50 protein-coding genes (2 of these 50 cut by a window edge) are annotated in these 56,627 nt (G+C 69.6%); 27 read left to right on the top strand and 23 right to left on the bottom strand.

The window, feature by feature from the left end:
* Both AB0K21_RS33755 and AB0K21_RS33750 read left to right on the top strand, forming a co-directional pair.
* Positions 1–1,663: the 3' portion of a beta-galactosidase gene (locus AB0K21_RS33755; RefSeq protein ID WP_343961962.1), read on the top strand. 350 nt of this gene lie to the left of the window's left edge; only the last 1,663 of its 2,013 coding nucleotides appear in the window; the start codon falls outside the window, past its left edge; it ends in the stop codon at positions 1,661–1,663.
* A 93-nt stretch (positions 1,664–1,756) separates the two neighbouring features.
* Positions 1,757–3,295 (top strand): arabinogalactan endo-1,4-beta-galactosidase, encoded by a 1,539-nt coding sequence (locus AB0K21_RS33750; protein WP_364155726.1) that lies wholly within the window; start codon positions 1,757–1,759, stop codon positions 3,293–3,295.
* 43 nt (positions 3,296–3,338) lie between these two features.
* Here AB0K21_RS33750 and AB0K21_RS33745 read toward each other — a convergent pair whose 3' ends face one another.
* From AB0K21_RS33745 to AB0K21_RS33730, 4 genes are read right to left on the bottom strand one after another with little or no spacing between them, the layout of a single operon-like run.
* Positions 3,339–5,081, bottom strand: a complete 1,743-nt coding sequence (locus AB0K21_RS33745) for a CocE/NonD family hydrolase (protein ID WP_364155724.1) — start codon at positions 5,079–5,081, stop codon at positions 3,339–3,341.
* Entirely contained in the window at positions 5,081–6,106 is a 1,026-nt protein-coding gene (locus tag AB0K21_RS33740) for an ABC transporter permease (RefSeq protein WP_343961969.1), read from the bottom strand. Before AB0K21_RS33740 ends, AB0K21_RS33745 begins: the two co-directional genes overlap by 1 nt.
* Positions 6,099–7,613 (bottom strand): sugar ABC transporter ATP-binding protein, encoded by a 1,515-nt coding sequence (locus tag AB0K21_RS33735; RefSeq protein WP_364155722.1) that lies wholly within the window; start codon positions 7,611–7,613, stop codon positions 6,099–6,101. The genes AB0K21_RS33740 and AB0K21_RS33735 overlap by 8 nt, the downstream gene beginning before the upstream one ends.
* Before the next feature lie 14 nt (positions 7,614–7,627).
* Positions 7,628–8,716, bottom strand: coding sequence for a substrate-binding domain-containing protein (locus AB0K21_RS33730; RefSeq protein ID WP_364155720.1), 1,089 nt, complete (start codon positions 8,714–8,716; stop codon positions 7,628–7,630).
* Between the two features lie 170 nt (positions 8,717–8,886).
* Between AB0K21_RS33730 and AB0K21_RS33725 the strand changes: the two genes are divergently transcribed.
* Positions 8,887–9,990 carry a LacI family DNA-binding transcriptional regulator gene (locus tag AB0K21_RS33725; protein WP_343961976.1) on the top strand — a complete coding sequence of 368 codons (1,104 nt, stop codon included), beginning with the start codon at positions 8,887–8,889 and terminating at the stop codon, positions 9,988–9,990.
* 194 nt (positions 9,991–10,184) lie between these two features.
* Here AB0K21_RS33725 and AB0K21_RS33720 read toward each other — a convergent pair whose 3' ends face one another.
* From AB0K21_RS33720 to AB0K21_RS33690, 7 genes are all read right to left on the bottom strand, one after another.
* The gene (locus AB0K21_RS33720; RefSeq protein WP_364155718.1) at positions 10,185–11,618 is read right to left on the bottom strand and encodes an RICIN domain-containing protein; all 1,434 of its coding nucleotides are present in this window, start codon (positions 11,616–11,618) and stop codon (positions 10,185–10,187) included.
* 462 nt (positions 11,619–12,080) lie between these two features.
* On the bottom strand, positions 12,081–13,235 hold the full coding sequence (locus AB0K21_RS33715) for an alpha/beta hydrolase (protein WP_364155716.1): 1,155 nt from the start codon (positions 13,233–13,235) through the stop codon (positions 12,081–12,083).
* 12 nt (positions 13,236–13,247) lie between these two features.
* Positions 13,248–14,666, bottom strand: coding sequence for a S41 family peptidase (locus AB0K21_RS33710; RefSeq protein WP_364155714.1), 1,419 nt, complete (start codon positions 14,664–14,666; stop codon positions 13,248–13,250).
* The gene (locus tag AB0K21_RS33705; protein ID WP_343961984.1) at positions 14,663–15,706 is read right to left on the bottom strand and encodes an ABC transporter permease; all 1,044 of its coding nucleotides are present in this window, start codon (positions 15,704–15,706) and stop codon (positions 14,663–14,665) included. Before AB0K21_RS33705 ends, AB0K21_RS33710 begins: the two co-directional genes overlap by 4 nt.
* Positions 15,703–16,590, bottom strand: coding sequence for an ABC transporter ATP-binding protein (locus AB0K21_RS33700; RefSeq protein ID WP_343961987.1), 888 nt, complete (start codon positions 16,588–16,590; stop codon positions 15,703–15,705). Before AB0K21_RS33700 ends, AB0K21_RS33705 begins: the two co-directional genes overlap by 4 nt.
* Entirely contained in the window at positions 16,587–16,979 is a 393-nt protein-coding gene (locus AB0K21_RS33695; protein WP_343961989.1) for a GntR family transcriptional regulator, read from the bottom strand. Before AB0K21_RS33695 ends, AB0K21_RS33700 begins: the two co-directional genes overlap by 4 nt.
* Before the next feature lie 467 nt (positions 16,980–17,446).
* Complete coding sequence (locus AB0K21_RS33690) at positions 17,447–18,310, bottom strand: NAD(+)/NADH kinase (RefSeq protein WP_343961991.1); 864 nt, start codon at positions 18,308–18,310, stop codon at positions 17,447–17,449.
* A gap of 150 nt (positions 18,311–18,460) precedes the next feature.
* Between AB0K21_RS33690 and AB0K21_RS33685 the strand changes: the two genes are divergently transcribed.
* The 4 genes from AB0K21_RS33685 (at position 18,461) to AB0K21_RS33670 (ending at position 23,562) form a co-directional block, all read left to right on the top strand.
* Complete coding sequence (locus AB0K21_RS33685) at positions 18,461–19,342, top strand: sulfotransferase (protein WP_364155711.1); 882 nt, start codon at positions 18,461–18,463, stop codon at positions 19,340–19,342.
* Entirely contained in the window at positions 19,339–20,520 is a 1,182-nt protein-coding gene (locus AB0K21_RS33680) for a glycosyltransferase family 4 protein (RefSeq protein ID WP_364155709.1), read from the top strand. The genes AB0K21_RS33685 and AB0K21_RS33680 overlap by 4 nt, the downstream gene beginning before the upstream one ends.
* A 503-nt stretch (positions 20,521–21,023) precedes the next feature.
* Positions 21,024–22,409 carry a family 2B encapsulin nanocompartment shell protein gene (locus tag AB0K21_RS33675; protein ID WP_343961997.1) on the top strand — a complete coding sequence of 462 codons (1,386 nt, stop codon included), beginning with the start codon at positions 21,024–21,026 and terminating at the stop codon, positions 22,407–22,409.
* 112 nt (positions 22,410–22,521) lie between these two features.
* On the top strand, positions 22,522–23,562 hold the full coding sequence (locus AB0K21_RS33670) for a family 2 encapsulin nanocompartment cargo protein polyprenyl transferase (RefSeq protein ID WP_343962000.1): 1,041 nt from the start codon (positions 22,522–22,524) through the stop codon (positions 23,560–23,562).
* Between the two features lie 135 nt (positions 23,563–23,697).
* On the opposite strand, the gene AB0K21_RS33665 is transcribed toward AB0K21_RS33670, so the two are convergent.
* A complete protein-coding gene (locus AB0K21_RS33665; protein WP_343962003.1) occupies positions 23,698–24,849 on the bottom strand; it encodes an acyl-CoA dehydrogenase family protein in 1,152 nt (383 codons plus the stop codon).
* A 173-nt stretch (positions 24,850–25,022) separates the two neighbouring features.
* On the bottom strand, positions 25,023–25,763 hold the full coding sequence (locus AB0K21_RS33660; protein WP_343962005.1) for a hypothetical protein: 741 nt from the start codon (positions 25,761–25,763) through the stop codon (positions 25,023–25,025).
* Positions 25,764–26,088: 325 nt separating this feature from the next.
* Here AB0K21_RS33660 and AB0K21_RS33655 point away from each other — a divergent pair, with 325 nt between their 5' ends.
* The 4 genes from AB0K21_RS33655 (at position 26,089) to AB0K21_RS33640 (ending at position 30,684) form a co-directional block, all read left to right on the top strand.
* The gene (locus AB0K21_RS33655; protein ID WP_364155705.1) at positions 26,089–27,726 is read left to right on the top strand and encodes an ABC-F family ATP-binding cassette domain-containing protein; all 1,638 of its coding nucleotides are present in this window, start codon (positions 26,089–26,091) and stop codon (positions 27,724–27,726) included.
* A gap of 86 nt (positions 27,727–27,812) precedes the next feature.
* Positions 27,813–28,793, top strand: a complete 981-nt coding sequence (locus AB0K21_RS33650) for a LacI family DNA-binding transcriptional regulator (protein ID WP_030918816.1) — start codon at positions 27,813–27,815, stop codon at positions 28,791–28,793.
* Positions 28,794–29,141: 348 nt separating this feature from the next.
* A complete protein-coding gene (locus AB0K21_RS33645; protein ID WP_364155703.1) occupies positions 29,142–29,693 on the top strand; it encodes a hypothetical protein in 552 nt (183 codons plus the stop codon).
* 19 nt (positions 29,694–29,712) lie between these two features.
* A complete protein-coding gene (locus AB0K21_RS33640) occupies positions 29,713–30,684 on the top strand; it encodes a hypothetical protein (protein ID WP_364155701.1) in 972 nt (323 codons plus the stop codon).
* Between the two features lie 30 nt (positions 30,685–30,714).
* Here the strand turns inward: AB0K21_RS33640 and AB0K21_RS33635 are convergent, their stop codons facing one another.
* Positions 30,715–31,224 carry a hypothetical protein gene (locus AB0K21_RS33635; protein WP_364155699.1) on the bottom strand — a complete coding sequence of 170 codons (510 nt, stop codon included), beginning with the start codon at positions 31,222–31,224 and terminating at the stop codon, positions 30,715–30,717.
* Between the two features lie 128 nt (positions 31,225–31,352).
* On the opposite strand from AB0K21_RS33635, the gene ppgK reads away from it, so the two are divergent.
* Complete coding sequence (ppgK, locus tag AB0K21_RS33630; RefSeq protein WP_364155697.1) at positions 31,353–32,099, top strand: polyphosphate--glucose phosphotransferase; 747 nt, start codon at positions 31,353–31,355, stop codon at positions 32,097–32,099.
* A 54-nt stretch (positions 32,100–32,153) separates the two neighbouring features.
* Here ppgK and AB0K21_RS33625 read toward each other — a convergent pair whose 3' ends face one another.
* From AB0K21_RS33625 to AB0K21_RS33610, 4 genes are all read right to left on the bottom strand, one after another.
* Complete coding sequence (locus AB0K21_RS33625; protein ID WP_364155695.1) at positions 32,154–33,599, bottom strand: multicopper oxidase domain-containing protein; 1,446 nt, start codon at positions 33,597–33,599, stop codon at positions 32,154–32,156.
* A 78-nt stretch (positions 33,600–33,677) separates the two neighbouring features.
* Positions 33,678–35,519 (bottom strand): histidine kinase, encoded by a 1,842-nt coding sequence (locus AB0K21_RS33620; RefSeq protein ID WP_364155693.1) that lies wholly within the window; start codon positions 35,517–35,519, stop codon positions 33,678–33,680.
* Entirely contained in the window at positions 35,510–36,115 is a 606-nt protein-coding gene (locus AB0K21_RS33615) for a response regulator transcription factor (protein ID WP_343962023.1), read from the bottom strand. The genes AB0K21_RS33620 and AB0K21_RS33615 overlap by 10 nt, the downstream gene beginning before the upstream one ends.
* Positions 36,116–36,285: 170 nt before the next feature.
* Positions 36,286–37,275 (bottom strand): LLM class flavin-dependent oxidoreductase, encoded by a 990-nt coding sequence (locus AB0K21_RS33610; protein ID WP_343962025.1) that lies wholly within the window; start codon positions 37,273–37,275, stop codon positions 36,286–36,288.
* 208 nt (positions 37,276–37,483) lie between these two features.
* Between AB0K21_RS33610 and AB0K21_RS33605 the strand changes: the two genes are divergently transcribed.
* From AB0K21_RS33605 to AB0K21_RS33560, 10 genes are all read left to right on the top strand, one after another.
* Entirely contained in the window at positions 37,484–37,927 is a 444-nt protein-coding gene (locus tag AB0K21_RS33605) for a 4-carboxy-4-hydroxy-2-oxoadipate aldolase/oxaloacetate decarboxylase (protein WP_364155690.1), read from the top strand.
* A complete protein-coding gene (locus tag AB0K21_RS33600) occupies positions 37,924–38,238 on the top strand; it encodes a DUF1932 domain-containing protein (RefSeq protein ID WP_343962029.1) in 315 nt (104 codons plus the stop codon). Before AB0K21_RS33605 ends, AB0K21_RS33600 begins: the two co-directional genes overlap by 4 nt.
* Positions 38,193–39,161, top strand: coding sequence for a PrpF domain-containing protein (locus AB0K21_RS33595; RefSeq protein ID WP_364155765.1), 969 nt, complete (start codon positions 38,193–38,195; stop codon positions 39,159–39,161). The genes AB0K21_RS33600 and AB0K21_RS33595 overlap by 46 nt, the downstream gene beginning before the upstream one ends.
* Before the next feature lie 68 nt (positions 39,162–39,229).
* Positions 39,230–39,535, top strand: coding sequence for a hypothetical protein (locus AB0K21_RS33590; RefSeq protein ID WP_364155688.1), 306 nt, complete (start codon positions 39,230–39,232; stop codon positions 39,533–39,535).
* Positions 39,536–39,626: 91 nt separating this feature from the next.
* The gene (locus AB0K21_RS33585) at positions 39,627–39,923 is read left to right on the top strand and encodes a VOC family protein (RefSeq protein WP_364155686.1); all 297 of its coding nucleotides are present in this window, start codon (positions 39,627–39,629) and stop codon (positions 39,921–39,923) included.
* 115 nt (positions 39,924–40,038) lie between these two features.
* A complete protein-coding gene (locus AB0K21_RS33580) occupies positions 40,039–40,707 on the top strand; it encodes a GntR family transcriptional regulator (RefSeq protein ID WP_364155684.1) in 669 nt (222 codons plus the stop codon).
* A gap of 172 nt (positions 40,708–40,879) precedes the next feature.
* Complete coding sequence (locus AB0K21_RS33575) at positions 40,880–41,257, top strand: ATP-binding cassette domain-containing protein (protein ID WP_364155682.1); 378 nt, start codon at positions 40,880–40,882, stop codon at positions 41,255–41,257.
* 287 nt (positions 41,258–41,544) lie between these two features.
* Positions 41,545–43,845, top strand: a complete 2,301-nt coding sequence (locus AB0K21_RS33570) for a glycoside hydrolase family 6 protein (RefSeq protein WP_364155680.1) — start codon at positions 41,545–41,547, stop codon at positions 43,843–43,845.
* A gap of 219 nt (positions 43,846–44,064) precedes the next feature.
* Positions 44,065–47,958, top strand: a complete 3,894-nt coding sequence (hrpA, locus tag AB0K21_RS33565; RefSeq protein WP_364155678.1) for an ATP-dependent RNA helicase HrpA — start codon at positions 44,065–44,067, stop codon at positions 47,956–47,958.
* Positions 47,959–48,335: 377 nt separating this feature from the next.
* Positions 48,336–48,977 carry a hypothetical protein gene (locus AB0K21_RS33560; protein ID WP_364155676.1) on the top strand — a complete coding sequence of 214 codons (642 nt, stop codon included), beginning with the start codon at positions 48,336–48,338 and terminating at the stop codon, positions 48,975–48,977.
* A 53-nt stretch (positions 48,978–49,030) separates the two neighbouring features.
* Here AB0K21_RS33560 and AB0K21_RS33555 read toward each other — a convergent pair whose 3' ends face one another.
* The 3 genes from AB0K21_RS33555 to AB0K21_RS33545 all read right to left on the bottom strand — a co-directional run bounded on the left by AB0K21_RS33555 (position 49,031) and on the right by AB0K21_RS33545 (position 52,294).
* Positions 49,031–49,642, bottom strand: coding sequence for a Uma2 family endonuclease (locus AB0K21_RS33555; protein ID WP_364155674.1), 612 nt, complete (start codon positions 49,640–49,642; stop codon positions 49,031–49,033).
* The gene (gene iscB, locus AB0K21_RS33550) at positions 49,639–50,997 is read right to left on the bottom strand and encodes an RNA-guided endonuclease IscB (RefSeq protein ID WP_364155672.1); all 1,359 of its coding nucleotides are present in this window, start codon (positions 50,995–50,997) and stop codon (positions 49,639–49,641) included. The genes AB0K21_RS33555 and iscB overlap by 4 nt, the downstream gene beginning before the upstream one ends.
* A gap of 685 nt (positions 50,998–51,682) precedes the next feature.
* Positions 51,683–52,294, bottom strand: coding sequence for a Uma2 family endonuclease (locus AB0K21_RS33545; RefSeq protein ID WP_364155670.1), 612 nt, complete (start codon positions 52,292–52,294; stop codon positions 51,683–51,685).
* Between the two features lie 312 nt (positions 52,295–52,606).
* On the opposite strand from AB0K21_RS33545, the gene AB0K21_RS33540 reads away from it, so the two are divergent.
* Positions 52,607–53,266, top strand: coding sequence for an HAD family hydrolase (locus AB0K21_RS33540; protein ID WP_364155668.1), 660 nt, complete (start codon positions 52,607–52,609; stop codon positions 53,264–53,266).
* A 160-nt stretch (positions 53,267–53,426) separates the two neighbouring features.
* On the opposite strand, the gene AB0K21_RS33535 is transcribed toward AB0K21_RS33540, so the two are convergent.
* Together AB0K21_RS33535 and AB0K21_RS33530 are read right to left on the bottom strand one after the other, a co-directional pair.
* Positions 53,427–53,732 (bottom strand): DUF5709 domain-containing protein, encoded by a 306-nt coding sequence (locus AB0K21_RS33535; RefSeq protein WP_350923572.1) that lies wholly within the window; start codon positions 53,730–53,732, stop codon positions 53,427–53,429.
* A gap of 99 nt (positions 53,733–53,831) precedes the next feature.
* Positions 53,832–54,173, bottom strand: coding sequence for a hypothetical protein (locus AB0K21_RS33530; protein ID WP_364155666.1), 342 nt, complete (start codon positions 54,171–54,173; stop codon positions 53,832–53,834).
* A 252-nt stretch (positions 54,174–54,425) separates the two neighbouring features.
* Here AB0K21_RS33530 and AB0K21_RS33525 point away from each other — a divergent pair, with 252 nt between their 5' ends.
* The 4 genes from AB0K21_RS33525 to AB0K21_RS33510 form a co-directional block, all read left to right on the top strand.
* Complete coding sequence (locus AB0K21_RS33525; RefSeq protein WP_364155664.1) at positions 54,426–55,280, top strand: helix-turn-helix transcriptional regulator; 855 nt, start codon at positions 54,426–54,428, stop codon at positions 55,278–55,280.
* 5 nt (positions 55,281–55,285) lie between these two features.
* Positions 55,286–55,528, top strand: coding sequence for a DUF397 domain-containing protein (locus tag AB0K21_RS33520; protein WP_364155763.1), 243 nt, complete (start codon positions 55,286–55,288; stop codon positions 55,526–55,528).
* A gap of 31 nt (positions 55,529–55,559) precedes the next feature.
* Entirely contained in the window at positions 55,560–55,799 is a 240-nt protein-coding gene (locus tag AB0K21_RS33515) for a DUF397 domain-containing protein (RefSeq protein ID WP_364155761.1), read from the top strand.
* Between the two features lie 536 nt (positions 55,800–56,335).
* Positions 56,336–56,627: the 5' end (the start) of a hypothetical protein gene (locus AB0K21_RS33510; RefSeq protein WP_364155662.1), read on the top strand. It continues 734 nt past the right edge of the window; only the first 292 of its 1,026 coding nucleotides appear in the window; its start codon is at positions 56,336–56,338; its stop codon lies off the right edge, out of view.

Below are 56,627 nucleotides of genomic sequence, written 5' to 3'. Positions count from 1 at the left end.
CCCCAGCTCCCCGGAGTACGCCGCCGCCTCGGAACGGATCGCCGGCCGGCTCGCCGCCCGCTACGCCGGGCACCCGGCGGTCGTCATGTGGCACGTCCACAACGAGTACGGCTGGGCGAACGCGCGCTGCTACTGCGAGACCTCAGCGGAGGCGTTCCGCGACTGGCTGCGCGAGCGGCACGGGGACGTGGCGGCGCTCAACGCGGCGTGGGGGACCACGTTCTGGGGGCTGACCTACGGCTCGTTCCACGAGGTGGAACCCCCGAGGCTCGCGCCGGCCGGCCAGCTGACCGCCCTGCAGCTCGACTACGCGCGCTTCTCCGTCGACGCGCACATCGCCAACTTCCGCCGCGAGCGCGACGCCATCCGCCGCTTCAGCGACCTGCCGGTCACCACCAACTTCATGATCCCCAACTGCGAGCCGATGGACTACTGGCGGTGGGCCGGCGAGGTGGACGTCGTCTCCAACGACCACTACCTCGACGCCGGGCGGGCCGAGGGCCACATCGAGCTCGCCATGGCGGCGGACCTCACCCGCTCGGTGGCGGGCGGCCGGCCGTGGATGCTCATGGAGCACTCCACCGGCGCCGTCAACTGGCAGCCACGCAACCTCGCCAAGCGGCCGGGGGAGATGCGGCGCAACAGCCTCGCCCACGTCGCCAGGGGATCGGACTCGGTGCTCTTCTTCCAGTGGCGCGCCTCCCGCTACGGTGCGGAGAAGTTCCACTCGGCGATGCTGCCGCACGCCGGGACCGACTCCGAGCTCTGGCGCGACGTGGTCGCCCTCGGCGCCGAGCTGCGCGAGCTGGCGCCGGTGCGCGGCTCCCGCGTCGAGGCCGAGGTCGCGCTGGTGTGGGACTGGGAGTCGTACTGGGCGCTCGAACTGGAGTGGCGGCCCTCGGTGGACCTGAGGTTCCGCGAGCGGGTGGAGGCGTACTACGAGGCGCTCTGGCGCGAGCACGTCACCGTCGACTTCGTCCACCCCGCGGCCGACCTCTCGGCGTACCGGATGGTCGTCGTACCGAGCTCCTACCTGCTCACCGAGGCCGCGGGCAAGAACCTGCACCGCCACGTGGAGGCCGGCGGCCACCTGCTCGTCTCCTGCTTCTCCGGGATCGTCGACGAGAACGACACGATCCACCCCGGCGCCTACCCCGGCGTGCTGCGCGACGTGCTCGGCCTGTCGGTGGAGGAGTTCCACCCGCTGCCGGAGAACGGCACGGTCGCCGTCGGCGACGACGGGCTGACCGGCCGGATCTGGTCCGAGCGGGTCCGCCTCGCCGGAGCGCGTACCGTGCGCGCCTTCACCGGCGGACCGGACGCGGGCCACCCCGCGGTGACCCGCCACGAGCTGGGAGCGGGCACCGCCTGGTACGTCGCCACGGCCCTCGACCCCGGCGTGGGCCCGGACACGGACGGGGACCTGCGGGCGATCCTGCGCGCGGCCCTCGACGCCGCGGGCGTGTCCCGCCCGCGCGGCCTGCCCGACACCCTCGAAATCCTGCGGCGGGGCCGCCACCTCTTCCTTCTCAACCACGGCGACGAGCCGGTCACCGTTCCCGGAGTGAGCGGGACCGGAGTTCTCGACGGCGCCGAGTACGCGGGTTCGGCGACGGTACCGGCCGGCGGCGTCACCGTCGTCGAGCCGGCACCGGACGCGTGAGCTCCCCCGGTGCCGCGCCGGCCACCTGACCGCGGCGCGCCACCGGGGTCTTCGGGGAACTGTCCGCACCACTCCATCCCAGAGCGAGGACACATGAAGAAGATCCTGGTGGCGCTGCTGCTCTGCGCCGCCGCGACGCTCACACCCCTGGCGGCCTCCCCGGCCGCCCTGGCCGCCTCGACGGTCACCAACGGCGGCTTCGAGACGGGAGGCCCGACCGCCGCGCCGACCGGCTGGAGCACCACCGGTTCGGCCGCCGCCGACTTCACCGAGTCCGGTGGCCGAAGCGGCTCCTACCGCCTGTCCCACTGGGCCACCGGCGCGTACACCGTCGAGACCCACCAGACACTGACCGGCCTGAGCGCCGGCACCTACACGCTCCGGGCCTGGGTCAGGTCGGGAGCCGCGAGCCAGAGCTGGATCGCGCTGCGCAACTGCGGTCCCGCCGAGAGGAGGACCCACCTGCCGGTCAGCTCGTCCGAATGGATCCAGATCGCGGTCACCCAGACCGTGACGGGCGGCCAGTGCACGGTGAGCCTCGGCTCCGCCGCCGCGGCGGGCGGCTGGGCCAACTTCGACGACGTCGTCTTCGCCGCGGGGTCGGCGACGCTGGCGATCAAGGGCGCCGACACCTCCAGCCTGCCCAAGTCCGAGGCCCTCGGCGGGAAGTACCGCACCGCCGCCGGCACGCAGGGTGACGCACTGGCCATCATGCGCTCGGCCGGGCTCAACCACGTCCGGCTGAAGGTCTGGGTCAACGCGGCCGACGGCTACAACGACAAGGCACACGTGCTGGCCCTGGCGCGGCGGATCAAGGCCCAGGGCATGGGATTGCTGATCGACTTCCACTACTCCGACACCTGGGCCGACCCCGGCAAGCAGTACAAGCCCGCCGCGTGGGCGGGGTACACGCTCGCCCAGCTCAAGACCGCCGTCTACAACCACACCTACGACGTGCTGAGCGCGCTGAAGGCACAGGGCACCACCGCCGACCTGGTCCAGGTCGGAAACGAGATCAACGACGGCATGCTCTGGGAGGAGGGCCGCAGCTCCAACTTCGGCAACCTCGCCCAGCTCCTCAACTCCGGCTACAGCGCGGTCAAGGCGGTCTCCACCTCGACCAGGGTCGTGCTGCACGTGGCCGAGGGCGGCAACAACCCGCTCTTCCGCTGGTGGTTCGACAGCGCCGCCGCCAACGGCGTGAACTACGACGTGATCGGCGTCTCCTACTACTCCTACTGGCACGGCACGCTCGGCGCGCTGCAGACCAACCTCAACGACATCGCCTCCAGGTACGGCAAGCCGGTCCTGGTCGTGGAGACCGCCTACCCCTTCACCACGGGCAACGACGACGGCCTCACCAACATCATCACCGCGGCGACGCCGTACCCCGGCTACCCGGCCTCCGCCGCGGGCCAGTCGGCGATGCTGCGCGACGTGATGAGCGTGGTGCAGGCCGTGCCGAACGGCCGGGGACTGGGCGTCGTCTACTGGGAGCCCACCTGGACCGCGGTGCCCGGCAACGGCTGGGACCCGGCCGATCCGTCCTCGGGCAACGGGTGGGAGAACCAGGCGCTGTTCGACTTCTCCGACCGGGCGCTGCCCGCGCTCACCCAGTTCACCCACCAGTGATCAACGCGGCTCCCGCGGGCATCGCCGGCGGGAGCCGCCCTCCCTACGACGGGATCGTCGGGACGATGATCCGGCTCGGGCGCGAGGCGTCGTGGAACACCGTCTGGCGGGCGGGCCGCATGTCATCGGGCCCGGCCGTGTGCACGGGGATCCACCGCTGGGGGTTGCGGTCGAACCGGGGGAAGTTCGAGCTCGCGACCTGCACCCGCAGCCGGTGCCCGCGGCGGAAGAGCTGGCTGGTGGTGCCCAGCGCGAAGCGGAAGAGTTCCGGCTCGCCCGGGGTCAGCGGGACCTCCCGGTCCAGCCCCCGGCGGTAGCGCGCCCGCAGGATGCCGTCCACCACGCCGTACCCGGTGCCGTCCGGGTGAACGTCGACCAGCCGGACGGCCCAGTCGCAGTCGTCCGCGCTCGACGCGGCGTACAGTTCGACGACCACCTCGCCGGTGACCTCCAGGTCTTCGGACAGCGGCTCGCCCGTGTAGACCAGCACGTCGTCGCGGACCGCGACGGCGGCCTGGTCCTTGGGGCCGGAGTTGCGGCCGAGCAGTACCCCGGGCAGGAAGGTCGCCCCACCCGCCGTGGGGACGGGGTCCGCCGGGTCGGAGACGTAGTGGTCCGCCGGCTCGCCGGGCCCCGGCGGCTCCGTACCGAGCCGCCCGTCGCCGCCGGCCGAGTTCGCGCCGCCCTCGCCGCGCAGGAAGAAGGAGACCTCCCGCGCCCGGGAGAGCGGCCACTCGTCCTCGTCACGCCAGACGTTCGCCCCCATCACGAAGATCCTGGCCCGGGGCAGGTCGGCGGGCCGGCGCTCGGCCGCGGCGCGGAAGAACTCGGTGTGCACCGCGGTGAGGTCCAGGGCGGCCGACGCCCCGCCGTACCCGTACCAGAGGTCTCCCTGGTAGTCGCCCAGGTTGCCGTGCGCCCAGGGGCCGACGATCAGGTGCTGGCTCTCGCGGGCCCAGGGCGAGGGAGCCCGCGTGCGCAGGCCCGTGTAGTTGCGCAGCGTGCCCTCAAGGAAGATGTCGTGCCAGCCGCCGATGTGCAGCCCGGCCACGTTCATCCGGCCGTGCGCCGCACCGGGGTCGATGACCTGCCAGAAGACGTCGCGGGCCGGATGGCCGAGCCACTCCCGGTAGTACGGTGCCAGTTCGGCCAGGTCGTCGCGGTCGAGAGGCAGGCGGGCGTAGGCGGCGTGTGGGTCGCGCAGGATCTCCAGCAGCGTCTCCCGGGCCCGGTCGAGACCGGGCCCGGCGGGACGCCGCAGCAGGTCGACCGCGGCCAGCGACTCGGCGACCCAGAGCAGCAGAAACCCAAGCTGGAGGGCGCCGCCGGAGTAGGACCAGCCGTCGTGATACTCCGACGCCGTCAGTTGCGGCGCGATCGCCACCAGCCCCTCGGGGGCCGCGCTCGCCGCCAGCATCTGGGTGGCGCCGATGTAGGACGCCCCGTACATTCCGACCCGGCCGTCGCTGAAGTCCTGCGCCCGGATCCAGGCGATCGTGTCGAGGCCGTCCTCCGTCTCGTCGAAGAAGGGGTTGAACGACCCTCCGGAGCTGTAGCGGCCCCGCGTGTCCTGGACGACCACCGCGAACCCCGACTCCACCGCCTGCACCGGCTCCAGCCCGACGATGTGCTGGGCCATGAACGAGGAGGACTTGTCGTAGGGCAGGCGTTGCAGGAGTGTGGGCCACGCCCCGGAGCCCGCGGGGCGCCACACGTCCGCCAGCAGCATCGTCCCGTCCCGCATGGGCATCGGGACGTCACGCTCGACGTGGACGGTCCCGCGCATCAGCCGGCCTTTCTGAGATAGGTCTGGCGGAGCCTGTCCACCGCGACCGCGAGGATGAGCAGGACGCCGGTGGCCACCTGCTGCCAGGAGGAGTCCACGTTGAGCAGGGTCAGGCCGTTGCTCAGCACGCCGACGATCAGCAGGCCGACGACCGTACCGAAGATCGTTCCGGTGCCTCCCGACAGGCTCGTGCCACCGAGGATGACGGCCGTGACGACCGCCAGCTCCAGTCCCACGCCGGTGTTGGCCGAGCTGGAGCCGAGCTGGGAGGTCACCAGCAGCCCGGCGAGCGCCATGCAGCCTCCGGAGAGCAGGAAGCCCGCGAAGATCGTCCGGTTGACGCGGATGCCGACGAGCCGCGCGGCGACGGGGTTGGCCCCGATGGCGTACATCTTGCGGCCGAACACCGTGTAGTGCATGAGCACGTAGAACAGGGCGATGACCACCACGAGCACGATGGCGGGCATCGGGATGCCGAGGAACGGGCGGGCGGTGGCCCAGTCGAAGCCCTCGATGAAGATGCTCTGTCCCTTGCCGATGACCAGTGTCAGGCCGCGGAAGATGCCGAGCATGCCGAGGGTGGTGATGAGCGCGTTGACCCCGACCACGGTGACGAGGAATCCGTTGAGCAGGCCGATACCGACCCCCGCGAGGACCGAGAGCACCAGGGCCGGGCCAAGGCCGAGGCTCGGGGCGGTCTCGACCAGGACGATGCCGACGAAGGCCACACCGGACCCGACGGAGAGGTCGAACTGCCCGGCGACGAGCAGTAACGTTCCGGCGGCGGCGAGCACCCCGGTGATCGACACCGCGGTCAGAATGTTGCCCCAGTTGTCCCAGTTGAAGAAGTACGGCGACTGGACGGAGAAGAAGACGACCTCTACGGCGAGGAAGATCAGGAGCCCGATGGTCTCCGGGACCCGGCGTTTTCTGCGGCCGTCCGGCACCCGCGCGGCTCCTTCCCTTCCCCCGCCGGGGGAGGGGGACGCCTGTGACGTTCCGGACAGTGCGCTTCTCTCAGTCATTGATGACTCCTCCTGCGGCCTGGGTGAGGGCCTCGACCACGACGGCCTCCCCGGTGAGTTCGGCCACGGTCCTGCCGCGGACCATGACGATCGCTCTGTCGGCGAGCTCGATGACGTCCTCGTAGTCGGAGGTCGCCACGACGACCGCGCTCCCGCGCTCGGCCAGCGAGCGGATCGCCCGGTAGATCTCCTGGCGGGCACCGACGTCGACACCCCGGGTCGGCTCGACCAGTACGAGGACGCGCGAGCCCCGCTCCAGCCAGCGGCCCAGGACGACCTTCTGCTGGTTGCCTCCCGACAGCGTCCAGATCTGCTGCTCGGGATCGTCGCGAGACCGGATGCCCAGCGCGTCGTGCCAGCGCCGGTAGGCCACGGCCTCACTGCCACGCGTCACGAACGCCCTCGCGCGGGCGATTCCGCCCCAGCTCGGCGCCGCGAGGTTCTCCGCGACGGACCGGGAGCGGAACATGGCCTCGCGCTGGCGGTCGCCGGGCAGGCAGCCGACTCCGGCGGCGATGGCGTCGGCGGGGTGGCGGAACCGCGTCCGCCTTCCCCCGACGGTCAGGGTTCCCCTGTCCACGGGGTGCATACCGAAGATCGCCTCGGCGACCTCGGAGGCACCGGAGCCGACCTTGCCGTAGAGCGTCACGATCTCGCCGGGACGGACCGCCAGATCCACGTCGGTGAAGGCGTCGCCGCTGGAGGCCCGCTCCAGCGCGACCATGGCGGGTTGGTCACCGGTGGCCGCGGGCACTTCACGTCCCCGGCCGCGCTGCTCGACCGTGCGGCCGACCATGGCCTCGACGACCTGGTCCTTGCCGACGGCCGACACCCGCTCGTGCAGCACGATGTGGCCGTCGCGCAGCACGCACACCTCGTCGGCGAGACGGAAGACCTCGTCGAGACGGTGGGTGATGTAGAGAATGGCCACTCCGCGCTCGCGCAGGCCGTTGATCACCTCGAAGAGGCGCTCGGTCTCGGCGTCCGAGAGCGCGGCCGTCGGCTCGTCGAAGATCAGGCACCGTCCCTGCCCGGCGAGCGCGCGAGCGATCTCCACGGTCTGCCGCTCGCCGAGGCGCAGGCTCCCGACCGGGCTGTCCAGCGGGAGGTTCACGCCCAGCGAGTCGAGGACCTTCCTGGCCGTCGCGCGGGTCTCGCCGTTCCTGACGAAGCCGTGCCTGGTCGGCCAGGTGCCCAGGACGATGTTCTCCGCCACGCTGAGCGGAGGGGCGTCGCTGATCTCCTGGTAGATCAGCCGGATGCCGAGCCGCCGCGCGGTGGCGACGTCCCGGACGTCGTGCGGCGTGCCGTCGAGGGCGATCTCCCCTGCGTCGGGGTGCAGATCGCCCGCGATCACGCGGACCAGTGTCGACTTTCCGGCTCCGTTCTCGCCCAGGAGGGCGAGAACGGAGCCGGCGGCGACGTCGAGGTCCACCCCGTGCAGGACCTCGACGTCGCCGAACGACTTCCGGATGCCGCGCACGCTGAGGAAGGGATGTTCCGTCACGTGTGCTCTCCGAATCAGCAGGCGTACTGCGGGTAGTACTGCTTGACGTTGTCCTTGGTCACCACGGCGTGCGGCACGAGCAACTGCCCGGGCACCTTCTCGCCCTTGATGGCCTTGATCAGGTAGGGGACGAGGATCTCGCCGTAGCGCTCGGGGAAGTAGGCGACGCTGCCGATCCAGTTGGGGTGCTGGTAGATCACGCAGTTGGCCGGGTTCAGGTTCTGCACGCCGAGGTAGAGGTCGTCCGTGCGGTTCTGGGCGCGTGCGGCGGCCAGAGCCCCCAGGATGCCGTCCTCGTTGATCCCGACGACGATGATCCGCTTCTGCCCGGGGAGCGCGGTGAGGGTGTCGGTCATCAGCTTCTGGGCGATGTCGCCTCCCGCACCGCCGGTGTCGAGCTTGCGCAGGTTGCGCACCTCGCCGCAGACGCTCGCGAAGCCCTCGCGGACGCCACCCATGCGCTGCTCGTTGACCGCGCCGACCTGCAGTGCCTCAAGGGAGATGAAGGCGTCGTACTCGCAGTTGAACTTCTCCTTGAAGTACTTGCCCACCTCGTAGCCGGCGAGTTGGCCGGCGTAGGCGTTGGCGGCGCCCATGAAGGCTGTCTGGCAGGGTTTCTGCTCGATGTCCACGGACAGGACCGGAACCTGGGGGCCGGCCGCGCAGATGCGGGGGGAGGCGTTGGTGTCGGCCTGGAAGGTGATCAGGCCCTTCGCGCCGCGGGTCTTGAACAGCTTGGCGCAGTCGAGTGCCTTGGCCGCGTCAAGTTTGGAGTCGCAGGTGATCAGTTCCGCTCCGGCGAGCTTGGCCTGCGCCTCCACCCCCTTCTGGACGTCCTGCGGGAAGCCGGAGGCGAGCGAGAGCTGGGTGAAGCCGATGGTCAGTCCCTCGCCGCTGCCGGGCTCCGCCTGCTCGAACTCGACCACGCCCTCGGGGGCCTTGGGCGGTTCGGCGGCCACCTGCCCGCCGCCGGTGCTCGCCGACGTGCCCGCCGCCGGGGCCTCAGCCGTCGTCGGCGTCCCGCTCCCGCACGCGAGCGCGCCGGTGAGGACCAGGACCGCCGCGGCGGTGGCGCGGCCCGCCCGCTGCCATGAACCCTTCACAACTACCTCCTCAAGACGGCGGGATCTTTATGAAACGTTTCAACCGTCTGGCAGTGGAGGCTAGGTTTGTAACGGAAGATGCGTCAAGAGTTACCGGCAAGTTTCCAGGTCACGAAGGTGTTTCGATCCTCAATGTTGTCTCTGGGCGATTATTACGTTTCAATCGGTCCGTGCCGCGCTGTAGTACGCTGCGCTCGGACAGGCTGCGGCGACGCCTGTTCGATCCGGAGACGCGCATCTGTTTCACGCTGCGAGGGGCCATGGCGATAGCGAGCATCAAGGAGGTCGCGCAGCTGGCCAGCGTCTCGGTGGGCACGGTCAGCAACGTGCTCAACCGGCCGGAGGCGGTGTCGCCGGCCACTCGCGAGCGGGTCCTCAGCGCGATGTCGGAGCTCGGATTCGTCCGCAACGAGTCGGCGCGGGCTCTGCGCTCCGGGCGCACCCGCACGATGGGCCTCGTCGTGCTCGACGTGACCAACCCCTTCTTCACCGATGTCGCCAAGGGCGTCGAGGGCGCGGCCGACGCCAGCGGCATGATCGTCACGCTGTGCAACAGCGACCAGGACGGCCCGAGGGAGCGCCGCTACCTCGACCATCTGGAGGAGCAGCGCGTCCAGGGGATCCTCATCACCCCGGTCGAGGCCCGCAACCCCCACCTGGAACAGATCATCGACAGGGGCACCCCCGTCGTGTTGCTCGACTGCCGGACCACCAAGAGGAACCGCTGCTCGGTGGCCGTCGACGACGTGCTCGGCGGGCGCCTGGCGGCCGAGCACCTTCTCGAGCAGGGCCACCGTCGCATCGCCTTCGCCGGAGGGCCGATGACGATAAGCCAGGTGACCGACAGGCGCCGCGGAGCTGCCGCCGCCGTGACCGAGGCCGGGGTGGGGGCGTCCCTGACGCTCATCGAGACACCGTCGCTGAGCTTCGCCTCCGGCAGGCACGCGGGGGAGCAGTTGCTGGAGACGGACCCGTCGCGGCGCCCGACCGCGGTCTTCTGCGCCAACGACCTGCTGGCCCTCGGCCTGCTGCAGGAACTGTCCGCGCGGGGTCTGCGCGTTCCCGACGACATCGCGCTCGTCGGGTACGACGACATCGACTACGCCGCCGCGGCCGCCGTCCCGCTGTCCTCGGTCCGCCAGCCCCGCGAGGAACTGGGGAAGGTCGCCGCACAGCTTCTGCTGGAGGAGATCGACGAACGCGACAGCCACCGCCACCGCCACGTGGTCTTCGAGCCCGAGTTCGTGGTCCGAGAGTCGAGCGTGCGCGCCTGAGGACGCTTCGGCCGCGGTGGCAGTGAAGCCTTGTGACCGGGCCCCGTCGGGGCCCGGTCACGCTCAGGGATCGCCGTCCCGGACCGGTGCGATCGGCTCGGCTGGGTGGGGGGTGCGGGCCGGACGGGCCGGCCCGGTACCGATTCGGCTCCGTGCCAGGTCCGGGTCAGGTGGCAGACCTGGCACGGGCTGGATCAGACCGCGATCCGGCCGGCGCCGGCGCCGCCGGTCACGATCGACTTGACGCTGGAGGCGGTGTCGAGCGAGTAGGAGTAGGGGATGGAGGCGACGCTGCCGCCCGCGTCCCCGGCACCGGAGTTGACGAAGTGGTTGTTGCGGGCGACCAGGTTGGCGGCGGGAGAGGAGCCCTCGCCGCGGTGGTAGGGGTCGGGGGTGTTCTCGAAGTAGTTGCCCTCGACCAGGACGCCGGCGTTCTTCGTGGACGCCACGCCGTAGCCGCCGCCGCTGCCGACGTTGCCGTAGTAGTTGTTGTAGACGTGCACCGGGTTGCCGAAGCGGACCCGCGGGTGGCGCTGGTTGGTGCCGTCGAACCAGTTGTGGTGGTAGGTGACGCGCAGCCTGCCGGTGTCCTCACTGGCGTTGCCGTCGTCGTGGCCGAGCAGCATGGTCTTGTCGTGGCTGGAGACCCGGTTCCAGGAGATCGTGACGTAGTCGCTGGCGCGCTTGACGTCCACGGCTCCGTCGTAGCCGTTGCTGAAGGAGTTGTGGTCGATCCAGACCCGGGTGGAGTACTGGACCTGGATGCCGTCGTCGTTCCAGTTGCGGAAGGTCAGGTTGCGGACGATGACGTTGGACGCCTCGGAGATGTTGAGACCGCAGCCGGAGATGACGGCGCCGGAGTTGCCGAGGACCGTCTTGTTGGAGGTGACCTTGAGCATCCCGGAGCAGGAGATCGTGCCGGACACCCGGATGACCGCCGCGCCGCTCGCCGAGAGCGCGCCGGTCAGCGCGGAGGCGCTGCTGACCGTGGTCGCCGGGGTGTTGCCGCCGCCGGTGGTGCCGCCGCCCTGGGTCGCCCAGCCGACCAGGCCGGTCTGGCCGCTCGGGGGAGGCGTCGTGGTGGGGGTGACGGTCGGCGTCGGGTTCGAGCCGCCCGCGGGGACGAGCCGCCACTGCTTGGTCGCCACCGAGTCGCAGGAGTTCTGCTGCACGAGGGCGCCGGAGGAGGTGGAGTTGTCGGCGGTGTTGAGGCACTTGCCGCCGTTGGCGTTGACCACCCGGTAGTTCGACCCCGACTCGGTCAGGTTCCAGGTCTGGGAGGACGCGCCCGAGCAGCTCTCCTGCTGGACGGCCTTGCCCGCGGAGGTGCTGGCGTCCTTGACGCCCGCGCACTTGCCGCTGTGCGTGGCCTTGAGCTGGGTGCTGCCCCCGGACACGGCCCAGGTCTGCCCGGCGCCGCCGCAGCCGCTCTGGGTGAGCTGGACGCCGTCGGACGAGCCGCCGCCTGGAACGGTCAGGCAGAGGCCACTGCCGTTGTTCACCAGAGTGTAGTTTCCCGCGGCGGGAGCGGCGGCCGCGGCGGAGACGCCCGCCACCGTTCCCGACAGGGCGAGGGCCGCGGCGGCGATGACCGCACCGGCCGTTTTTCCGTTGAATCTGTACAGCACGGTTGAGCTCCTTGCTGGTCCGGCAGGCCGGTGCGGCCTGCGTTTCGGAGTCCCCCCAGCGAGCACTCGCCGTTCACACATGCGATCCACGGACATGTGAGCGAACAATCCACAAGTTAGGTAAGCGCTTTCCCGCTGTCAACCCGCCTGTGGAACTTTCATGACCGCCGCTGTTGCCATGCCGTTCGTCATCACGTTCCGTGACCGGCGGCGGCGTGCCGGGCGGAGAAGGTGACGGCGTCCGGATCGGAAGTCGGAGAGACCTGGAACGGAATCCGGCGCCGGCGCGGTTCCCGCCGGTCGTGTGGCCGCTTGTGTCGGGGCTCTTGAAGCCCGGCACGCCGTTCTCGCGGACACCGAGCCGGGCCGACCGGGACCCTCGCCCGCGGAAGACGGCCTGGCCCGTGGGCGCGTCGAACCGCTCCGGGGTGTCGGCCGGTGGGCTTCAGGGTGCACAGGGCCTCAGGACCGTCCGCATGTCGCGGGGCAGAACCTGACCTCCGGGTAGCGCGATGACGGCTTGTCCAGGAGGGGCTGTCGCCGCGACCTCAGGTGCTGATCGAGGAAAGCAGCCACGTACGTGCGGGTGAGCTCGGCGGCGCGCGCCGCGGGCAGGACGTCGGCGGTGGGCGTGATGCCGAGAGCGCCGGCCATCAGCGGGGCGTCGGTGAAGGACCGGTGTTCCGAGCCCGTCAGCACGAGCCAGCGCTTCCACCCGGTCAGCAGCTTCCAGTCGCGGTCCCATGAGGTGTCGCGGCCGCCGGGGAGGTGCTGCGCCGAGCCCAGGAACATGAACGGCCGGGTGAACCCGCTCTTGGGGATCCGGGCGTAGGTGGTGCCGTCCATTTCGACTCCGGCGCGCACCCGGGGATCCTTCACCATGGCCGCCATGGCGCCGGCCCCGCCGATCGACTGGCCCACCATCGCGATCCTGGACCGGTCGATCACATCGGAACCCTCCCACTTCGACGGCAGCTCGTCGAGCACGAACGAGACGTCGGCCGCCCGGCCCGCGACCACCCCCGTGCCGAAGCCCGCGTCCGTGTCGCTGTCACAGGCGAGGCATTCGGCGACCCGCCCGCCGGGCAGGGTGGTGGCGTAGCTCTCGTAGGTGTGGTCGATACCGGCCACGACGTACCCTCGGCTGGCCAGTTCCTCGGCCAGGGAGGTGAGCGTGCTCATCGGATTGGTGAAGCCGGGGGAGAGCACCACCAGCGGAAGCTTCCGCCCCGCGGGTTCGGCGCCTTTGACGGCGTTCGTGCGCGTCCCGCTGAGCGTGTCGTTCGGCACGCCCCCGATCCCCAGGTGCCTCAGGGCGAGCTCCGATTCCTTCGGCGTCATGTACGGCGCCCGCTGCCCGTCCCGCTGCTTGGTCGGATACCACAGGGTGACCTTGAGCTCGCGCGCGTCGACGTCGAGGTTCCACGGATCGGGGCGGGAGGCGTCCTTCAGATACAGGGCTGTGGTGCCGACCGGGTGGGTGCCGGTGGGGGCGGGCAGGGTGGCGGGGCCGGTAGGCGTGGGCGACGGGGCGGCGGAGCGGGGCGGCGTGGGCGCGGAGCAGGCGGACGCGGCCAGGACGACCAGTCCCGCGACGACTGCCAGGATCTGTCTCATCGAGAGGTCCATTCACTTGTCCAGCAAGGTCAGGGCCTTGGCCAGCACGGGGTCGCGCCCGGCGGCCGCGTCCTTCGGGGTCAGGGGCACGTGGTGGTCGGGCGGCACGCCGATCCGGTCGATCACCTCGCGCTTGGGCCCGAGGTGGTGCTTGGCGGGGAAGCTCAGGCTGGTGTTGTTGCCGAGCAGGTACGGCTGCGCCGGGCCGGAGATGACGCCGGCGGTTCTGGTGCCGACCAGCCGGCCGAGGCGCAGGTCCTTGACCGCGGAGCTGAAGTGCTCGCACGCCGAGGCGCAACTGCGGTCGGTGAGCACCATCAGCGGCAGATCGAGCAGTTCGACGGTGTTGTCGGTCCACAAGGTCTCGCACCTGGCGTCCACGGTGCACAGGTAGGCGGTGGCCTTTTCATGGGTGAACGCGCTCACCAGCCGGGTCGCCTCCGTGGGGCTGCCGCCGCCGTTGCCGCGCAGGTCCAGCACGACGCCGGACAGGTGCCGGCCGGTGCGCAGTCTGGAGATCGCCTTGAAGACCCTGTCCGCGGAGTCGGGAGCGAAGCCGCGCAGCCGTACATAGGCGATGTCGTCGTCCAGCAGCTTCGAGGTCACCACCTGCAGGGCGGCCAGGTCCTGCTGGTAGAGGCCGGGCTTGAGCGTCACGCTCCAGCGGCGGCCGGTGCTCTGCCGCAGGAGCCGTAACCGGACCGGGCGCGCCTCCGGGTACCCCGGATAGAGAGCGGCGATCGCGGGAGTGGCCTTCCCGTCGATGAAGGGCGCCGATCCGTTGACCGATTCGATGATGTCGCCCGGGCGCAGCCCGGCCGCTTGCGCCGCGCCGCCCTGCACGGTGGTGACGAACAGCGGGGGGAGGGCGACGCCGGGGTTGCCGTCCACCTGTGGGCCATTGACGTTCGCCAGGAGACCCAGGCCGTAGCCGTCGCCGTCGTAGTGGTCGGGCGGCCGCTTGACGTCGTGCGCCCAGCGGGCGTGGTTGTCGCCGAGGCCGGCCACGATGGCCTTGAGGGTGCCGACGGCCAGCTTGTCACGGAGGTCGGGAACCCGATCGGTGATCTTGCGGTAGACGGCTTCGAAAGCGGTCCAGTCGGCTTTCCGGTCACCCGTCAGCGCGGGCATGCCCGCCTCGGGCAGGTCGCGCCCGTTGCGGTTGAGCTCCTGCGTCAGGGCGACGAATCCGGCGGTCAGCAACGAGCGGGCGTCCAGCGTGGCGCCGCTGTAGTAGTTGCCGAGGATGCAGAAGTACGCCTGCTCGATGACGTCGATCGTGGTGGCCGTCTCCGCCCCTGGAACTCCCCGGGGTGCTGCGCAGACCGTACCGGCCGCCGTGCTCGCCTCGCTGCGCGGCGGCGCCGGCGCCGTGCAGGCTGCTGCCAGGAGGAGGGCGAGCCCGGCGGCCGCGGTCCTGATGACGGTCATGACAGGCGCCTGCGGATCCACCAGAAGCAGAACCAGGCGAGGCCGAGGGTGAGCAGGGCGTAGATTCCGGTCTCGGTCCACTGGAAGGGCCAGAAGCGCTCAAGGGGCTGGTAGGTCGCCTGCTGCCGGTAGCCGAGCCGGTTGATCTCGACCATGCAGCCGCCCCCGCCGCCCGCCGACGGTGCGCAGGGGCCCGACGTGGTGGAGATCGGGACGGCGCCTTCGCCGCCGGTGCCGAGCGTACGTCCGGACGGATCGACCAGGCTGGCGGACAGGACCCAGGCGCCCGCGTGGCCGGGAACGGCCGACCTCAGTTGAATCTCCACATATCCGCCTCGTTCCCGGTTTATGCCGATGCCGTTCACGTTCGTTTCGCCGAGCTCGAAGGTCGAGGTGATCGGAGGCATCAGGTGGGGCCGGACCAGCAGCGGCATGGCGAGCTGGATCGCGGCGAAGACGGCCAGGGTGAGGGCCATGGCGGGCAGCGTGCGGCGCACCAGCATGCCCACGGTCACGCCGAGGACGAAGGTGAAGGCCGCATACCCCATCGGGGCGATGCCGCGCGCGCCGAACACCAGGGGAGCCATCAGGGCCAGGTTCTCAGCGGCTGATTTGTCCAGAGGGTCGGACCACCAGGTCACCATGAGGCCGCACAGGCCGGCGACGGCCACGGCGGTCAAACCCATGAGCCCGAGCTTGACCGCCAGCCAGCGGCCGCGGGTGATGCTCTGGTTCCACACCATCAGGTGCGTGCCCGCCTCCAGCTCGCGGGTGATCAACGGTGCTCCCCAGAAGAGCCCGGCGAGGACGGGCAGGAGCAGCACGACGAGAGTCAGGGCCGTGAACGAGGTCTCGTGCCCGCCGAAGAAGCGATCGTAGAAGCGGTCGCAGGTGTTGTCCTGGGTGCAGGCCGCGATCCCGGCGGAGTAGTCGAAGGCCAAGCCGGGGCCGGTCAGGGCCAGGACGACGGCGAGGATAACGAGCAGGGCAGCCATCGTCGCGGCCGAGCCGCGGAACTGGCGCCAGGTCAGCCAGATCATCGCCGCACCTCCAGGGCGACTCGCCGGTCGGCGGTGTGCTTGTCCATGTAGGCCAGGACGAGGTCCTCCAGACTGAGCCGGCTGACCGTCCAGGCGGGGTCGTGGATCGGGGCGTCGGTGCGGATCACGTACGTGCTCTGCCGTTCGGTGTGGCGCGCGCAGACCACGTGCTGGTCGGCGGGGAGCCGGTCGGGATCGCGGCGCGGGCCGGTGAGCCGGTGATGGGTGGCCAGCAGCCGGTCGACCTCCCCGGCCACCTGGACGCGGGAGTCGACGAGCACGATCAGGAAGTCGCACACCCGTTCCAGGTCGGAGACCAGGTGGGAGGAGAGCACCACGCTGAACTCGTGCTCGACCGTGGCCTCCATCAGGTGCTGTAGAAACTCGCGGCGGGCCAGCGGGTCGAGCGAGGCGACCGGCTCGTCCAGGATCAGCAGCTCGGGCCGCTTGGCCAGGCCCAGGGTGAGGGCGAGCTGAGCACGCTGGCCGCCCGACAGCTTGCCTGCCCGCTGGCCGGGATCGAGACCGAGTTGCGCGATCCGGTCCCGTGCCATGGCGGCGTCCCAGCGGGGGTTGAGCCGCGCTCCCAGCCGCAGGTGATCGGCGACGCTCAACCCGGCGTAGACGGGGGTGTCCTGGGCGACGAACCCGACCCTGGCCAACTGCGCTGGGCTGCCGGCGGGACGGCCGCCCAGCACGGTGATGTCGCCCGCCGTCGGCTCCAACTGGCCGCTGGCCAGCTTCAGCAGCGTCGTCTTGCCGGCTCCGTTGGGCCCCATCAACCCCACGACGTGGCCCGCCGGGATGTCGATGGTGCACTCGCGCAGCGCCCAGCGCCTGCCGTATTTCCTGCCCAGTCCCTGGGCCTGTAGGACAGTGTTCACGCTATGTCCTCCTGAGCGGTGGTCCGAAAGGTGGTCATGAAGAGGGCCTCGATGCTTTCCTCGTCGAGGCCGGCCCGGCGGGCCTTGGCCAGCCAGCGCTGTAGTTCCAGGCGCAGCGGGCCGTGCGCGGCCAGCGAGGTGTCGGTGAGCGTCGCCGTCACGAACGTCCCCACCCCTGGCCGGGCGGCGACCAGGCCCTCGTGCTCGAGTTCCCGGTAGGCCTTGAGCACGGTGTTGGCGTTGATCGCCAGTTGCGCCACGGCCTCCTTGACGGTCGGCAGCTGGTCGCCTTCGCGCAGCAGGCCCAGCCGTAGCGCATGCCGTACTTGCTGGACCAGCTGCAGGTACGGCGAAACACCCGACCTGCCGTCCAGATGGAACTCGATCATTGGCTGCTCCATTTATCTAGCTTCCTAGGACTTTAGACTTCTGCATATTAAAGGATCATAAGGATCGCTGTCCCGGTATCGCCCGGCAGCCGAAGCGGCCCATCGCTCCTCGGTCCGGCCGCAGCCCTACGCCGGGGGCAGATCCTTCCCCTGCCTCGCCGAACGACCGCCGCGGTGAATACCCGCACTTACCGTGGCAAGCTCATGATCGCGGCCATGCTGACCTGGACCGCCTTCCTCGGTGGCCGAGGTCGAGGTGTACGCGTTTACCGCGGCGGAGCAGAAGGCTGGAAATGACGAGCGCGGGCACCGCCGACGCGGTCGAGGCCTGTCCTCGCTCGGCCGGGATCGGCGAGGCACCCAAGCGGATCCATCGCATCTCCCTGACGACGTGGGCCTGGCTCGCCTGCGCGGCGGGATGCCTCTCTGGCCGCGGCGTCGTCACCGGTCATCGCGGGAGCGAGGGCCTAGTCGACCTCGGCGCTGCCGTTGACGCGGAGCTTGCGGCGGGCGCGCTCGTAGAAGCTCGTGGTGCCGAGCCGGACCACCCACGCGGCGGCGCGCACCGCGGTGACGGTGAGCTCGTCCCCCGGCGACAGGTGCCCGCCCACCGCGCCGTCCACCTCCAGGGCCAGCCGGCCGCTCGCCGGCAGCAGGCCGAGCACGACCCGCTCGTCCGCCGACAGCACGAGGGCCCGGTTGAACGACGAGTGCGCCGCGGCCGGGACCACGAGGAAGCCCTCGACCGTCGGCGAGACGATGGGGCCGCCCGCGGAGAAGCTGTAGGCGGTCGACCCGGTGGGGGTCGCGACGATCACCGCGTCGGCCGCGTAACGCACGAAGGGGTGCCCCTCCACGGCGATCGACATCGCGGACAGCCCGTGGCCCGGTATCCGCACCAGGGCGATGTCGTTGAACGCGGTCACCGAGGTGCCGTCGGGCAGGGTGGCCCGCACCGCCATCCGGGGTTCGACCGTGTAGGCGTGGTCGTCGATGGCCGACAGCGCGAAGGGCAGCTCGTCGACGTCGATCTCGGCGAGGAACCCCAGCTTGCCGAGGTTGACGCCGAGGATCGGAGTCCGCCGCCCCGAGATGAGCCGCATGGTGCGCAGCATCGTGCCGTCGCCGCCGAGGCTGACGAGCAGGTCGGCGCGGTCGACCAGGGTGGCGCCGTCGACGGCCACCGCGCTGCAGTCGATGCGCCCGACCTCGTCGGGCAACCCGAGCACCGTGACGCTGCGGGCGCGGGCCCACTCCACGATTGTGTCGATGGCCACCTTCGAATCGCGCTGCGGGTGCAGCACCAGTCCCACGGTCTTGACCATCCCCATGGCTCACACTGTACGGCGATTCGCGGCCTGTCCCGCGCGGTGAGAACCCCGGCGAGCCGCCCGCGGCTCGCCGGTGCCCGGCGGGGACGGACCGGCTTCCAATCTGAACACACAGTGAAATGCCAGGAAAGATGGGTAGCCTGCCTGGGCATGAAGTGGCAGCGTAAGGCCAACGACGCCCTTGTCAGGCTCACCGGATTCCGGATTAACCGGGTAGGAAAAAACGGTTCGTCGGCGGACGTGAGGGCCCCTGTCGCGGAGGAGCCGTTCGGCCCGCCCGCCGACCCGAAGATCGACCGGCTGCTGGTGGCGCCGGTCTTCGTCCTCTCGCCGGTGAGGTCCGGCTCCACGCTGCTGAGGGCGATGCTCAACGCCCACTCCATGCTGCACGCCCCGCACGAGCCGCACGTGCGGAGGCTGAAAGTGGAGTTCGGCACCTCGCTGGCGGAGCGGGCGATGAAGGCCCTCGGCCACGACCGGGCCGACCTGGAACACCTGCTGTGGGATCGGGTGCTCCACCGCGAGCTGGTCAGGAGCGGCAAGACGTTCTTCGTGGACAAGACGCCGGCCAACGCCTTCGCCTACCGGCGCGTCGCCGCGTGCTGGCCGGACGCCAGATTCGTCTTCCTGCTGCGCCACCCGGCGTCCATCGCCAGGTCATGGTACGAGGCGGGGGCGGGCAGGCGGACGCCGGAGGAGGCGGCACTCGACGCCCTGCGTTACATGAAGGCGGTGCAGCGGGCGCGGGGGGCACTCAGCGGGTGCACCGTGCGCTACGAGGACCTGACCGCCGACCCCGAGGCCGAGGCACGCCGCGTCTGCGACTTCCTGGACGTTCCCTGGGAGCCGGCGATGCTGGCCTACGGCGAGCAGGCCGTGCTGGAGAAGGGGCTCGGCGACTGGAAGGACAAGATCCGGTCCGGGCGTGTGCAGCCCGGGCGCGACCTGCCGGGGCCGGAGGAGATACCCGACTCGCTCCGGCCGATGTGCGAGAGCTGGGGATATCTGCCGTCCGTCACGGAGACCGCATGACGGCGCCGGAGACCACGAGGATCCGCTACCTGCTGCTGCACGCGTACGGCATGGGCGGGACGATCCGCACGGTGATCAACCAGGCGAACGCGATGGCCGCGGCCGGCCACGAGGTCGAGATCGTCAGCGTGGTACGGCGGAGGGAGAGGCCCCAGTTCGAGATCGACCCGCGCATCCGTCTCCTGACGTTGTCGGACCAGCGTGAGGGCAGGCCCGTCGATTCCACCGGGCGGCGGGTGTGGCGGTGGATCCGGGGCAGGATCGTGCCCGCCGGCGAGTTCGCGGCCTCCTACTTCACCGAACGTGTGGAGCGGGCCGTCATCGACTACGTCTCCGCGCTCACCGACGGCGTCCTGGTGACCACCCGCCCCGCCCTGAACCTCATCTCGGCCCGCCGTGCTCCTGCCGGCATCGTCAAGGTCGGGCAGGAGCACATGAACCTGGCCACCCACTCCGAGGCGGTCCGCTCGGAGATCGGCCGCCACTACGGCAGGCTGGACGCGGTGGTCGTGCTCACCGAGACCGACAGGAGGGAGTACCAGGCGCTCCTGCCCACCACGCGCGTCGAGCGCATCCCCAACGCGGTCGGCTCCGTGCGCCGGACACCCTCCGGGAAAGACGACAGGCTCGTGGTCGCGGCCGGCCGGCTGGTCGCGCAGAAGGGCTTCGACCTGCTGATCCCCGCGTTCCGGCAGGTTGTGGACCGTCACCCGGACTGGCGGCTGCGCGTCTACGGCACCGGCAAGAAGAAAGGGCAGTTGCGCGCGCTCCTGAAGGAGCACCGGCTGGGTGACAACGTCACTCTGATGGGACGGACCGACCGCCTCGACGAGGAACTGGCCAGGGCCTCCTTCTACGTCCTCAGCTCGCGGTTCGAGGGGTTGCCGATGGTGATGATCGAGGCGATGACCCACGGGCTGCCCGTCGTGGCCTTCGACTGCCCGACCGGCCCGGCCGACGTGCTCACCCCCGAGGTCGACGGGCTGCTCGTCCCCTCCCGCGACGTCGACGCGCTGGCGGCGGCGATGATCCGGCTCATCGAGGACCGGGAGCTGCGGCGGCGGATGGGAGCGGCCGCGGCCGTCGCCGCGCACGACTACACCCCCGAAGTGGTCATGCCGCTCTGGGAGAAACTGTTCGCCGAACTGCTGGACCGAGGGCCGGAACAGTCGCGCTGACCCGATTTGCTGGCTTCTGCTGAATTTATGAAAAAATCAGCCTTTAATGCCTTCCGTAGCCCTACTGTGAGGGCGCCCGCAGGATGAAGGCGGCTGCTGATCGGTGGCGCTTCTTGGCGTTTTCCCTGTTCTGTTGGTAAGTGACGGATGCGCGCCTGAGGCGGGAAACATCGGCCGGCCTGGCGGCCAGGGGAATCGAGGCGGATCCGCGACCTGCCGGGACTCCGGTGCGGGCCGGGGGACGAAGAATAAGACATTCAATATTTTTCGGGCATTTGACGATGGAGTCTTTGTTCATTGTTGGCTCGATCGTATTCAATGCTTGACAATATATTTAAGGGCGACCCAAAATTGGGGCGTCCATGATGGCGGGTCGAATTCGGATCCGCGCGTCGGGAGGTCAGCATTTTGCCGTTTCTGTTGCGGTTGACTGACGTTTCCTCCTGATTGATTCATGTCTTCGCTTCCCCCGTTGGTACGAGCACGGATCGGTGGTGTGTGTTGTGACGGAGTTCGAGGCTGGCCGGTCGCAGCTGAGTCTGAGTACGGACGCCGCGCGTAACCTGGCGACGACGACCAAGTCGACTCCCCAGATGCAGGAGATCACCTCGCGGTGGCTGCTGCGGATGCTTCCCTGGACGCAGGTGTCGGGCGGCACCTACCGCGTCAACCGGAGGCTGACCTACACGATCGGCGACGGGCGGGTGAGCTTCACCAACGCCGGATCGCAGGTGGCGGTCATCCCCGCCGAGCTGTGCGAGCTGCCCCTGCTGCGCGGGTTCGACGACTCCGACACCCTCGACGCGCTGGCGGGCCGGTTCGTCCAGCGGGAGTTCCGGGCCGGCGACGTGCTCGCCGAGTCGGGGCAGCCGGCCGACGAGGTGGTGCTCATCGCGCACGGCAAGGTCAACAAGGTCGGCACCGGGCCGTACGGCGACGAGATCGTGCTGACGGTGCTGGCCGCGGGTGACCACTTCGGCGACGAGACGCTGGTCGGCACGGACGGCGAGTGGCCGTTCAGCGCGAGGGCGGTCACCAGCGGTACGGCGATGGTCCTGCCCCGGCACGCGTTCCTGGAACTGGCCGAGCGTTCCGAGGAGCTCCAGGCCCACCTGCGGCGGCGGGAGACCGCCACCAGCGGGCCGCAGAACAAGTACGGCGAGGCCGCCGTCGAGGTGGCCGCCGGGCATGCCGGAGAGGCCGACCTGCCGGGCACGTTCGTCGACTACGAGCTCAGCCCGCGCGAGTACCAGCTGAGCGTCGCGCAGACGGTCCTGCGGGTGCACAGCCGGGTGGCCGACCTCTACAACGACCCGATGGACCAGGTCGAGCAGCAGCTCCGGCTGACGATCGAGGTGCTGCGCGAGCGGCAGGAGCACGAGCTGATCAACAACCGCGAGTTCGGGCTGCTGCACAACGCCGACCTCAAGCAGCGGATTCACACCCGCAGCGGGCCGCCCACTCCCGACGACCTCGACGAACTGCTCAGCCGCCGCCGGAGCACGAGCTTCTTCCTGGCACACCCGCACGCCATCGCCGCCTTCGGCCGCGAGTGCAACGCGCGCGGGCTCTACCCGCAGGGCGTCGACGTCGGCGGTAGCGGGGTGCCCGCCTGGCGTGGCGTCCCCATCTTCTCCTGCAGCAAGATCCCCATCACCGACACCCGCACCACGTCGATCCTGGCCCTGCGCGTCGGCGAGGACAACCAGGGCGTCATCGGCCTGCACCAGACCGGCATCCCCGACGAGTACCAGCCCAGCCTTTCGGTCCGGTTCATGGGCATCAGCGAGAAGGCGATCATCTCCTACCTGGTCAGCGCCTACTACTCCGCGGCCGTTCTGGTGCCCGACGCGCTCGGCATCCTGGAAGACGTCGAGATCGGTCACTGAGACCGGGGCACCCGGTCCTGGCGGACGCGTTCTCCCCGGGCCCGCCCGGGCCCGGCACCTCGGCCGTTCTGGCCGCATCGCTTGTTGGAACGGCCGAGTGAGGAAAGCAGGCATGACGACCACTGAGATGAGGACGGACGGGCGGTCCGCGGACGAGGTGCTGACCTGGAGCCGGAACATGGTCGAGGCGACCCTGCGTCCGGCGATCGACACGCTGTCGGCCCCGATGAGGCGCATCGCCGGTTATCACTTCGGCTGGTGGGACGAGCGGGGCCGGCCGTCCACGGCCGGCGGGGGCAAGGCGCTCCGTCCCGCGCTGGCCCTGCTGTCGGCCGAGGCCGTGGGGGGTGCCGCGGCCCTGGCGCTTCGACCGGCGGCGGCGGTCGAGCTGGTGCACGACTTCTCCCTGCTGCACGACGACGTGATGGACGGTGACCGGACCCGCCGCCACCGTCCCACGGCCTGGGCCGTCTTCGGGATCAGCCCGGCCATCCTGGCCGGTGACGCGCTGCTGACGCTGGCCTTCGGCGTGCTCGCGACCGGCGGGCACGCGATCACCGCCGAGGCGACACGGGTCTTCGGCACCGCGGTCCAGGAACTGCTTGAGGGGCAGAGCGCGGACGTCGCGTTCGAGGGACGTCACGATGTCGGGCCGGCCGAGTGCCTGGGCATGGCGGCCGGCAAGACCGGTGCCCTGCTGGGGTGCGCCTGCGGGCTCGGCGCCCTGTTCGGGGGTGGCGGCCCGGAGCAGGTCGAGCACCTCACCGCCTTCGGCAGGGACCTGGGGCTGGCGTTCCAGCTCGTCGACGACCTGCTGGGCATCTGGGGAGATCCCGAGGTGACGGGCAAGCCGGCCCACTCGGATCTGCGCAGCCGGAAGAAGTCCATTCCGGTCGTCGCCGCCCTGACCTCGGGCACCCCCGCCGGGCATGAGCTGGCCGGTCTCTACCACCGGGAGCGGCCGCTCTCCGACGCCGACCTGGTCCGCGCGGCCGAGCTCGTCGAGACGGCAGGGGGGCGGGCCTGGACCCAGCGGGAGGCCGATGAGCTGCTCGCGCGGGCCCTGCGTCACCTGGGATCCGCGGGCGCGCTGCCCCGGCCCGCCGCCGAACTGGCCGCGCTCGCCCGTCTCGTCACCCGCCGCGACCGCTGACCGGGACCGTCACAGGTTCACGTCATCTGCCACGACCGTGCCGGAGCCGTTCCACGGTCCCGGCACGGTCGTGGCCGGGCCGGATGATCCCCGCGGGGCACCCGCGTCCGGATGGCCCCTGACGGCGCCCGCGGCTCAGACGAAGGCGCCGATACCGGTGATCGCCCGCCCCACGATCAGGCTGTTGATCTCGCGTGTCCCCTCGTACGAGTAGATCGCCTCGGAGTCGGCCACGAACCGGCCGACGTCGTAGTCGAGGACGATGCCGTTGCCGCCCAGGATCTCCCGCGCCCATCCCACGGCCTCGCGCATCCGTGCCGTGCAGAACGCCTTGGCCATGGCCGAGTGCTCGTCCTTGTAGACGCCCGCGTCCTGAAGTTGTGCCAGCCGCACCACCATGCCCAGCGAGCAGGTGACGTTGCCCAGCATCCGCACGAGCAGGTCCTGTACGAGCTGGAACCCCGCGATCGGCCGTCCGAACTGCTCACGTGTCTTGGCGTACTCCAGTGCGAGCTCGTAGGCGCCCATCATGCAGCCCACCGCCTGCCAGGCCACGCCTCCCCGGGTCTGCCGCAGGATCGTGGCGGTGTCACGGAAGCCGTTCGCCCTCTCCAGCCGGTTGATCTCCGGCACCAGGCAGTTGGTGAGCGTGATATCGGCGTTCTGCACGGTCCGCAGGGCTATCTTGTTCTCGATCTTCGTCGCGGCGAAGCCGGGCGTGCCCTTCTCCACCACGAATCCCTTGACCTGGCCGTCGGCCTCGTCCTTGGCCCAGACCACGATCAGGTCGGCGAAGGTCGCGTTGCCGATCCAGCGCTTGGCGCCGTTGAGCACCCACACGTCGCCCTCACGCCTGGCCGTCGTGCGCAGCCCCGCCGCGACGTCGGAACCCCCCTCGGGCTCGGTCAGCGCGAACGCCCCGATCTTCTCCATCGCCGCCATCGGCGGCAGCCACCGCTCCCGCTGCTCGTCCGACCCCAGCCGGTCGACGCTGCCCATCGCCAGGCCGTTGTGAACGCCGAAGAAAGTGCCCATGGACGGGTCCACCCGATTCATCTCCAGCACCACGAACCCGGTCAGCAGGCTCCGCGCACCCCGATAGGGCAGGCCCGCGATGTCGAGTTCGGCGAAATCGGGAATCACCTGGTGGGGAAAGTGCGCGTTGGTCCACGCCTCGTTCGCAATGGGTGCGATCTTGTTCGCCATGAACTCCCGCACCCGGAGCAGGATCTCCTTCTCGTGCTTCTCCAGTAGTTCGGAGTAGTCGTAGAAATCACCGGTCGTCATCGTCGCGGCTCCCCTCCGGTCGTCGTGCCTGCTCACCTGCCCAGGAGGTGGGGGATCAACCGGTGACACCACTCACAGACCACGGACCGGGGGTGTCCCTAACGAACCGTCAGAAGACGGCGGCGGAGGCCCGGGTCGCCCCGGGCCTCCGCGTCGGCTGCCGTCAGGCAGGACTACCGGTGGTAGCGGTAGCTGTACACGCGCACCCGGTCGGACCTGCTCCTGCTCTCGGAGAGGTCGTCGGTCCCGTCGAAGACCGCCCGGTACTCACCGCTCTTGGTGGCGCGGGCCCTGGCGTAGAACTCGCCCTTCCGGTTGGTGTCGTCGGCGGTCACGTACTTCCAGGCACTGGAGCCGTGCCTGCGGAAGTAGATCTCCACCTCCTCGCCCCGCACGTTCTTCCAGCGGTGGTCGTCGACCTGGAGACGACCGGTGAAGTAGACCCAGCGGCCCTTGCGGACGGCCTCGGGGCTGGCGGAGAACCGGTAGACGCGGGTCTCGGCCTTCTCCTTCTTCTCGTGCTTGACGGAGAAGTTGACCTGGTCGGTGACCTTCTTGCCGTCCTTGTCGTACGCGTCGGCGATCGCGACCCAGCGGCCCTCGAAGTCGGAGGCATCGAAGCTGGTCGTGAAACGCCACAGGTCGCCCTGGTGGAGGACCCGGGGCTCGCGCGCGTCCTGGGTGCGCAGCTGGTCGGAGACCGGCTTGAGGCGCAGTTCGACGCGCTCGGCCTCGGTGGTGCGGACCTCGATGGTGACCCTCGTGTCGTCGTCACCCTGCACGACGACCGGGTTGGGGTTGACGCTGTCGATGCGCACACTGAGGGCGACTCGCTCCGCGGAGGCCGTTCCGGCGGACATGAGCAGCGAGCCGCTCACGGCCGCGGAGAGCAGGCCGATGGCGATTCGTTTCATCAAGATTATTTCCTTTTCTCCCCGTTGTTGGAGGCAGCCGGGAGTGACCGCCTCCTCTCCATAAGACGGCCTAGAAGTAAGTGATGTTGCCCTAAATCGCAAAAAAAGTAGGTTTAAGTACCCGTAAGGTAATGCTTTTCTGCGGGAATAGCCAGGTCAATAGCTGATCGCCGGCACCCGAAAAAATTTCCAACAAAAGGAGATATGTCTGATTTGTCGGGAATAGGGGTCGCGGTGGCGTGTGGCGCCCTCCGGCCGGACCGGCTTTCGAATCAGACATATCGGGCATGGCATCGCGGCCGGTGAGGGCGGATAACGTTTAGGCATGAGTGCCACCATCGTCGCCAAGGATCTGGCCGCCGGACACGGCGACCGAGCGCTTTTCACCGGGCTCGACCTGGTGGTCGCCCCGGGCGACGTCGTCGGGCTGGTCGGGGTGAACGGCGCGGGGAAGTCCACCCTGATGCGGATCCTCGCCGGGCTGCTGCCACCCGAGCACGGTTCGGTAAGGCTCAGCCCGCCCTCGGCGTCGGTCGGCTACCTGCCGCAGGAGCGCGAGCGCCGGGCGGACGAGACGGTCGCGGACTTCCTGGCCCGCCGCACCGGGGTGGCCGCCGCGCAGCGCGCGCTGGACGCCGCGACCCAGGGGCTGGTCGAGGGCCGTCCGGATGCCGACGACGAGTACGCCGTGGGTCTGGAGCGCTGGCTCGCCCTGGGCGGTGCCGACCTGGAGGACCGCGCGGGGGAGGTGGTCGCCGAACTCGGCCTCGCCGTGGAGCTCGACCGGCCGATGACGGCGCTCTCCGGGGGGCAGGCGGCGCGGGCGGGCATGGCCTCCCTGCTGCTCAGCCGCTACGACGTCTTCCTGCTGGACGAGCCCACCAACGATCTCGACCTGGAGGGGCTGGAGCGGCTGGAACGCTTCGTCACCGGTCTGCGCGCCGGGACCGTCCTGGTCAGCCACGACCGCGAGTTCCTGGCCAGGACCGTGAACCGGGTCGTCGAGCTCGACCTCGCCCAGCAGTTGATCCGCCTGCACGGCGGTGGTTACGAGGTGTACCTCGCCGAGCGTGAGGTCGCCCGCCGGCACGCCCGCGACGAGTACGAGGAGTACGCCGGCACCGTCGCCGCCCTCAAGCAGCGCGCCGGGATCCAGCGTGCCTGGATGGAGAAGGGCGTCAAGAACGCGCGGCGCAAGGCGCCGGACAATGACAAGGTCGGCCGCAACTTCCGTACCGAGACGACCGAGAAGCAGGCCGCGAAGGCCCGCCAGACCGAGCGGATGATCGAGCGGCTGGAGGAGGTCGAGGAGCCCCGCAAGGAGTGGGAGCTCCGGATGGAGATCGCGGTCGCCCCCCGCTCCGGAGCCGTCGTCGCGACGCTGCGCGAGGCCGTGGTCCGGCGCGGCGCGTTCACCCTCGGCCCGGTGAACCTGCAGATCGGCTGGGCCGACCGGGTGGCGGTCACCGGTGCCAACGGCTCGGGCAAGTCCACGCTGCTCGCCGCGCTCCTGGGCCGGACCCCGCTTCAGGAGGGAGCCACCTCACTCGGTCCCGGCGTGGTCGTCGGCGAGGTGGACCAGGCGCGCGGGCTGTTCCTCGGTGACGAGCCCCTGGTGGACGCCTTCGGGGCCGCCGTGCCCGACATGGTCCCCGCCGAGGTCCGTACGCTACTGGCCAAGTTCGGGCTGCGCGCCGCGCATGTGCCGCGCCCGGCCGTCACCCTGTCGCCGGGGGAGCGGACCAGGGCGGCGCTGGCGCTGCTCCAGGCGCGCGGGGTGAACCTGCTCGTGCTCGACGAACCGACCAACCACCTGGATCTGGCCGCGATCGAACAGCTGGAGTCCGCGCTCGCCTCCTATCCCGGTACGCTGCTGCTGGTCACCCACGACCGCCGGATGCTGGACGCGGTGCACACCACCCGGCGCATCCACGTCGACGCCGGCCGGATCACCGAGAGCTGAACGGGACGGCTGCCGGCCCCTTGACTCTTGACGTAACTTTCGCAAGTTTACGCAAGTAATTGCTTCTCTTGCCTTATAGTTTCATCATGACGCGACGGCTTGCAGAAGTGGCCAAGAAGGTCGGGATGAGCGAGGCGACGGTCAGCCGCGTGCTCAACGGGAAGCCCGGGGTGTCCGAGGCGACCCGCGAGGCCGTTCTCACCGCGCTCGACGTGCTCGGCTACGAGCGGCCGACCCAGCTGCGGGGGGACAGGGCGAGGCTGGTCGGGCTCGTCCTCCCCGAGCTGCAGAATCCCATCTTTCCCGCTTTCGCCGAGGTGGTCGGCGGGGCGCTGGCCCAGCAGGGGTTCACCTCCGTGTTGTGCACCCGCACGCTGGGCGGCGTCTCCGAGGCGGAGTACGTCGACCTGCTGCTCCAGCAGCAGGTGTCGGGTGTGGTGTTCGCCGGGGGCCTGTTCGCCCAGGCGGACGCCTCGCACGAGCACTACGAGTTGCTGCGGGAGCGGCGCCTGCCGACCGTGCTGGTGAACGCCGCGGTCGCGCATCTCGCCTTCCCGCAGGTCTCCTGCGACGACGTGGCCGCCGCCGAGATGGCGCTGGGCCACCTGCGGTCGCTGGGCCACGAGCGGATCGGCATGGTGCTCGGCCCTCCCGATCACGTGCCCTCGCGGCGCAAGCTGGACGCGGCGGGGCTCGACCCGGAGTTCGTGGAGCACACCATGTTCTCCCTGGAAGGCGGGCACGCGGCGACGGCGAGACTGATCCGCAAGGGCGTGACCGGCGTCATCTGCGCCAGCGACGTGATGGCTCTGGGGGCGATCAGGGCGGCCCGCAGGGCGGGACTCTCCGTGCCCGGTGACGTCTCGGTGATCGGCTATGACGACTCGGCGCTGATGAACTGCACGGACCCGCCGCTGACCACGCTGCGCCAGCCGATCGACGCGATGGGGCGCGCGGTCGTCGATCTGCTCGCGGCCCAGATCGACAAGGCGCTGGTCCCGGCCGACGAGCTGCTGTTCGAGCCCGAACTGGTGGTCAGGGCCTCGACCGGCCCGGTGAAACGCTGAGGGAACCCGCCGTTTCGACAATCTTTTGTTGCTGGTTTTCTTTTTTGTGTCAAAGGGTTGCGGGAGAGTGCTTCAAAACAGGAATTCAGTGTTTGGGAATTTCTGAAATTTGCACTTCAAGCGTTCGTCTCCACTGCCGATCGGCCCATCGGAGGGCGATGCGCTCACTCTGGGGCGTCGTGGGGCTTGTCTGGCACTTTGGTGGTTACCCGGCCATCTACGGGCCGCCCTTTTACCGTTTCGGCCACGCTGCGTAGTTGTTGATCTCTTAAGGTGATCGCAGCGGGTGTGGAAGATCCATTACTTGCTCATCCCCCCGAAGACTCCGTCATTCGGAAGGAAGAGACCTTGGGTAAGAGATTCGCCGCACTCACCTCGGCGGGGGCGGGCGCCTTGCTGTTCATCCTGGCGGCACCGGCGGTGGCGGCCCCCAGCGCCGACACCATCGTCACGTTCACCGTGTCGGCGGGAAGCCTGGACATCACCGCGCCGAACGGTCCGATCGACATCGGGTCCGCCGCTCCCGCCGGTTCGCTCACCGGGCAGATCGGCCTGGTGACGGTCTCCGACACTCGTGGTGGGGCCACCTCGAACTGGACCGCCTCGGTGTTCGCGACGGACTTCACCGTCGGCGCCCTGAACGTTCCCTTCGCCGCGGTGCAGTACTGGTCCGGCCCGGCGAGCGCCACCACCGGCGGCGGCACCTTCACTCCCGGCCAGCTCACGGCAGGCGACGCCGTCCCTCTGGCCGGTACGACGGAGACCGCCGTGACGGCCTTCAGTCACGCCGGGGGCACCGGCGGCAGCACGGCCACCTGGAACCCCAGTCTGATCGTCAACGTCCCCATCACGGCCGAGGTGGGCGCCTACAGCGGGACGGTGACACATCAGGTGGCATAACCGGCTCGCTGGAGCGTTCATGCCGACGCTGCTGGCCGCGCTGTTCTCCAGCGCGGCCGGTGCGAGCCCGAGCACCGCCGACCCCCGGGGCACGATCGGCATCCGCCTCCTGGAGGCGCCGGTCAGTCACCGCAACGACCCACGCGCGCTCTCCTACATCGTCGACCATCTCCGTCCGGGCACCACCATCCAGCGAAAGCTGGAGGTTTCCAACACCTCCAGGAGGACCCAGCGGATCCGCCTGTATCCGGCCGGTGCCGACATCGTGCGGAACACTTTCAGCGCGCCGCCGGGCCAGGTCCGGAACGAGCTGGCGAGCTGGATATCACTCGACCGCCCCTCGATCGACGTGGCACCGGGCGGCAAGGAGGTCGCGCAAGTAAAGATCACAGTGCCGCCCGCCGCCTCGCGTGGCGAGCGGTACGGAGTCGTCTGGGCGGAGAGCATGGCCGAACCCGACGCGACCAACCCCGTGCGCGTCATCAATCGGGTCGGGATCCGCGTCTACCTCGACATCGGGAACGGCGGCGATCCGCCCTCGGACTTCCGGATCGAGAATCTGACCCCCAAGCGCGGTACGGACGGCAGCCCGCAGGTGGCGGTACTGGTCCGTAACACCGGTGAGCGGACGCTGGACATGAGCGGGACACTGTCGCTGTCGGACGGACCGAGTGGCCTGCAGACCGGGCCCTTCCCCGCGGACCTGGGAGTCACGCTGCTGCCGGGGGCCGCCGCTCCGGTGATCGTGACCCTGGACCCGCAGGTGCCGGCGGGGCCCTGGAAGGCGAGGCTGACCCTGATGAGCGGCATGGTGAAACGGGCGGTCACCGCCACCATCACCTTTCCCGCGACGGGCACGGGCCCGCCCGTCACGCCCGACCAGGACTACCTGCCCATGGCGGGGCTGATCGCGGGACTGGTCGTGCTGCCCGCGACGGCACTCGGATTCATGGCGCGCCGCAGGCGCCGGTCCGCCTCCCCGGTGAGCTGACGTTCCCGCCGGGGAGGCGTCCGGCGCCGGTCACTTCGCGACGTAGAGGACCTTCCAGGTGCCCGCGTACAGGCAGTTCAGCGAGGGCTTGGTGGCCTTGGCCTCCGAACAGACCTTCAGTTCGAGCTGGTAGAGGTCGCGCTGGGTGAAGGTGAACGACTTCGGGGTGCCGTACGAGCAGTCGACGACACTGCGGTGCTTGAACGGCAGGTTCCCGTCCGCGGTCCGGTAGGTGAGGCGGAAGACCGCCCAGCCGCAGGAGGACCCCCTGGTCAGGTCGTAGACCTTGCCGGAGATCCGGCTCGTCGCGGCGGCCGGGATGTCGGCGTGGTCCTCGCCGGAGACCGTCAGCGAGCCGTGCGTCTTGGCCTTCCGGCCGGGAGCGTACTTGACGCCCCACTGGATGGTGCGCTGGGTGGCGCTCTCCGCGGCCGTCGTGCCCTCGCCGGCCGGGCCGGTCGCGGCCTGGGCGGCCACCGGAGTGATCGATATGAGCGCGGCGGCGAGGGCGAGTCCTGTCAGGGAACGGGTGATCGTCATGGGAGGGGTTCCTTTCCGGCTGCGATGCCCACAGTCTGAGACGAGGTGCTTTCAACCGGGTTGACCGCCATCTGCAAGCGAGTATCAGCCGCCTGTCGGAGGGAAGGGGACCGGCAGGAGGTGCGTACATGGAAGCGCTGGGAATCGACATCGGCGGGTCGGGGATCAAGGGCGCGCCGGTGGACGTCGCCACGGGGCGGCTGACGCGAGAGCGGTTGCGCGTTCCCACACCGAAGCCCGCCAAGCCCAGAGCGGTGGCCGAAGTGGTGGTGCGGATCGTCCGGCACTTCGGCTGGGACGGGCCGGTGGGCGTGACCTTTCCTGGAGTCGTGGTCGACGGGGTCGCCGGCTCGGCCGCCAACGTGGACAAGGACTGGATCGGCACGAACGTGCGAGAGCTGTTCTCCGCGGAGACCGGCCTGCCGACGACGGTGCTCAACGACGCCGACGCGGCGGGCCTGGCCGAGGTGGAGGCGGGGGCGGCCAGGGGCAGACCGGGGGTGGTCATGCTGCTGACCTTCGGCACCGGGATCGGCAGTGCCCTGCTCATGGACGGCCGTCTGGTGCCCAACACCGAGCTCGGCCACCTGGAGATCAGGGGCAAGGAGGCGGAGAAGCGTGCCTCCGACCACGCACGGGAGGCACACGACCTCGGCTGGGACGAGTGGGCCGACCGGGTGGCCGAGTATCTCGAACACCTTGAGGTGCTCTTCTCTCCCTCGCTGTTCGTCATCGGCGGAGGGGTCAGCAGGAAGGCCGACAGGTTCCTGCCCCGGATCAGGATACGCACCCCGATCGTCCCCGCGGCCCTCCAGAACGAGGCGGGCATCGTGGGCGCGGCCCTGGCGGCCTCGCGGAAGCAGTCGTCGGGATGACGGCAGGCACGCGGCCGGAGTCTCGGCCGGGCGGCTTCCGCGACGCGGTCGGCGCTACAGGTGGTGGGCGGCGATCGTGCGGGGCACCTGGTTCTCGGTGCCGGGCGGCACGATCACGAATTGCCCCATCATGCCGGAGTCCTCGTGCCGGAGGATGTGGCAGTGATACATGTACGGCGTCCCCGGGTCCGTGAACCGCCCGAACTGGACGGCCAGCCGCACCGTGCTCTTCGACGGCACGTACACCGTGTCCTTGTGCCCGCTCGCATACCCCGCCGGCTTCTGCCCATCCACGTCGAGCACCTGAAACGCCACCTCGTGAATATGAAAGTTATGGGGGTAAACGGTGTTCTCAACCTCCCAAATCTCGACGGCCCCGGCCGGAACCACCTCGTCGATGCGCGACATATCCATCTCCTTGCCGTTGATCGCATCGTGCCCGTTGAGCCGGAATCGCCGTACCGTGGCATTCGACGGCACCACGATCGGCGCGGGCGCGCCGGCCAGGCGGCCGGGCAGCCGGGGAGAGGCGGTCAGCCTCGGCGCCGCGACAATCTTCAAAAGGTCGAAGTCGCCCTCGTCGATGTCGTCGGAGCCCGAGACCGTACGCAGCAGAACCTGCTCCCCGGCGGTGAAGGCCACGACGACCTCCACCCGCTCACCCGGCGTGAGCGAGACCCGCTCCACCTCGACCGGAGCGGCCAGCAGCCCGGCATCGCCGCCGACCACGTGAAACGAGCGGCCGTCGGCGAACGTCAGGTGATACATCCGCGCGTTCGACCCGTTGAGGATCCGGAACCGCACCCGCTCGGTCCCCACGTTCAGAAAACCCCTGTGTGTGCCGTTGACCAGCATGTGGTCACCCAGGATGCCGAAGGTGCCCTTCAACGGGTCACCGGTCGGCGAGCCGTCCTCCGCGAGGTTCTTGTCCTGCAGGATGAGAGGAATGTCATCGACCCCATATCGCGAGGGAAGCCCCGCCTCGCCCCGGTCGTCATCGACGATGAACATGCCGGCGAGGCCCCGGTAGACGTGTCTGGCGGTCTGACCGTGCGGGTGCGGGTGGTACCAGGACGTGGCGGCGGGCTGGTCAATGGTCCAGTGCGGGTTCCAGGTCGCGCCCGGTTCGATCGGCTGGTGCGGACCGCCGTCCATTTTCGCGGGCAGCCGCATCCCGTGCCAGTGCACGGTGCTGACTTCGTCCAGCCGGTTGGTGACCGTCATCCGGATCTCGTCGCCGCGGGCCGCCCGGATCGTCGGCCCGAGGAGCGGGCCGTTGAACCCCCAGGTCTCGACCGGCCTGCCGGGCAGGAACTCGCTCAGGCCGCGCCGCATCGTCAGCGTGAATCTCCGCGTCCCGTCCTTGTCCACCTTGGGGTCGAGCAGAGGTGGAACGCGCAACTCGGTGCGGAAGGTGGTCGGATCGCTCGCGGAGGCGGAGCCGCAGGCCGAGGCGAGGCCCGAGAGCGCGGCGGCCGCGAGGAACTGTCGACGGTTCATGGTCCCCGGTTGGTCTGTCGTGTCGGTGTGGCGGACCAACTGTGCGGCACCGGGCGCTTGCCCGCACAGTCGCCGGGGTCACCTTGTGGGCGTGAGATTCTCATGATCGACCGGGGTGCGGGCGAGGAGTTCGAAGCGGTCGCCGGTCCGGGTGGTGGTGAGCTCGCCGCCGACGGCGGCCAGGCGGGCGCGCAGACTGCGCAGTCCCGTGCCGGGCTCGTCGGACACGGAGTCGGACACGGAGTTGGAAACGGGGGCGGCGCGGTCGTTGGCCACGCGCAGCCGTACGCGGCCGTCCTCGACGGCGATCTCGATCACGCACTCGTACGGGGTGCTGTGCCGGAGCACGTTGGTGACCGCCTCGCGCAGCACCACCGCGAGCACGGGCTCGGCCGGCCCGGTCACGGGAGCGGCGTCGATCCGTACGGTGGCTCCCGCCGACTCCAGCACGGCTCTGGCGGAGTCGGTCTCCGCGGCCAGCGACAGGCGCCGGTCCGGTGCGCTCAGCCGGGCGGTGTCCGAGAGCGCGGTCCGCGCCGACTCCGTCACCCGTTCGAGCTGTTCCGCCGCCCTGCCGGGATCCGTGCCGAGCAGCCGCAGTGCGAGCTCGCCGTGCAGGACGATCGCGGTGAGGCCGCGGCCGAGCAGGTCGTGGACGTCTCTGCCCACCTGGAGCCGTTCGCGCAGGGCGGCCACCTCGACGAGCTCGGCCCGGGTCTTCCTGAGCTCGGTGACGAGGGCGGCCAGCCGGGTCAGTCCGTAGACCGTCAGGGCGGTGGCGAGGGTGCTGCAGAGCTGGTACGCGGCGACGCCCGGGCCCCGGGTGGACCAGGCCTCGAGGGCGGCGATGCCGCAGATCGCCATGGACAGCGGCCATGACACCGGCGTCCGCAGGTAGAGCAGGACGACCCCGGCGAAGAACCCCGACACGACGAGCCCGGACGCGTTCCCCTGCAGGAGCGGCGCGTGAATGGTGAGCGCCTGAGCGGCCAGCGTCCAGGCAGGCCCCCTGGGCCGGGTGCCCGCGCGCAGTGCGGCCAGGTGCCAGAACTGCAGACCGAAGGTCACGGGCAGCAGGACCAGGTAGCCGGCGTCTCCGGAGCCGGGATCGAGCCCCTCGTCGGCGACGAAGTTGAACAGCGACTGCCCGATGAACAGCACGTGCGTGATGACGAGGATCGGCGTGGCCAGCCGGAGGATCCGCGTGTCGTCGTCGCGGGACGGGACCGGGATCGCCTCTTCGACGGCCGGCAGGGATCGGACCCGCTCCAGGGCCTCCCGCGCGACGGCGACGGCCCGGCGGATCGCTCCTCGCGCCGCCTCCGCGTCATGTTCGCGCCGGGCCCTCCGGGCCAGCCGCTCGACGGCGGACACGCTGCTCACGACCAGGCCGTGGACGTACCCCCACAGCCGTAGCCGCTCGACCTCTCCGGCCCTGGCGGCCAGCTCCGACCGCTCCCGCCGGACCCGGTCCAGCAGGTCGGTGAGGCGGCTGAGACCGTACAGCATCAGGCCGACGTTGAGGGGGGCGACGACCGCGTAGTAGACCTGCACGGGCGCCAGGTCCAGCGCGACCGCCAGGGTGCCCTCGACGAGCGCGATCAACCCGAAGAGCGACCATGCCCAGGGACCGCTCACCACGAGCAGGACCGAGGCGGCGACGAACCCCGAGCCGCCGGCTCGCCAGCTCTCGGCCTCGGCCAGCAGGGGCAGGTAGTTCAGCACGGCCTGCGCCGGCAGGAGCACGGGGGCCGGGCGCCGCCCGCCTCGGAGCGAGATCGGCAACTGGAGCGCGGCGACGGCGATGACGCTCGCCACGGTCAGCGGGCCGGACGTGGTCTCGCCGAGGTGGAAGGTCACTCGCAGCAGGCACAGCAGGCAGATGAACCCGGCGAGCAGGCGGGCCGGGCTCAGAGCCAACCGGCGCCCTGGGCGATCCGTACGGCGTGCAGCCGGTTGCGGGCGTGCAGCGTGGCGACGATCGCGGTGAGGTGGTTGCGTACGGTGCCGGCGGACAGGAACAGCGCCTCGGCGATCTGCTCCACGTCCTCGCCGTCGGAGAACCTCCGCAGCACCTCCAGCTCGCGCGGCTTGAGCGGGCTCTCGGCCGCCTCCAGCGCGGCCACGGCGAGCTGGGGATCGACCACCCGCTCGCCCGCCGCGACCTTTCTGATCGCGTCGGCGAGCTGGTCCGGCGGGGCGTCCTTGAGCATGAACCCGGACGCCCGCCCGGCGAACGCCTTGCGGACGTTCGCCGGGCGGGCGAAGCCGGTGACGATCAGCACCCGGCATCGCGGCAGTCTTCTGCGCAGCTCGGCCGCGGCGGTGAGCCCGTCGACGCCGGGTAGCTCGACATCGATCACGGCCACGTCCGGCTCATGCTCCAGCGCCATGGGCACGATCTCGTTGCCGGTGGCGGCCTCCGCGACCACCTGGATGTCGGGTTCGAGCCGGAGCAGCGCGACCAGTGCCCCGCGGACCATGTGCATGTCCTCGGCGAGCAGAATCCGGATCATCCATCGCCCCTACCGTCAGGATTCCAGCTGCGCCTCCCATTTCTACCATCTCTGGAGATTTTCATTTTGGATCATGAAGAGCCGGTGCGAGCCCGGCTGCGGTCCGGCGGTTGACGTCGCGCTGCCGCCGGGCTCAACGGGGCCCACGCCGCCGCCGAACGTGCCGAACGTCAGGTGGCGAGGAGGCCGCGGGCTTCCGCGAGGAGTTCGAAGGAGCGCAGCCAGGCCTTCCGGTCGGGGGAGGCCGAAACGGTGATCAGCTCGTCGGCCTGGAACTTCTCGGCGAAGCGGTGGAGATAGTCCGTCACCTCGGCCGGGGTGCCGATGGCGGAGTAGGTGGCCATCTGGAGGATCTGCTGCCCCGCGGGGGAGGCGAGGATGCCGTCCGCCTCCTCCGGCGTGAACTTCCGGCCCCGGCCGAGCAGCAGGCTGACCCGGCTGCGCTTCATGGCCAGGAAGTGCTCCTGCGCCTCGGCCGTGGTGTCGGCCGCGAGGACGTTGACGCCGGCGATGACGTACGGGCGATCAAGCTGCCGGGACGGCTTGAACTCGCGCCGGTAGAGCGAGACGGCGTCCTGGAGCGCGTTCGGCGCGAAGTGGGAGGCGAAGGCGTACGGCAGCCCGAGTGCGGCGGCGAGCCTGGCTCCGAACAGGGAGGAGCCGAGGATGTACAGCGGCACGTCGGTGCCCTTGCCCGGCGTCGCGTCGACGCCCGGGATCCGGGACTCGCCGGTCAGGTATCCCTGCAGTTCCAGGACGTCCTGCGGGAAGTCGTCCGCGGCCATCGGGGTGCGGCGCAGGGCCCGTGCGGTCTGCTGGTCACTGCCCGGCGCCCGGCCGAGACCCAGGTCGATGCGCCCGGGATGCAGCGTTTCGAGGGTTCCGTACTGCTCGGCGATGGTCAGCGGGGAGTGGTTGGGGAGCATGACGCCGCCGGCTCCGAGGCGGATCGTCCGGGTGTGCGCGGCCACGTGGGCGATGAGGACGCCGGTCGCCGAGGACGCGATGGTGGGCATGTTGTGGTGCTCCGCGTACCAGATCCGCCGGTAGCCCCACTCCTCCGCGCGCTGGGCCAGGGTCACGCTGGCCCGCAGGCTGTCGGCGGCCGTCTCTCCCTCGCCGATGTACGCCAGATCAAGGATGGAGAGCGGAGGAGCCATGGGGAGCAAGCCTTTCGTCGCGGGGAGGGAGGAGCGCGCCCCCCTTCGAGTGCTGTTCAACGGCGCCGGCGCTGCGGTTATTTCAGCGCCGTGCACCGGGCGGGGCACTGGGATCCACCGCCCGGTTGTCCGCAAGGATGGTTAGGGATATTGTTGACAATTTCGTAACTAATTAAGTTGGCGACTCGGGTGCCGTTCCGGTGGACTGTTGGCGATCAAGCGGACGGCCGGGCCGGGTCGCCGTCTCGCCGCGTCCCTGCTCTCCCGCGGAGTGGTGGGGCTCGTGACGGACGCCGGTGTGCGCGACATCGCCGCCCTGCGAGAGATGGGGTTCCCCATCTGGGCACGCGCCGTCTCGGCGCGGGGCACCGTCAAGGCCACCCCCGGGTCCGTCAACGTGCCCGTCGTCTGCGGTGGTCAGGTGGTGCGGCCCGGCGACGTCGTGGTCGCCGACGACGACGGGGTCATGTGCGTGCCCGCCCGGTCGGCGGCGGAGGTGCTGGCCAGGTCACGGGCCCGGATCGCGGCCGAACACGACAGGCGCGCGGCCCTGCGGTCCGGCGTGCTCGGCGTCGACATGTACGGCCTGCGCGAGGTGCTGACCCGGCTGGGCGTCGAGTACGTCGACGAACACCCCGAGGGCGCCCTGTGAAACCGCGCGTCGCCTTTCTCGGACTCGGCGAGGCGGCGGCGCGCAAGTTGCTGCGCAGCATCGTGGTCAAGGGCCTGACCGCCCTGATGGTCGAGTCGCTGCGGGTGGCGGAGTCGCAGGGGCTGGGGCGGTGGTGCTACGACCATCTGGTCGACACCCTGACCGGGCTCGACGGTGCCGTGGTCCGCGGGCTTCTCGACGGCACCGTGGCGCACAGCGTACGCCGCGTGGCCGAGATGGAGGCGGCAGCCTCGATGCGGAGGATCTGCCCGCCGACCAGGCCCGCCGCGACGACCTGCTGCTCCGGCTGATGGGCTCGCCAGACGCCGGGCAGGTCGACGGGATCGGCGGCGGTCACCCGCTGACGAGCAAGGTCGCGGTGGTGTCGCGCTCGGCCGATCCGCAGGCCGATGTCGACTGCCTGTTCCTGCAGGTGCAGGTCACCGAGGCCCGGGTCTCGGCACAGCAGACGTGCGGCAACCTACTGGTCGGCGTCGCGCCGTTCGCCATCGAGCGCGGACTGATCCCGGTGGACGGCGACACCACCCGGGTGCGCGTCCGGATCGTCAACGGCGACGGTGTGGCCACCGCCACCGTGGACACCCGTGACGGCCGGGTGAGGTACGCGGGCAGCACGCTCATCTCGGGCGTGCCCTTCGCCTCGGCGCCGGTGACCCTCGATTTCGAGGGTACGGAAGGCTCCGTGTGCGGCAGCCTGCTGCCCACCGGGTCGGTGCGGGACCGGATCGCCGGCGTGGAGGTGACCTGCGTCGACAACGGCATGCCCGTCGTGCTGATGGCGGCCGAGGCGCTCGGGGTGACGGGATACGAGTCGCCCGCCGAACTGGAGGGCGACGCAACGCTGAGGGCGAAGGTCGAGGAGATTCGCCTCCAGGCGGGCCGGCTCATGGGACTGGGCGACGTGCGCGCGACCACGGTGCCCAAGATGTCACTGGTGGCCGCCCCCCGCGACGGGGGCGCCATCTCGACCCGGACGTTCATCCCGCACCGGGTCCACACCTCCATCGGAGTGCTGGGCGCGGTCTCGGTCGCCACCGGGATAGCGGTGAGCGGGCCGCCGGGAGACGTCCTGCGGATCGAGCATCCGACCGGCTTCTTCGACACCTCGATCGAGGTGTCGGGCAGCGGAGCGCGGCTGCGCGTGCACCGGTCGGGGGTGCTGTGCACCGCGCGCAAACTCTTCGACGGCCTCACCTGGCCGCGCCAGACCTGACCACCGGCCCGCGGTCGTGATTTCCAGTACGAGGCCGCCGTGGGCCCCACCTACCCCGAGGAGATCCGATGCGGTCAGAAGCGTTCCGCGACATCGCCCATGTGGGATCCGTCGAGCTTTTCACCTCGGTGCCGGAGGAGACCCGCGACTTCTTCGTCGACCTGATGGCGATGAAGGAGGTCCACCGGGAGGGTGACTCGATCTACCTGCACTCCTGGGACGACTACGAGCGGTACACGGTGAAGGTCACCGGCAGGGATCGCGCCGGCGTCGGCCGTACGTTCCTGCGGGCGGCCGGCCCGCAGGCCCTGCGGCGCAGGGTCGAGGCCATCGAGGCGGCCGGCTTCGGCGCCGGGTGGAGCGAGCGACGGTGAGGTCGCCGCCATCTGGTACTCGGTCTGCGACAAGTCCTACGACATCGTCTACACCGCCGACCGGCGCGGCGCGCGAGGGCGCCTGCACCATGTGGCGTTCGCGACCGACACCCGGGAGGACATCCTGCGGGCCGCCGACGTCTTCCTCGAGGCCGGCATCCACATCGAGACCGGTCCGCACAAGCACGCCATCCAGCAGACGTTCTTCCTCTATGTCTGGGAGCCCGGCGGCAACCGCGTCGAGCTGTGCAACGCCGGTGCCCGGCTGATCCTGGCCCCCGACTGGGAGGTCGTCACCTGGACCCAGGCAGAGCGCGCCAAGGGGCAGGCCTGGGGGCTGAAGACCATCGACTCGTTCCACACCCACGGCACCCCCGTGATCGAGTGACGCGCCCGGCATCCCCGGAGGCCCGAAGGCGTACAGATCATGTCGCCGGCTTCGGAACCTATAATGTTGACGCCTTCAGTTGCCGCCCTACGGTGACCGAAACGGGAGGAAGGTCATGGGAGCGGACGATCTCCAAGATCTGGTCGCGAAGATCCGCCGCTCGGTGCTGACCGGGCAGTTCGCCGCAGGGCAGCGTCTCATCGAATCCGAGCTGTGCGACTTCTACCAGGTCAGCCGGTCCACCGTGCGGCAGGCGCTGCGTGAACTCGTCGCCGACGGCCTGGTCGAGGTGCAGCGCAACAAGGGGGCACGCGTCCGCACGATCTCCACCGCCGAGGCGGTGGAGATCACCGAAGTGCGGATGGTGCTGGAGGGCCTGCTGGCGGCGAAGGCGGCGGAGCGGGTGACACCCGAGCAGGCCGAGAGACTGCTCGGGATCAAAGAGGCGATGCGCGAGAGGGTGGCGGCACACGACCCGCTGGCCTACTCGGATCTCAACGCCGCACTGCACGCTCTCATCCAGGAGATCGCGGGGCAGTCGACCGTCCGGAACATCCTCGTCCGGCTGCAGGGCCAGCTCGTCCGTCACCAGTTCCGGCTGTCGCTCCAGCCCGGGCGGTCCGCCGTCTCCCTCGATCAGCACGAGAGGATCGTCGATGCCATCGTCGCCGGTGACCCGGCCGGCGCCGAGGCCGCGATGCGGGCACACCTACGTGACGTGATCACGCAGATCTCGCGATTCCAGAGCCCCGACGTCGACATGGCGGTGCTCGCCGAAGCCTGATCCGGCACGCACATCCCAGGCCTGTTCCCGGTGTCCAGGCCCGTTTCGGCATGCCCACGCGAAGGTTCGCCCAAACTGCTCACAAGCTTGGTTCTTTGTTTGGTGAAAAAATCGTTGACAATCGCGTACATGATTTACAGCGTCATCCTCATCAAACGGACAAAGAGTTGACATGACCACCACACTCATCGGCGCCGCCGCGCGCCCCGAGACCCCGACCGCGCTGCTCGACGTACGTGACCCGCGCAAGGTGTACGGCGGCGGGAACCGCAGCGTCGAGGCGGTCCGCAACCTGACCTTCAGCATCGCGCCCGGCGAGCCGGTCTGCATCGTCGGCCCCTCCGGGGCGGGCAAGACCACCCTGCTGAGATGCGTCGCCGGGCTGCTGGACACCGCCTCGGGCGAGGTGGTGCTCGAAGAGGTCGCCGTCGACCTGCCGGACGATCGCGACCAGCTCACCACCCGCTCCCTGCCCCGCTTCGCCGAGCTCCGGGCCCACGTCTACGAGCTCATCCAGCGCGCCAAGCGCGGCGACCGCCCCGCCGGCTGAGCGGGGCGGCACACTGTGCCCCAGACGGTGTCTTTTCGGCCGCGGTGACCGGATGGGGGTCCGGGCGGACGCGGTGGGCGCACGCGGCGGGCAAGGAGATCCACGCACCATTCCGGACCGGCCGCAGACAGGGCTCTGAAACTTTCATCGGGTTCGAAACCCGTTCGGTGAGGTCAGAGGCCGGGGCGGCCCTAATTCAGGGGCTCCGACGTGCAACAAGCTGTACACACGGGTGAAACATCCGGACTATGGGAGCGCTCCCACCATCGTCCTGGAGATGATCACGCATGAGAGTCAATTCGCGTCGCCACGCCTGGCGTAATCGGGCGGCGACCACGGCGGCACTGCTGGTGGCCGCCGCCGGCCTTGCCACCGGGCAAGCCGCCACCGCGCACGCCGCAGTCGCCTGCGACGTCGCCTACACGACCAACGACTGGCAGGGCGGCTTCACCGCGAGCGTGACCGTCAAGAACCTCGGTGACCCGCTGAACGGCTGGACCCTCGGGTTCAACTTCCCGACGACCACCCAGCAGCTCACCCAGGGCTGGAGCGCCACCTGGGCGCAGAGCGGCCAGGCCGTCACCGCCAAGAACCTGGACTGGAACGGCAACCTGGCCACCGGCGCCTCGACCAGCATCGGCTTCAACGGCAGCTGGTCCGGTACCAACCCCAAGCCGACCGCCTTCACGATCAACGGTGTGACCTGCGGCGGGACCACCCCCGGAAACCAGCCGCCCACGGTCAGCCTGACCAGCCCCGCCTCGGGCGCCTCCTACCAGACCGGTGCCGCCGTGCCGCTCACGGCGACCGCCAGTGACGACGGCGCGGTCAGCAAGGTCGAGTTCTACGTCGACGGCACGCTGGTCAACACCGACACCACCGCCCCCTACTCCTACTCCGCCACGGGCCTGGCGGCCGGTTCCCACACCGCCAAGGCCAAGGCGTACGACAACGCCTCCCCGGCGCTCTCCACCGAGACCGCCGCGGTCCCCTTCACCGTGGCCGGCACCTCGACCCCGTCGATCGTCGCCTCCCCGACCTCCGTCAGCGTCCCCGAGGGCGGCTCCGCGACCGTCGGTTTCAAGCTCAGCCAGGCACCGAGCGGCAACGTCACGGTCAACCTGAGCAAGACCGGTGACAGCGACATCACCATCTCGCCCTCCACGCTGAGCTTCACCACCGCCAACTGGAACACGGCGCAGAACGTGACGGTCTCGGCTGCCCAGGACGCCGACCAGACCAACGGCACCGCCACCATCACGGCCGCCGCCAGCGGCCACACCGGCGCCACGGTCACCGCCACCGAGGCCGACGACGACGGCGCCCCGCCGGTCGGCCACGTCGACAACCCGTACACCGACGCCACCGGTTACGTGAACCCCGACTGGTCGGCCAAGGCCGCAGCCGAGCCGGGCGGCAGCGCGGTCGCCAACGTCTCCACCGGTGTGTGGCTGGACCGCATCGCCGCCATCGCCGGCTCCTCCTCGGCCATGGGCCTCCGCGCCCACCTGGAGGAGGCGCTCCGCCAGGACGCGGCCAACGGCAGCAAGCCGCTGACGATCCAGTTCGTCATCTACAACCTGCCCAACCGGGACTGCTCGGCGCTGGCCTCCAACGGTGAGCTGCTCATCTCCGAGAACGGCCTGAACCGCTACAAGACCGAGTACATCGACCCGATCGCCGCGATCATGGCCGAGCCCAGGTACGCGAACCTGCGGATCGTGTCGATCGTCGAGATCGACTCGCTGCCCAACCTGGTCACCAACCTCAACCTGGCCAAGTGCCAGGAGGCCAAGGACAGCGGCGCCTACGTCAACGGCGTCCGCTACGCCCTGGACAAGCTGCACGCGATCAGCAACGTCTACACCTACATCGACGCCGGTCACCACGGCTGGCTCGGCTGGGACACCAACTTCGGCCCGTCCGCCGACCTGTTCGCGACCACCGTCGCCGGCACCGTCAAGGGCTTCGACAGCGTGGACGGCTTCATCACCAACACCGCCAACTACTCGGCGCTGAAGGAGCCCCACTTCACCATCAACACCCTGGTCAACGGCCAGAGCGTCCGCCAGTCCACCTGGGTCGACTGGAACTTCTACGTCGACGAGCTGTCCTTCGCCCAGGCGTTCAGGAACACGCTCATCCAGAAGGGCTTCAAGTCGAACATCGGCATGCTGATCGACACCTCCCGCAACGGCTGGGGAGGCTCGGCCCGCCCGGCCGCCGCCAGCACCTCCACCGTCGTGAACACCTTCGTCAACGAGTCGAGGGTGGACCGCCGGATCCACGCCGGCAACTGGTGCAACCAGAGCGGTGCCGGTCTGGGCGAGCGCCCGCAGGCCAGCCCCGCCGCCGGTCTGGACGCCTACGTCTGGATCAAGCCCCCGGGTGAGTCCGACGGCTCCAGCAAGGAGATCCCGAACAACGAGGGCAAGGGCTTCGACCGGATGTGCGACCCGACCTACACCGGCAACGCGCGCAACGGCAACAACATGAGCGGTGCCCTGGCCGACGCGCCGATCTCCGGCCAGTGGTTCTCCGCCCAGTTCCGTCAGCTGCTGCAGAACGCCTACCCGGCGCTCCCGTAGTCCGCTGATCCCGGGTCCCGCCCCCGCGGGACCCGCCCTGCGAAGCTCCGCCGCCCCCGCCGGGGGCGGCGGAGCCGTTCTCTTTTCCGGCAGGGGCGGATATTGGGATGCGGGGAAGCGGCGGGTCGGGCAGCATGAACGGTTGGGGCTTCACACGGGGGCCTTCGAAGGGCACGCGTGAGCCGTCAGGCGCGGGCCGAAAGTATCCTGGGTTTCAGTATGGGAACGCCTCCTTTGACATCTCCGCTCTCCGAGTTGCACACGCGCCTGCCCGAGCTCACGCTCCGTGACCAGCGGCGGCTACGACGCAGGCTCGACGGGGCTCGCAAGGTCAGAAACCGGGCCGCGCAGCAGAAGATCACCGTCGAGATCACCGCCGACATCGAGCGGGCCGAGCGCCGGGTCGCCCGACGTCGCGCCGGCGTTCCCGCGATCACCTATCCGGAGGCGCTGCCGGTCAGCCGGCGCAAGGACGACATCCTGGAGGCGATCCGCGACAACCAGGTCGTGATCGTCGCCGGTGAGACCGGATCGGGCAAGACCACCCAGCTGCCGAAGATCTGCCTGGAGCTCGGCCGGGGCGTCAGAGGGCTGATCGGGCACACCCAGCCCCGCCGGATCGCCGCCCGTACCGTGGCCGAGCGCGTCGCCGAAGAGCTCGACACCCCGCTCGGCGACGCCGTGGGCTACAAGGTGCGCTTCACCGACCAGGTGAGCGACGGCACGCTCGTCAAGGTCATGACGGACGGCATCCTGCTGGCCGAGCTGCAGAACGACCGCGACCTCGACCAGTACGACACGCTGATCGTCGACGAGGCGCACGAGCGCAGCCTCAACATCGACTTCATCCTGGGCTATCTCAAGCAACTCCTGCCGCGCCGCCCCGACCTGAAGGTGATCATCACCTCGGCGACCATCGACCCCGAACGCTTCTCCAAGCACTTCGGCGACGCGCCGATCGTGGAGGTCTCCGGCCGGACCTACCCCGTTGAGGTGCGTTACCGGCCGATCGCCGAGGACGACGACCAGATCCAGGCGATCGGCAGCGCCGTCGACGAGCTGTGCGCCGAGGGACCCGGCGACATCCTGGTCTTCCTCAGCGGCGAGCGGGAGATCCGCGACACCGCCGAGGCGCTCGCCAAGCGCAAGGACGCCGAGATCCTGCCGCTGTACGCCAGGCTGTCCGCCGCCGAGCAGCACAAGGTCTTCCAGCGGCACACCAGGCGCAGGGTCGTGCTGGCCACCAACGTGGCCGAGACCTCGCTGACCGTGCCCGGCATCAAGTACGTGGTCGACCCCGGATTCGCCCGCATCTCCCGCTACAGCCACCGCACCAAGGTCCAGCGCCTCCCCATCGAGGCGATCTCCCAGGCCTCGGCCAACCAGCGCAAGGGCCGCTGCGGCCGGGTCTCCGACGGCATCTGCATCCGGCTGTACGAGGAGGACGACTTCGTCACCCGGCCGGAGTTCACCGACCCGGAGATCCTCCGTACCAACCTCGCCTCGGTCATCCTGCAGATGACCTCGATCGGCCTGGGCGACATCGGGGCCTTCCCGTTCGTCGAGCCGCCTGACCAGCGCCAGGTCAGGGACGGCTACGACCTGCTCCAGGAACTGGGCGCCTTCGACCAGGGGCGGCAGATGACCCCGCTCGGCCGCAAGCTGGCCGGGCTCCCCGTCGACCCGCGACTGGCCCGCATGGTGCTGGAGGCCGACCACAACGGCTGCGTCCGCGAGGTCATGGTCATCGCCTCCGCCCTGTCGATCCAGGACCCGCGCGAACGTCCGGCCGACAAGCAGCAGGCCGCCGACGACAAGCACCGCCGGTTCGCCGACAAGGAGTCCGACTTCGTCTCGTACCTGAACCTGTGGAACTACCTGCAGGAGCAGCAGAAGGAGCTCTCCTCCAGCGCGTTCCGGCGCCTGTGCAAGGCGGAGTTCCTCAACTACCTGCGGGTCCGCGAGTGGCAGGACGTCTACGGCCAGCTGCGCCAGATGTCGAAGACCCTCGGCGTCGCCCTCAACAGCACCCCCGGCGACGAGCAGAAGATCCACATCTCCCTGCTCTCCGGGCTGCTCTCCCACGTCGGCGTCAAGGACATCGACAAGAAGACCGCGGAGCCCGGCGCCCGCCGCGGCACGAACGAGCCGCGCAGGCCGATGACCGAGTACATCGGCGCGCGCAACGCCCGGTTCGCGATCTTCCCTGGCTCCGCGCTCGCCAAGAAGCAGCCGCTCTGGGTGATGTCCGCCGAGCTGGTGGAGACCTCCCGGCTCTGGGCCCGGGTCAACGCCAAGATCGAACCGGAGTGGGTCGAACCGCTCGCCGCGCACCTGATCAAACGCACCTACTCCGAGCCGCACTGGGAGAAGAAGCAGGGCTCGGTGATGGCGTACGAGAAGGTCACCCTGTACGGGGTGCCGATCGTGGCCCAGCGCAAGGTCAACTACGGCCGCATCGACCCCGAGCTGAGCCGGGAGCTGTTCATCCGGCACGCCCTGGTCGAGGGCGACTGGGAGACCCACCACGCCTTCTTCGCCGAGAACCGCAAGCTCCTCGAAGAGGTCGAGGAACTGGAGGAGCGGGCCAGGCGCCGCGACATCCTCGTCGACGACGAGACCCTGTTCGACTTCTACGACCAGCGCGTTCCCGCGGACGTCGTCTCCGGCCGGCACTTCGACTCCTGGTGGAAGAAGGCCCGCGCCGACCAGCCCGACCTGCTCAGCTTCGAGAAGTCGATGCTGATCAGCGAGTCGGCCGGCGACGTCAGCCAGCGCGACTACCCCGACGTGTGGCGCCAGGGCGGCCTGCGCTTCCCACTGACCTACCAGTTCGAGCCCGGCACCGACGCCGATGGCGTCACCGCGCACATCCCGCTCGCGCTGCTCAACCAGGTCAACGTCGAGGGGTTCGACTGGCAGATCCCCGGGCTGCGCGAGGAGTTGCTCACCGCGCTCATCCGCAGCCTGCCCAAGAACATCCGGCGCAACTTCGTCCCCGCCCCCAACTACGCCAAGAAGGTCCTGGAGCGGGCCGAGCCCACCCAGGAGCCGCTGCTCGCGGTGCTGGAGCGCGAGCTGCTCAACCTGACCGGCTTCCAGGTCTCGCGCGAGGACTGGCAGCCGGACCTGGTCCCCGACCACCTCAGGATCACCTTCCGGGTGACCGACGGCCGCAGGCAGAAACTGGCCGAGAGCAAGGACCTGGCCGACCTCAAGCGGCGTCTCGCCCCCAAACTCCGCCAGACCCTCTCCAAGGCCGCCGACGGCCTGGAGAGAACCGGCCTGACGGGGTGGACCGTGGGCGCGCTGCCCAAGACGTTCGAGCAGCGCAGGATGAAGGCCTATCCGGCGCTCGCCGACGAGGGCGCCACCGTGGCCGTACGAATGTTCGAGACCGAGGCCGAGCAGCGCCGGGCCATGTGGGAGGGCACCCGCAGGCTGCTGCTGCTCAACACCCCGTCCCCGGCCAAATGGGTGCTCGGCCGCCTCGGCAACCAGTCCAAGCTCGCGCTGAGCCGGAGCCCGCACGCCGGTGCCGTCGCCCTGTTCGACGACTGCATCGCCTGCGCCGCCGACCACCTGATGAACGAGTACGGCGGGCCGGTCTGGGACGAGTCCGCCTTCACCGCCCTGCACGAGGCGGTCCGCGCCGAACTCTTCGACACCACGGCCGAGACGGTCGCTCGCGTGGAGAGCATCCTCAAGGTCTGGCACACCGTCTCGACGCTGCTGCCCGAGTCCCGCTCGACGCCCGCGATCGAGGACATCCGCGACCAGGTGGCCAACCTGGTCTATCCGGGCTTCGTCACCGAGACCGGCTACAAGCGCCTGCCCGACCTGCTCCGCTATCTCAAGGGGGCCGAACGGCGACTGGAGAAGGTGCACGAGGACGCGTTCCGCGACGGGGAGCGGATGGGCAAGGTGCACGACATCGAGGACGACTACCACGAACTGGTGGAGAAGCTCCCTCCGGCCCGCCGCTCCGACGACGACGTCCGGCAGATCCGCTGGATGATCGAGGAGCTCAGGGTCAGCTACTTCGCGCAGACCCTCGGCACCCCGTACTCGATCTCCGACAAGCGCATCCGCAAGGCGATGGAGAAACTCTGAGCCGGTTCCCCGCCCAGGTGGGGGGCCGGCACTGACTGGCCCAGTCGGTTCGCCCCCCGATGAGCGGCTGTCGGCCGGCACCGCTGGGTCATCGAACGCACCATGCCCTGGCTGATGCCCTACCGGCGACCGGTCCGCCGCCACGACCGCTACGCCACCCTCGCTGCCGCGCTCATCTGCCACCGCCGACTGCTCGAACGCGGCAGTTGAGGCACGGTCCTAGCGGTCGGCCACGCATGTGCCGCCGACCTGGAGGGGCAGACCACGACCACACCGGCGCCGGCTTGCCGCGGGCTTGAACTCGGTCGGGACGCCTTTAGCATGATGCGTTGTGCGACATTGGGCCACGCGGACGCATATGGGTGGACGGGGAGACGATGAGTACAGACGATCGAATCGAACGGGCCAGGCTGGCTTGCCAACGGGCCGTCTTCGTCGGCGATGTCGATGCGCTGGACACAGCGGAGCGGGAGTTGAACATGGTCGAGGCCGATCTCGCCGTAGCACGCGGCCGGATCATGCAGGCTCGTTCTCATGAGCAGCGAACCGAGAACCCCGACGAACTGGCCTTGTTCCAGCGCGCCACCGAGCTCTATCAGGGGCTCGGCGACGTACGAGGCGAAGGCGAGGCGCTGTTCTGGGTCGGCACCTACCACCAGATGTCCATGCGGGACAACGACACCGCGGTTCCCTTTCTCAAACGGTCATATGAACTTGCGGCGCAGGTCGGCGACAAGCTCACGATGTCGTACGCGCTTCGACACCTGGGATACGCGGACCACGTCGCCGGCCGGCTGGACGCCGCGCATGAGCGTTTGGAGGAGTCGACGCGGCTTCGACGAGAGATCGGGCTCTTGCCCGGTGTTGCCGCGAACCTGGTCGGGCTGGCCTACGTCGCAGCCGCACAAGGCCGCCGTGATCACGCCTTGGCGCTGATCGAGGAGGCGGGTTCGATCGCCGACGCCAGCGGCGCCCAGGCCATCATGCGCCAGGTCGAGGAGGCGAGAACGCAACTGTAGACAGCTCGGACATGACCCGCTCAACGACCAGTCACCCCCAAATGAGACACGGTTTAAAGGAAGATCGAGGTGTCCAGGTCGAAGTCGACGGGGGAGGGGATCCGGAGCGGTTTGCCCATCTCGGTGTGGGTCATGGTCCGGTAGCTGCCGTCCTCGGGATCACTGAGGACGGTCACCGCGGGCGGTGAGGCGACGGGGTCGACGATCAGCATGATCGGAATGCCGCAGCCCGCGTAGATCCGGGGCTTCGTGGCGCGATCCATCTCCATTGACCCGGGCGAGACGATCTCCGCCACCAGGATCAGCCCCGAGGAGAGAATCTCCCGATCACCCCAGAGCGGAGCGTCCACGGGGACCAGGCAGTAATCGGGAACGATGGTGTCCCGTGGCCCTTCGATGCAGATGTCGACATCGCCGGAGAAACTCTCCCAGTCGTTCTTGCTCTCCACGGGGATCAGGGCTCGGCTGAGGCATCTTGCTATACGCGCGTGCCGGGGGGTCGCGGAAGGACTCACGATCAGGTTCCCGTCGATGACTTCGGCCCGAAGGCCGCGGATAGGGGGAAGGGACTCGAAGATCTCCCTCGGGGTGCGAGGTAGCGGACGGTCCTCCGGCGCGGGTGGCTGGGGCGCGGTGCGCGGCGCGGATCGCTGAGACGCTGTCATCGATTACCTCCAGCGTGGAGACCCGATCCTTCAGGGCCGGGAGGAAATACGGCACGGTGCCGCACTTCTGGGTGGGTGGTGTAGCCGTAGCCGTCGGCTCGCTGGAGCAGGTGAACGTGGCGGTGGCCGATGCCCTGCACGGTGCCGTGCCGGGTGGTGATGTTGAAACTGCCGGTGGTGCGGACCGCGACCCGTCCGGTGTGGACTCCGGCCTTCTTGCCGGTCGGGACGGTGGCGCGGACCAGGTCGCCGGTGGCGAACCCCTTGACCTGCTTGGTCCGGGGCAGTCGCAGCCGGGGGAAGCCGTAGCGGTCGGTGCGGGTACGGGCGTAGCTGCCACGACCGGTCGCCTTGACCACCAGGACCGTCGACGGCCAGGCGGTGACGCCTCCCAGGTGGCCGACGTGCAACGCGTCAAGGGTGTGCGACTTCGGCGCCCGGGTGCGGGAGCGGTTCCACTTCGTGCGGCCACCGGAGGAGGTGTGAACGGGCAGAGCGGTCGCCACCAGGGCCCGCCAAAGCTCCCACCTGGTGGTGTTGACGGCGGCGGCGTCTCGCAGCGGAGCCTTCGCCTGCCGGAGGATCTTCACCAGGAGGGCGGACCTGCCTTTGAGGAACTCCCTGATCGGGGTGGCGTTCTTGGCCTGGTTGCAGCCGACGCACGCCAGGGTCAGGTTACTGATCCGGTCCGAGCCGCCCCGGGAACGCGGGTGAATGTGGTCGAGGTTCAACGGCACGTCCTGCTTGGCGCAGTACGCGCACGCCCGGCCCCACTTGGCCAGCAGGTATTCGCGGACCTCGCACCCGGCGAGGGTGCTCTGCTGGTACTCCACCCCTTCGAGTGGCCGCCCGGCCGCCAAGGCGTGCGTGTCGAACGCGACCCGCTCCACGTGCACGGCGGTGACCGGCGCCCAGCGGGTGAGCCGGGTCACCCATGACATGGTGCCCTCGACGCGGTGTCGAAGCGATGGCGCCAGCCACCCCTTCGGCTTGGTGCGGTTGGAGAAACGGGGCGAGCGGTAGCGCAGGTTCTTACTGCGGCGCCGGCGCCGATACCGTGAGCGGGCGGCGAGTTTGTCGCGGATCGCCGCGCCCCGGTGGTCGAGCTGGATCGCATACCTCCCGGTCCGGCTCCCGTCGCGGTCGGTGAACACGGTCAGGCCGGTGTGCTTGGAGCCGGGGTCGATACCGACCTGTACGCCTGCCACGGTGGAGTCGGCTACCGACCGGTCCTTGAGGCGGATGACGAACGGTGTGTGGCGGTGAACCATCGCCCGCCCGGCCGCCAGCAGGCGGCGGGCGCGGGCGGGGTGGCAGGGGTCGAGCGGGTGGCCGCGGGCGTCCAGGACGAACACGACCGGGTGAACCTCACGGTTCGCTCCTTCAGACGCCGAGGCGCCCTTGGGGTGACGCCGGTGCGGCGGTGCGGCCGGACCGGTCTCCCCTCGCCCAAGTTGAACACCCGTTGCCTTGCGGCGTCCACGTCCCGTTTCGTCCCCGCCCCGGGGGGTGTCTGCTGACGTGGATTCGAGGGTCCGGAGCTGAGGAAGTACTCCGGAGTCGGTCTGCCGGCGTGTGTTCAACGTAGCCATCTGGGTCGCACCTCCAGTTCGTGATGGCTGGGGCTGGTCAACATGGGGCTTCAAGTGCGCGGTGCTGCACCTCAAGCCCCGGCCTTCAGACCGGGGTCGTTGACCACCATCGACCTGTATCCCTTCGTGTTCGAACATGCACTCTAAGTGTTCCATGGGGCGGTGTCGGCCTGGGAGAAAACCGCTGCGATCGCGGATCGATGCGGGTTGCGGTGCGATCGGGAGTGATACCGGTGCCGTTATCGGAATGCGGCCGATGCTCCGCGACCGGGTCCGTGAAGGAAGTCACCGAACGCCGCACATGCGGCGGCGCAGGGATCCCCCGCCCCCGGACCTTCGTTGTCCGATTCGGCCTCGATCTCTGTGGCTCGCGTCTTCGGCATCGGATAACGACACCGGACGTCGGTCTGAGGCGATTGGGCAACCGCGTCCCCTGGTGGGGAGGAGGTCAAAGGAAGATCGAGGTGTCCAGGTCGAAGTCGACGGGGGAGGGGATCCGGAGCGGTTTGCCCAACTGGACGCGGGTGACGGTCCGGTAGGCGCCGTCCTCGGGGTCGCTGAGCACCGTTGCCGTACCAGGGGTGGCGATCGGATCGACGAGCAGCATGATCGGCACCCCGCCCGTGGCGTAGATGCGGGGTTTGTCGTCGCGGTCGGTTCGGGCGCTCCCCGGGGAGACGACCTCGGTGACCATGATCAAACCGGAGGAGCGCAGTTCCAGGGCCCCCCAGCGTGGGCAGTCCGCGGGGGCGATGACGAAGTCGGGGATGAGGCTGTCTCGGGGGCCGTCGATGCAGATGTTCACTCCGCCCACGTGTGCGCGCCAGTCGCGCTCCATGACGACCGGCTGCAACGCGTAGGAGAGGAGGGTTGCGCTCCAGCTGTGCTCGGGGGTGCCCACGGGGCTCACGATCAAACTCCCGTCGATGACCTCGGCGCGGAAGCCGGGGGTGGGGGGCAGGGCTTCGAGGAGATCCCGTGCGGTACGGACGGGCGGCAGATCTTTCGGGTCCTTCGGGGAGAGGTGGCGGGAGGGGCGTCCTCGTGCTGTCGTCACCATCGTTATGTCTCCCTCCGTGTTCGATCAGGAACTCTAAGTGTGTCATGCGTGCCCTTTGGAGACGAGGCGTATTCCTTCTGGTGCTTCCCGAGGGGGCGGCCTCTCGTTTCCCTCGGCCGATATGGGCGACGTCTGACCCCCGGCCGTTCCAACCCGGCGGTTCACTCGTCGAACATCATGAGCCGGCCCGGCGGGGCGGTGGTGTCGATGTACGGACACGCTTGTACGAGGGCAATCGTTCGGGCCTGGTCCCGCCCGGTGCCGTTCTGCTGGTCCGGGCTAGGATTCGGACGGGCTCGGGAAGGGGGCGGCGTGGTCAAGGCGCTGGTGTTCGATGTGGGTGAGACGCTGATCGACGAGACGCGGATCTGGTCGCGCTGGGCCGACCGGCTCGGCGTCACCACCTTGACCATGCTCGGCGTGCTGGGCGGCATGGCCGCGCTCGATCGGTCGTTCGAGGACGCGTTCCGGCTACTGCGGCCCGGGTTTGACGTCGAGGCCGAGCAGGAGGCGTGGAAGCGGGACGACCCCGCCGGGCTCCGGGTGAACTTCGACGCCGACGACCTCTATCCGGACGTACGGCCCGGCCTGGCCGCGTTGCGCGGGCTCGGATACGAGCTGATCATCGCGGGCAACCAGCCGCCGCAGGCCTATGACGCGCTGGCCGCGATGGATCTGCCCGTCGACGCGATCCACACCTCAGACGGCTGGGGGGTGTCCAAGCCCGATCCGGGCTTCTTCGCGAAGGTCGTCGCGGTGTCGGGGCGCGAGGCCGGCGAGATCCTCTACGTGGGCGACCGGCTCGACAACGACGTCCGGCCCGCCCGCGCGGCCGGAATGTGGACCGCGCTGATCCGCCGGGGCCCGTGGGGTCACCTGCACGCCGCCCGCCCCGAGGCGGCCGAGGCCGACCACGTCATCGACGACTTCCCCGGCCTGGTCGCGGCACTGGGAGGCAGGGCCGTCGGTTGATCGCGGACCGCTCGCGGAGTAGGGGGCGGGGTCGTGCACATCAGGCCATGTGCCTACGCGGAATCGGCTACCCGGTCGTGGATACTTCGCGGAGCCGGACACATGGCTTCGACGGCGTCCTCGGTGAGGACACCGCGAAGGACTTCCCTAACGAGCCGGATCAGTCGGGTTCGATGTGGATGGCGCGCTCCTCGGCTGACAGGTCTCCGCTGTCGGGGCCGACATCCCGGGCGTACTCCTCGGACGTCTCGTCCGGGCCGAGGCCCTCATCGGGCGCCACCAGGCGGTCCTCCTCGCGTGGGGGCCGCCGTTCGTGGTTCGGGGCCTCACGCCAGAGACGTTCGTCAAGCGTGTCCTGATGTCCGGGATCGTCCGGAAGGATCTCGTGGTGAAGACCGAGGTCATCGGTCCACTCCTCGACTTCGACCGCCTGCTCGTCGCTTAGACCTTTACGGTCCGGGGGCATTTGACTCATATTCCGGGCTTACCCGTTTTACGTCCGAAAACCCACAGGTCAGAGCATGGCTCGGCGGCCGCCGAGCCATGCCGTGCCAGGCGGGTACGGTCACCCGTCGCCGAGCCAGACGAGGTCGGAGCCGAGCCGGTACGCGGCGCTTCGCGCGCTCGTCCACCGGCCGAATCCCCTGGTCGCGCCGACGGTGGCCGCGTCGCCGCCCGGCAGGGCCAGTCCGTACGCCACCACCCGCGCCGTGATCTCCTCGTCCTCGGCCTCCCGGACCAGCGCGAACACGCGGGGCAACCCTCCGGCCAGTGCCCGCACCTCCTCCCTGCTGAGCGGCGAATCGGACTGCCAGGACAAACCGCCCCCGCCGTCTCCGGTCTCGCCGCGCCGCGAGCCCATGCCGTGGTAAACAGTCGGGTGGTCGGAACCGTTGAAGTGCTCCATCTCGGGTGCTTCCTTCCGGCATCGGGACCGGGGCGGGCATGGCCTGTCAGCGAGGCCCGCCCCGGTCTCCTTCTCTTCCTTGGTGTTCTTACGACCACGTGACCGTCCCGTGGTCGGAGGCTGCCATTTCTCGTGCTCTCTGTGATCGGGTCGCTACGTTGGGTATAGTGACACACGGTTATCGAAGTTCACAAGCTGTATTTGCCAGGCTGGCGAAGCTCTGGCCTGTACAGCCCAGCCTGGAAGGTGGGTATGGCTGCTCCGAAGTGGGTGACTCTCCGCGCCCAGTGGCTCGGCCAGCAGCTCCGCGAGCTGCGTGAGGCCAACTCTCTGTTGCTTAAGGATGTGGCCGAGTATCTCCAGCGAGATCCGTCCACTGCGGGCCGCTTCGAATCGGGGGAGTATCCGATTCGACGTCCGGACCTGCTGGCCCTTCTCGATCTGTACGGTGTGGCCGACGGCAGGCGCCGCGAGAGCCTGATGAAACTCAGCCAGGAGGTCTGGCAGAAGGGCTGGTGGGACGGATACGCCAACGAGGTCGCCGGTGCGTTCGTCGACTATGTGTGGCTGGAGTCCCGCGCGGCCGAAATCCGCTCCTTTGACAACACACTGCTTCTCGGGTTGTTTCAGACGCAGGAGTACGCGCGGGCGGTGATCGCGGCGGCGGAGTTCGGTGCCGAAAAACAGCAGATCGAGCGATGGGTCGAGTTGCGTATGACTCGCCAGGAGATCCTCCGAGGTGACGACCCTCCGCGCCTGTCGGCGATCATCGATGAAGCGGTGTTGCACCGTGAGGTCGGTGGCCCGGAATGTCAGAGGGTGCAGCTACGCCATCTGATCGAGTGCGCCGCCCGGCCGAATATCGAGATCCGAGTGCTCCCGTTCAGTGCTGGTGCGCATGCCAGCCCGACAGGTGCTTTCCGAATACTGGCGATGAGGAATCCCTATCCTGAGGTCGCCTATGCGGAGACCCCGAAGGGCGCTATTTACGTGGAATCACCCGATGCTGAGAGCTTCGTGCTGACGTACGATAATTTGCAGAAGCTCGCCCTCGGCCCCGAAGACTCGGCCGAACTCATCTCCGCAATAGCGAAAGAAATGCGGTGAACGCGATGCAAGAGCACAGCAAGCCCAGCTCCGCTGAACTGGCCGGTGTGGCCTGGCACATCAGCACGAAGAGTGAGAACGGCGGCGGAAGCTGTGTGGAGGCCGGGCCGTTGGCGGATGGTAGTGGGCGGGTGGCGGTGCGGCACAGTCATCGGCCTGGTGGTGAGGTGATCGTCTACACCCGTGCCGAGTGGGAGGCGTTCGTAGGCGGCGTCAAGGATGGGGAGTTCGACTTCCCCGGCACGTGATCCCGACGGCAGAGAAGTTGTGGTGAACGCGATGCAAGAGCACAGCAAGCCCAACTCCGAGGATCTGGCCGGTGTGGCCTGGCACATCAGCACGAAAAGCGACAACGGCGGCGGAAGTTGCGTAGAGGCTGGGCCGCTGGCCGACGGTAGTGGGCGGGTGGCGGTGCGGCACAGTCATCGGCCTGATGGTGAAGTGATCGTCTATACCCGCGCGGAGTGGGAGGTGTTCGTCGGCGGCATCAAGGACGGGGAGTTCGACTTCCCCGGATGAACAGGGAGAGGGCGCGAGGCAACCGGCGCTTACGCTATATCGGCACCATCGGGAACAACGGCCGGCTTCAGACCCGCGCCGCAGCCCTCGATCTCCGCACCCTGATCAAGCTCGGTCTGTCGCAAGGGCCGGCGTCACCAGGGGCAAAGGAGCCGTGAGTGTGGGACGCTCTGCGGCATCGAGCGCCAAAGCGAGGTCGTTAACGGCGCCGCCGGTCTCATGCCTCGATCAGGTGTCCTGATTGCCCCGAATCAACGAGAGCGAACACCTGCGCGGGTAGCGTTCCGGGAATTCGGTGCCCCGCTTGCATCCGGCGATCATCCTGCTGTTGTCTGGGCCGCATGCGACAGGCCCCCCGGCTCCTCATCACCATCATGATCGCCTGGGTCGTGGCGGCTTGCACCGCCGATGCCCCGCCACCGAAAGCCGCTCCCTCGGCGAGCACAACCGCGCCTACGAAGATGTTCGTCGAACCGTCTCGCCCCCTTACCACACCAAGCCCACCGCCCAGAAGGCCGAAAGGATCATGGCAGCTGGTGCGCACCGCCCCCCGGGAATACACCGGGATTCTCCACGACCTGGCGGTCCGGCCGGACGGTGTCGTGTGGGCCATCGGCGAAGATACCGGCACGGCCTGGATGGGCCGGTTCGAGGCGGACGGCTGGCGGCAGGTGGAACTGCCCTCGGTCAAAGGACTCGGCCTGGCCACGACGATTGACGCCCGTGGAAACGTCTGGGCCTTCATCGGGTCACCCGACCACGGGTCGGAGTTGGACCACAGCTACGCCGCACGCTGGGACGGCAAGGCTTGGCAGGTCACCGACCTCG

It is taken from the genome of Streptosporangium sp. NPDC049248 (genome assembly GCF_040678965.1).
Taxonomy (GTDB): Bacteria; Actinomycetota; Actinomycetes; order Streptosporangiales; family Streptosporangiaceae; genus Streptosporangium; species Streptosporangium fukuiense.
The sequence above is the reverse complement of the archived record's forward strand: the minus strand, read 5'-3'. Positions and strand labels throughout refer to the sequence as shown.

What these genes read in the sequence shown, in the direction of transcription:
- AB0K21_RS33530 (WP_364155666.1), bottom strand. Translation starts at nt 54,173, where the DNA reads ATGGAGCACTTCAACGGTTCCGACCACCCGACTGTTTACCACGGCATG.
- AB0K21_RS33685 (WP_364155711.1), top strand. Translation starts at nt 18,461, where the DNA reads ATGAAGTGGCAGCGTAAGGCCAACGACGCCCTTGTCAGGCTCACCGGA.
- AB0K21_RS33555 (WP_364155674.1), bottom strand. Translation starts at nt 49,642, where the DNA reads ATGACAGCGTCTCAGCGATCCGCGCCGCGCACCGCGCCCCAGCCACCC.
- AB0K21_RS33740 (WP_343961969.1), bottom strand. Translation starts at nt 6,106, where the DNA reads ATGACTGAGAGAAGCGCACTGTCCGGAACGTCACAGGCGTCCCCCTCC.
- AB0K21_RS33640 (WP_364155701.1), top strand. Translation starts at nt 29,713, where the DNA reads ATGCCGACGCTGCTGGCCGCGCTGTTCTCCAGCGCGGCCGGTGCGAGC.
- ppgK (WP_364155697.1), top strand. Translation starts at nt 31,353, where the DNA reads ATGGAAGCGCTGGGAATCGACATCGGCGGGTCGGGGATCAAGGGCGCG.
- AB0K21_RS33715 (WP_364155716.1), bottom strand. Translation starts at nt 13,235, where the DNA reads ATGAGACAGATCCTGGCAGTCGTCGCGGGACTGGTCGTCCTGGCCGCG.
- AB0K21_RS33690 (WP_343961991.1), bottom strand. Translation starts at nt 18,310, where the DNA reads ATGGGGATGGTCAAGACCGTGGGACTGGTGCTGCACCCGCAGCGCGAT.
- AB0K21_RS33525 (WP_364155664.1), top strand. Translation starts at nt 54,426, where the DNA reads ATGGCTGCTCCGAAGTGGGTGACTCTCCGCGCCCAGTGGCTCGGCCAG.
- AB0K21_RS33710 (WP_364155714.1), bottom strand. Translation starts at nt 14,666, where the DNA reads ATGACCGTCATCAGGACCGCGGCCGCCGGGCTCGCCCTCCTCCTGGCA.
- AB0K21_RS33515 (WP_364155761.1), top strand. Translation starts at nt 55,560, where the DNA reads ATGCAAGAGCACAGCAAGCCCAACTCCGAGGATCTGGCCGGTGTGGCC.
- AB0K21_RS33615 (WP_343962023.1), bottom strand. Translation starts at nt 36,115, where the DNA reads ATGATCCGGATTCTGCTCGCCGAGGACATGCACATGGTCCGCGGGGCA.
- AB0K21_RS33665 (WP_343962003.1), bottom strand. Translation starts at nt 24,849, where the DNA reads ATGACGACCGGTGATTTCTACGACTACTCCGAACTACTGGAGAAGCAC.
- AB0K21_RS33705 (WP_343961984.1), bottom strand. Translation starts at nt 15,706, where the DNA reads ATGATCTGGCTGACCTGGCGCCAGTTCCGCGGCTCGGCCGCGACGATG.
- AB0K21_RS33580 (WP_364155684.1), top strand. Translation starts at nt 40,039, where the DNA reads ATGGGAGCGGACGATCTCCAAGATCTGGTCGCGAAGATCCGCCGCTCG.
- AB0K21_RS33650 (WP_030918816.1), top strand. Translation starts at nt 27,813, where the DNA reads ATGACGCGACGGCTTGCAGAAGTGGCCAAGAAGGTCGGGATGAGCGAG.
- AB0K21_RS33750 (WP_364155726.1), top strand. Translation starts at nt 1,757, where the DNA reads ATGAAGAAGATCCTGGTGGCGCTGCTGCTCTGCGCCGCCGCGACGCTC.
- AB0K21_RS33660 (WP_343962005.1), bottom strand. Translation starts at nt 25,763, where the DNA reads ATGAAACGAATCGCCATCGGCCTGCTCTCCGCGGCCGTGAGCGGCTCG.
- AB0K21_RS33575 (WP_364155682.1), top strand. Translation starts at nt 40,880, where the DNA reads ATGACCACCACACTCATCGGCGCCGCCGCGCGCCCCGAGACCCCGACC.
- AB0K21_RS33545 (WP_364155670.1), bottom strand. Translation starts at nt 52,294, where the DNA reads ATGGTGACGACAGCACGAGGACGCCCCTCCCGCCACCTCTCCCCGAAG.
- AB0K21_RS33670 (WP_343962000.1), top strand. Translation starts at nt 22,522, where the DNA reads ATGACGACCACTGAGATGAGGACGGACGGGCGGTCCGCGGACGAGGTG.
- AB0K21_RS33745 (WP_364155724.1), bottom strand. Translation starts at nt 5,081, where the DNA reads ATGCGCGGGACCGTCCACGTCGAGCGTGACGTCCCGATGCCCATGCGG.
- AB0K21_RS33560 (WP_364155676.1), top strand. Translation starts at nt 48,336, where the DNA reads ATGAGTACAGACGATCGAATCGAACGGGCCAGGCTGGCTTGCCAACGG.
- hrpA (WP_364155678.1), top strand. Translation starts at nt 44,065, where the DNA reads ATGGGAACGCCTCCTTTGACATCTCCGCTCTCCGAGTTGCACACGCGC.
- AB0K21_RS33635 (WP_364155699.1), bottom strand. Translation starts at nt 31,224, where the DNA reads ATGACGATCACCCGTTCCCTGACAGGACTCGCCCTCGCCGCCGCGCTC.
- AB0K21_RS33625 (WP_364155695.1), bottom strand. Translation starts at nt 33,599, where the DNA reads ATGAACCGTCGACAGTTCCTCGCGGCCGCCGCGCTCTCGGGCCTCGCC.
- AB0K21_RS33680 (WP_364155709.1), top strand. Translation starts at nt 19,339, where the DNA reads ATGACGGCGCCGGAGACCACGAGGATCCGCTACCTGCTGCTGCACGCG.
- AB0K21_RS33535 (WP_350923572.1), bottom strand. Translation starts at nt 53,732, where the DNA reads ATGCCCCCGGACCGTAAAGGTCTAAGCGACGAGCAGGCGGTCGAAGTC.
- AB0K21_RS33570 (WP_364155680.1), top strand. Translation starts at nt 41,545, where the DNA reads ATGAGAGTCAATTCGCGTCGCCACGCCTGGCGTAATCGGGCGGCGACC.
- AB0K21_RS33590 (WP_364155688.1), top strand. Translation starts at nt 39,230, where the DNA reads ATGCGGTCAGAAGCGTTCCGCGACATCGCCCATGTGGGATCCGTCGAG.
- AB0K21_RS33610 (WP_343962025.1), bottom strand. Translation starts at nt 37,275, where the DNA reads ATGGCTCCTCCGCTCTCCATCCTTGATCTGGCGTACATCGGCGAGGGA.
- AB0K21_RS33695 (WP_343961989.1), bottom strand. Translation starts at nt 16,979, where the DNA reads ATGATCGAGTTCCATCTGGACGGCAGGTCGGGTGTTTCGCCGTACCTG.
- AB0K21_RS33655 (WP_364155705.1), top strand. Translation starts at nt 26,089, where the DNA reads ATGAGTGCCACCATCGTCGCCAAGGATCTGGCCGCCGGACACGGCGAC.
- AB0K21_RS33520 (WP_364155763.1), top strand. Translation starts at nt 55,286, where the DNA reads ATGCAAGAGCACAGCAAGCCCAGCTCCGCTGAACTGGCCGGTGTGGCC.